This window comes from Streptococcus sp. OMI870, assembly GCF_047460295.1.
GTDB lineage: Bacteria > Bacillota > Bacilli > Lactobacillales > Streptococcaceae > Streptococcus.
The window spans coordinates 1-57671 of the sequence record NZ_JASHGM010000002.1; the positions used below are offsets into that span (position 1 = coordinate 1).

Here is a 57671-nt window from a genome sequence, read left to right on the forward strand (position 1 = left end):
ATCAAGTCCATAATTCGACAAAATTAGATAGTGAGACGACCAAGGAATTTTACGAAAACATTGACAAGTATATCGATCAAAAACTCTCTGAAAAAGATTCACAAAACGATCTCGTAAAAGAAAATGAGGCAGACAAGGATTGAGAATAGTCAACTTATCTAACTCATGGAAGCAAATCTTGGGAAGATATCCTATATCCAAAAGTTAATGGATAAAAAGGATTGTTAATGAGGATACTATTTGTAGTGGTTTGACCAATCACTACTAGCTCAGGTTAAATAAAATATAAAAAGGCGGTGGGACAGAAATCGATAGACAAAGTCTCGATTTCGTAGTCCCAGCCCCGCGAGGATGATTAGGAGCTTTTTGGAGTCTAAAAGACGAACAAAAAGTTCAATCAGCTACCGCGTCAAAGTTTGATTGCTAATAAAAAGTGAGGTCGGGATCTTTTGTCCCAACCTCTTTTTTAGGTAGCTGGAATTTTTATCCCAGGTTTTATCGTTTTATTTCTCAACACGAGATTTGTTGGCGATATCAGCTAGGATAGCTGATACAAACTCATCTACTGACACAGTGTTTGTTTCTTTTTGTCCATAGCGACGAACGTTGACAGTTCCATCTTCCATTTCCTTGTCCCCAACGATCAATTGGTAAGGAATCTTGCTTGTTTGTGAAGCACGGATCTTGAACTGCATTTTCTCATTACGTTCATCCACATCAGCACGGACACCACGGTCACGGAGCTTCTTCGCTACCTCCCAAGCGTAGTCAACGTGTTTCTCGTTAGATACTGGGATGAGAGTTACTTGGTGTGGTGCCAGCCATGTTGGGAAGGCCCCCTTGTAGTTCTCAATCAAGATAGCTGTGAAGCGTTCCATGGTTGAAATCACCCCACGGTGGATCATCACTGGACGGTGCTCTTCTCCATCCGCTCCGATGTATTTAAGGTCGAAGCGTTCTGGAAGCAAGAAGTCAAGCTGGATCGTAGAAAGAGTTTCTTCTTTACCAAGGGCAGTCTTCACCTGGATATCCAATTTTGGTCCGTAGAAGGCTGCTTCCCCTTCAGCTTCAAAGTAGTCAAGTCCCATGTCATCCATAGCTGATTTCAACATACGTTGAGCATTTTCCCACATTTCATCATTATCAAAATATTTGTGAGTATCTTTAGGGTCGCGGTAAGACAAACGGAAACGATAGTCAGTCAAGTTGAAATCTTCGTAAACATCGATAATCAATTGAAGCGTACGTTGGAACTCATCTTTGATTTGTTCAGGTGTTACGAAAGTATGACCATCATTAAGTGACATTTCACGTACACGTTGAAGCCCAGTGAGAGCACCAGATTTTTCATAGCGGTGCATCATACCGATTTCAGCAATACGGATTGGCAATTCACGGTAAGAGTGAACGTGGTGTTTAAAGACTTCGATATGGTGAGGACAGTTCATTGGACGAAGAACGAATTCTTCCCCATCACCCATATCCATAGTTGGGAACATATCTTCACGGTAGTGATCCCAGTGACCAGAAGTCTTGTAAAGTTCTACTGAGGCAATTGGTGGAGTGTAGACGTGTTGGTAACCAGCAGCGATTTCCTTGTCGACGATGTAGCGCTCCAATTCACGACGAATCGTCGCCCCATTTGGCAACCAGAATGGAAGACCTTGACCAACTTCTTGAGAAATCATGAACAAATCAAGCTCTTTCCCAAGTTTACGGTGGTCACGCTCTTTAGCTTCTTCACGCATTTGAAGGTAGTTCTTCAAGTCTTTCTTGTCGAACCAAGCGGTACCGTAAATTCGTTGCATCATGGCATTGTCGCTATTACCACGCCAGTAAGCACCTGCCACATTCAAAAGGTGGAAGATTTGGATACGACCAGTTGAAGGGACGTGTGGGCCACGGCAGAGGTCCACGTATTCACCTTGACGGTAGATAGTCAAGCCACCTTCGTCTTCAGAGTGTTCTTCGATCAATTCCAATTTGTATGGATCGTTTTTAAAGATTTCACGCGCTTCATCTTTAGTCACTTCTTCACGAATAGATGGGAAGTTTTCTTTAACGATTTTCTTCATTTCTTCTTCGATACGAGGAAGGTCTTCGTTCGAGATTTGACCCGCTTGGTTGTCTGTATCGTAGTAGAAGCCATCTTCGATCGCTGGGCCAACACCCAAGTGGATGTCTGGGAAGAGGCGACGAGCAGCCTGAGCGAACAAGTGGGCAGCTGAGTGACGCAAGATGTCAAGAGCATCTTCGTGATCTGGTGTCACGATTTCAATGCTTCCGTCTTCGGTAATCGCACGAGTTGTGTCAATCAATTTACCGTTAAATTTACCAGCAAGAGCTTTTTTAGCTAGGGAATTGCTGATGGATTGAGCAATGTCAAAAGTTGTAACGCCAGATTCGAATTCACGAACAGCGCCATCTGGGAAAGTAATGTTAATCATAATATTATATTCTCCTTTTTTATATTTCATAGTTTCTATGCATTGACTTTTTATTAGCAGACTACTTCCTAGTATGAATGTTCAACTGCTTTTCTTTATCAGAGAGGAAGTTTTCCATTTCCGTCAGGATGTCTATCTCCAAACGTTGAGAAAGTTCTACTAGCCACCAGATATTTTCTGAAAGTTTATGTTCCAGTGTGTAAGGTGTTTCATCATAGTAGCGTCCTTGCTTGGTCATCACTAATCGTTGGAAATTTCCAATATCATTTGATAAAGCCAAGAGGTCTTCTTCTACCGTCCACTTGGAATCATGATGCTTAACTTCCAGATCATGATAAGCTTGTCGGATTGCCCAACTGCGCTCCACTAATTCTTGCAACTCCATAGTTAGTCTCCTCACAAAAAAATTGCGACATCCAAAAAGGACGTCGCAACGTGGTTCCACCTTCATTTATGTTCCTCAAAAAAGAGGGACACCTCTGATTGGCTCTAACGTGGCCACCGTTTTATGTTTGCATAAAAGTATCTCGAGTAGTCCCAAACCTATCCTCTACGCGATTTCCAGCTCCACGCGCTCTCTATCAGATTTCCTAGATTTGATATGTCTCTGTCAGTTATTATAGCACGATTGAAAAATTTTGCAAGAGAAAGTTTCTTTTTCAATCAAAGAAATGCGTGATTTTACGGATTTTCTTCACCTGTTTGACAGACGCCTTCATTATCTTGACCGATCCATTTACCGGAAGAGCAATGACCTTGGTCGGAATTTTTACAATGGTCTTGGACATCCGCTTAACCCGACTTTGCTCTGGGTTCAAGTCATTCGAAAAGTCTTTAGAGATGATTTTATCCAGATAAAATTCATAGACTCGACGGCCGAAGGTTGCTGCAGAAATATCATCAATCTTTTCTGCCCACTTATCCTCATCGATTGCAGGCATCTCGTCAATCGCTTCAAGAATTGCTTGGGCTAGATCGCTCTCCTCATAAAAGAGCTTCCCAAACATGGGGTCGTCAATCACATGATCAAGATAAGGATTCCCATGAGCAATGATCGGCGTACCGCTAGCAATGCTCTCTAAATAGGTCAGCCCTTGCGTCTCACTTGTTGAAGCTGAAATAAAGAAGTCAGCCGCCTTATAGTAGAGAGCGGTCTCATTTGGTTGTATCATACCTGTGAAGATGATCGCATCTGATACACCCAGCTTGGTTGCTTGTTTTTTCAAATCATCCAGATAAGGACCATCCCCAGCCACGATCAACTTAACTTTAGAATTGACCTGGAGGACATCCGGAAGAGCCGCAATAACCGCTTGGATATTCTTTTCATAAGAGACCCGTGAAAGACTCAATAACAATGTTTCATCTTCTGCTACCTCATACTTCTCACGAAGAGCAGCAGTCTCTGTCGGGGTAATTTCTGGTCGGTCAAACTTGGCCAAATCAATCCCTGTAGGAATAATACGTTTTTCTGCCTTTACCTTGTATTTCTGGAGCAAGTCATAAACGATCTCGCTTGGGCAGATCACTCCGTCCAGATCATTCATATAGCTTCTCACAATGTACTTGACCATACTTGGACGAATGACCATACCTCTCGCTATATAGCGGACATAGTCCTCATATTGGGTATGGTAGGTGTGAATGACTGGAATCCGCAACTCGCGTCCAATCCACACTCCCAAAAGGCCTAGTGAAAACTCTGTCTGGGTGTGGATAATATCCAACTGGTATTGCTTGGCAATGGCAAGCGCCTTTGAGAAGCCTCGATATGCGACCCGACGGTCCTTAAAGGCAAAGAAGGGCACACTCGGAATCCGAATGATCTGCCAATCCTCATAGCGGTTCACATCTTTATCTGTTGTCGTAAAGATAAAAACTGTATGACCCAATTTTTCTAATTCTGTTTTGAGCGTCCGAATACTGGTCGCCACTCCCGAAACTTGTGGGAAATAGGTATCTGTGAATAACCCTACACGCATCTTACATCTCCAAAACTGTTTGATAGGCTTCAACTAATTGATGAGCCACTATGTCGATCGAACGACTTTCAGCGACCTTGTAACCGGCCTCCCGCTTGTCGACTTGTCCATTTAGGACCTTGTTCAAGGAATCCACAAATTCATCCACATTGTGGCACAATTCAGATGAGGTCTCGTCAATCCAGCCATTGTAGACAGGGATATCTCGCAGGACGGTGTGCTGATGACTGGCCAAAGCTTCCAAAACAACGATTCCTTCGGTTTCTTCAAAAGATGGGAAGAAGAAGGCGTCAGCTCCCGTCATAGCCCCTTGGAAGACCGCTCCCTTGAAGTAGCCAGGGAATTCCACATTGCTAGGATGATCCTTTTCCACTAAGCGGCGGATCTTGCGCGGGATAATCCATTTATTGATGGAGCCTAGCCAAATAAAGCGCACATCTGGCATGCGACGGGCTACTTCTACAAAATCTTCGATTCCTTTGCGTCTAAAATAAAGCCCTGCACAGATAACCACCTTTTGGCCTTCTTGGATATTAAAATGCTTGCGAAAGACTTCTTCTTTTTTCGGATCCTTCTTGTATTTTTCCAAATCTATTCCATTGGAGACCGCAATAATCGGTGTTGTCACTCCATAGGACTGAATCAAGTGTTTGGAATACTCCGAAGGCGTGATGACATAGTCCGCCTTTTGGTACATATGAGCCAAATATTTCCCAAATAAGGGCGCAAAAAAGTTAGACCCGATAAAGGAATTTTCAAAATCCTCACGAGTTGAATGGCCATGCATGATGACTTTCTTTCCACGACGTTTTGCTGCATGGAGCAAGAGGAAACTCCGAGGCCCATAGGTATTGATATGGACTACATCATAATCCCCTAAAATATCTGTCGTATGCGGAATTCCAGCCAAATCCAGCGCATGCATTTGGTGCTGCAAGGCTCGACCAATTCCTGATTTTTGTAATACGGATTTTCCTTCTAAATACAGTAAAACTTTCATACCCTCTATTATACCGAAATAAAGAGTGCCCTTCAAGTTTCTACCTGTTGATAGTATAAAAAAGAGGCCAGAACAGCTCTGTTCTAACCTCTCAGACTAGTAGACACGTCTTCTCCATTCGAGACTCTAGTCTACTCATTCTTATTTTTTGGTCGTTCCACGTTGGTTAATCGTATGGGACAAAAGCACTTCCCGTTCTTCCAACTCTTCTTTGTGCATGATCTTGGTCAACATGCGCATGCTGATCGCACCAAGGTCATAGAGTGGTTGCCCAATCGTCGATAGGTTTGGACGTGTATAACGGGTTACTTGTGAATCATCGCTGGTAATGATTTCGAAGTCCTCTGGCACCTTAACACCTTTATCAGACAAGCCGTTCAAGAGACCTGCAGCCAATTCATCCCCAGTTACAAAGGCCGCTGTTGCTTTGGATGCAATGATGCGTTCTGCCAAATTGTAGCCTTCATGGTAACGGTATTTGGATTCAAACACAAGACCTTCGCTATAGCTCAATTTTTTCGCTTTTAAGGCATCTTTATAGCCTGACAAACGAATTTTACCATTGATATCATCCACTAATGGACCACTTACAAAAGCAATTTTCTTGTTGTGTTTTGCTAACTCTGTAACAGCATCCACTGTTGCTTGCTTGTAGTCGATATTGACACTTGGTAATTGGTGCTCAACATCCACAGTTCCAGCAAGGACCACTGGTGTACGTGAGCGTGAAAACTCTGAACGAATCTTTTCTGTCAAATGATAGCCCATGAAAATGATCCCATCTACTTGTTTAGAAAAGAGGTTGTTCACAACTGAAACTTCTTTGTCATCATCTTCATCGCTATTAGCAAGGACAATGTTGTATTTGTACATTTCAGCAATGTCATCAATCCCTTTAGCCAAGGTAGAGAAATAGCTGTTGGTGATGTTTGGAATAACAACCCCTACTGTAGTTGTTTTCTTGCTAGCAAGACCACGCGCAACAGCGTTTGGACGGTAATCCAAGCGTTCGATCACTTCCAAAACTTTCTTCCGCGTATTTTCTTTAACGTTTTTATTTCCATTCACTACACGACTAACGGTTGCCATTGAAACCCCTGCTTCACGGGCGACATCATAAATTGTAACTGTATCGTCTGTATTCATAAGATTTCCTTTCATTATTGAAAATTTCGTTTTCACTCTCTAATTAATCCTATTTTATCACTTATTGTAAACACTTTCAAGCATTTTGGTAAAATTTTGTAAACTCTTGCTTTTTTAGGGAAAATTTGACAAAATAGATCCATAGAAAGAAGGTAGCATTATGTCTAAATTAGATCAAATCGTCGATTTTCTTGAAACTGAAAAAACAGATGTCGCTGTTGTATCCGATCCTGTCACCATCAATTACCTGACTGGATTTTACAGTGATCCCCACGAACGCCAACTCTTCTTGTTCGTCTATACAGACCACGAACCCCTTCTCTTCGTTCCTGCACTTGAAGTGGAACGGGCGACTGCAGTTGTCGATTTCCAAGTGGTTGGCTATGTGGATTCTGAAAACCCTTGGGAAAAGATTAAAGGGGCTATCGCTAAACCAGATGCCAAAACTGTTGCACTTGAATATGATAACTTGATTCTGACCAAGTACAATGGTTTGCGCACTGTCTTTGAAAAAGCGGAATTTACTAACTTAACACCACGGATTAACCGCATGCGCTTGATCAAATCTGCTGATGAGATCCAAAAGATGTTGGTTGCCGGTCAATACGCAGATAAGGCTGTCAATATGGGTTTTGACGCCATCTCACTGGATAAAACAGAAACTGATATCGTTGCAGAAATCGACTTTGGCATCAAACGCTTGGGCTATGAAATGAGCTTTGAAACGATGGTCTTGACTGGAAATAATGCAGCTAACCCACACGGAATTCCTGGAAGCAACAAGGTCGAAAACGATGCTCTCTTGCTCTTTGACCTTGGCTGTATGGTGAATGGTTATGCGTCTGATATGACTCGTACTGTTGCTGTTGGGAAACCAGATGACTTCAAAAAAGAAATCTACCACTTGACGTTAGAAGCTCAACAAGCAGCCATTGACATGATCAAACCAGGTGTAACGGCGCATGAAGTAGACCGTGCTGCACGGAGCGTCATTGAAAAAGCTGGTTACGGCGAATACTTCAACCATCGCCTCGGACACGGCATTGGAATGGATGTGCATGAATTCCCTTCTATCATGGAAGGAAATGACCTGGTCATCGAAGAAGGAATGTGCTTCTCAGTCGAACCGGGGATCTACATCCCTGGAAAAGTCGGGGTTCGAATTGAAGACTGTGGCTATGTGACAAAAGATGGCTTTGGCCTCTTTACCGAAACCAGCAAAGACTTGCTGTATTTTGATTAAGTTAGAAAATAAGGAGATTGTTGTATGATTGTTTGGCGTGGTAAAGGCTTGCTCGTTCCCCTTGCTTTTATGCTTGGCGGGGCACTAACCAATATTATTTTTATGGCTCTTCATCTTAATGTGAGAAATAGAGCTGATAGTATCATACTTGGATGTATGATGGGAATCTTTTCAGCTGGTATCAATTATTTACTGACAAAGAAATTTGTTTCCGATCAAGTTCGGTATATGATTGATGAGGAAACCGGGCAACGCATAGCTTTGCGCGATCGTTCTTCCTTCATGTTCATTCCTAATCGATACTGGACATGGATTTTTGCAGTAACCTGTATTCTAGTCAGCTTCGTAGCCTTAGTGAAGTAAAGCTAGAAGGATGGTTAATATTTTACTCCATGAACACAAAAAGCCTTTCAGTCTAAACTGAACGGCTTTTTTACATCAAGTTTCTTACCGACTCAAATCAAGAAACGGTTGCTAGCTCCATCTGTTGCTTGGTTTGCTCCACCACTTCTTTGAGGCTGGTCTGAGCCATTTCCTTTTCCATGGCCAATTGAATCTCTTCTAGCTTCCCATCTAAAACACCATGGATGCTATTTCCAATCGGACAAGCTGGATTTGGGTGCTCGTGGAAACCAAATAATTGACCGGTCTTCCCCAGGCATTCAACCGCCTGATAGATATCTAACAAACTAATGGCTTCCAATTCTTTGGCCATCTCGGCCCCACCTGTTCCACGCGCCACATGGATGAGGCCTGCCTTTTTTAATTGAGACAAGGTTTTCCGAATAATGACAGGGTTCACCCCAACACTTTCAGCAATCATATCACTGGTCACCTTGGTGCAGTCTCCTTTTAGGGCAATCATCACTAATACATGGGTTCCAATGGTAAATCGACTTGAAATTTGCATATCTTCACTCCTTTCTGCCTGTTTGGAAGGTCTCTTCTACTGGATATTTTTCAATAGATGATACTCATTATCCCTATTATACACTTTTGCGTTGTAATGTCAATAGTTACACTATTGAAAGAATTCCTCTAACCAAGCATTAATCTCTCGATCATGGCCTTCTCTCCGCTCAATTTCATGAAGCAGCTCATGATTGTGGGTATGATGAATCCCATTGATCAAACTTTCGTAATACACTTGATAATAAGGGAGATGGAGATCTTTGGCAAGTTGGAGTTCTTTGTTGACATCATAGTCCACCCGTCTAAAATCGACATCTTTTAGTCCCATTTGATCAAATTCGAGAATGGCATACATAGCCCGAAGGTCCTTGCGAAGATTCTTTTCCAAAAAGAAGGGTTGACCGATCGATCCAGGGTTGAGGATTAGTTCTCCGCCAGTCCCATAACGGAAAAATTGCTGATGGATGTGGCCATAGACTGCGATATCACAGGCTGGATTTGTCACCAAGCGATCGAAATCCTTCTGATCCCCGATATGGATCAATTCGCGTCCCCAATTCTTATCGGGTAAGTGGTGGCTAATACCGATTTTCAATCCAGCAATTTCCCGGTGCACCTGCATGGGCATTTTCTGCATGGCTTCGATTTCTTGAGGAGTGATTTCTTCGAGAATATATTGACACTGGCGCATGAGGTAGCGATGACTCGGTCTAGTCTCATCCAACATCCCCTTCATAGCCCGCCACAGGCTATCTTCCCAGTTTCCCAAGACTTTCACCGTAATAGGAAGCTCCTCTAACAGCTCCAATAGTGCACGTCTGCCTGTCCCTGGCATTAAACTATCTCCCAAGAGCCAATATTCATCCACCTTGGCTGTTTGGCTATCTTTTATAACAGCTTCTAAAGCTGTTGTATTTCCATGAATATCTGAAAGCAAAGCAATTTTCGTCATGATCTTCTCCTTGCATCCATTATAACAAAGAGAAGAAAAACTTCCACCCTCAGGTGAAAGTTTTAAAAACATTTGATGCTGGTAAAATGAAAAAGAAGGCTAGGGCTCTTTTTGTCAACATCAGATGCGGGCTTTGTATCATAGTGAATTGCGACAGGATGAGGGAGGATCGATACTATCCTCCCGAAGAGTTAGTAATTCGTGTAGGAAAACCACTATCGTGCTTGCCGTTACACGAATTGAACACGCCTACAACTCTTTGGAAAAAGATAAATCCAACTAGAAGCGGACGCTTCGTCGTTGGATTTCCTATTTTCCTTTGAGTTGCTTAACGGCTTTGTATCTTAGTCTACTGATTTGAGAGCTTCGAGCATATCCACTTTCCGGAGGTAATAGTCGACATAGATTCCTAACAGGATCAAGAGAAGGACAATCCCTCCAACAGGGAAGAAGCAGACACCCAGTCCCACGTAGGGATAAAAGAGAATGGCATCAGGTGCAATCATGGCAATAAGGAATTGATGAAGATAGTAGCCTCCTCCTAACCCTAGCAGAATCCCTATGACGGACAATAAGATGGTCTCTCGGTAGATATAAAGCGTCACTTCCTTATTGTGAAAACCTAAGACCTTAATGGTTGACAATTCCCGGATTCGTTCTGCCACATTGATATGGGTTAAGTTGTACAAGATCACAATAGCTAGCAAGATCGATACCACCACCAGGATCATCATGGTTTTATCCAAAGATTTGGCAACAGAGGTAAACAGCGAAATCATCGAAGCATTCTGACTGACTCCCTTAACAGCTGCAAGAGCCATCATATCCCGACTCACAGCTTGCACTTCTTGTTGAGACGGATCCTGCAACTGCACCAAATAACTATTTTCAGGAGCCTTCTTCCCGTATATTTTTTGATAAGTTGTCTGATCCATATAGATAAAGTGTCCGACATAATTTTCAGTGATCCCTGCCACCTTGAAAGAATGACCGTCTATCGTTAATCGATCCCCATCCGTAACCCCTGCAAGTTGTGCCAGTTTGCTGCTGATGATAACCCCTTTCTTTAGAGACAAGGGTTCACCTTTATGGAGAGAAGCCAGGGTTACAAAGGGCGATAAATCTGCTCGATCCGTCACCATCATGGTAATGCTTTGCTTGTCTCGACCACCTTTAAGAGAAGCTTCAAGCAGCTGGCTATAGAGAGATTGATAATTTTTGATATCTGATTTTGCTAGACGATTGGTTAGTTCCTTGCTTTCTTGGGGAGAAGCGTTGGTTTTTTTGGCCACAATCAGCTCATAAGACAAGATTTCTTGAAATTGCCGATTTGGAACTCCTTTTACAGAGGATTGAATGCCAAGGCCTGCAAAGAGAAGAGCAACCGAACCTGCCACACCAAAAATGGTCATCAGCATCCGTAGTTTGTAACGAAAGAGATTGCGAGCAGTAACCTTGTGGGTGAAACTCAGTCGTTTCCAGATAAAACCAATACGCTCTAGGAAAATCTGAGAGCCTGAAACGGGTGGTTTCGGAAGCAAGAGAAGATTGGCTTCTTCTTTTAATTCCTTACGAGACACCCAATAAGCTGGAAGAACACTGGCTACAAGGGACAGGCCGAGAGCCATGAGAGTCATATTTGCATAAAAATATTCTTTGCTGTCCCCAATGACCATCCCTTGTGTGATAATCTTGGAAATAATGCCTGATAGGAAATAATGGCCTAGCAAGTTTCCCAGAAGCGTCCCGATGGTTCCTGCGAAAAATCCATAGAGGACAAATTTGAGAACGATGTCCTTGGTACGATAACCTAGCGCTTTAAAAATGCCTGCATTGGTCCGCTCTTCATCGACAAAGCGTGTCATCGTGGTAAAGGTGACCATGGCTGCTACTAGATAAAGGACCACAGGAAATATATTTCCGACGGCAGAGATGCTACTACTAGCATTGCTATACATGAGGTATCCTTGCCCACCAGGCATGGTCTTGCGATCATAGACGTGGTAGGATGGGATTTCTAGTTGCTCCAGATCCCTTTGGGCCTGGAGCAACTCTTCCTCTTTTGGTGCAAGCTCAGTTTGACCGCTTGTCCATTCTTTCTTTTTCTGATCCAGCTCTGCTTTAGCTTGCTGGATCTTTGCTTGACTGCTTGCTTGTTGCTGAGCTGGTAGGAATGGACCTAGTTTACTTAGCTGGGCCTCTTGCAAGTCTAATTGTTTTTGACCCTGATCGATTTGGGACTTAGCTATTTGAAGTGTATCTTTAGCACGACTAAGTTCCTTTTGCCCCTTTTGGATCTCTGTATCAGCCGCCTGCTTGAGTCTTTGGTAGCGAGCCTTTCCATTATCTTTCAGCTGCTTTTCTATGTCCTCTTGATGGACTTGGAGTTGTTTTTGGTAGGCTGGGGAAAAAGAATCCAACGATTTCAGATCATCAAACAGAATACGTGCTATCATAGGCAATTTATTCGTGAAAACTTCTTTTGAAACTAGAGCATAGGCATCTAGATTTCCACTTCCACTCCTTGCACTGCCTAAATTTTTCTGAGACCACATTTCAGATGATTGAACAAAGCCAACAATAGTAAAGTGCTTTCTCTTTAAAACAGACTTCTCTCCAACCTTTTCTTCAACCGTAAATCGATCTCCAATCTGATAGCGATCGGACCAAAAACTAGCTAGGGCCAGTTCTTCTTCTTTCTTTGGCAGACGCCCCTTGGTCACACGAAAGGACGAAATGCTCTTTGGAGGAGAAAAGAGCCGAATAGCCTTCCCTGTTCCTTTCACCGTCACATCCGTCAGAGAGCCAAATTCGACACGGGTCCCACTGAGTCCTTCCAGCTCTTCTTGATCCGCTTGATCTAATCCCAAGTCTCCCATGACAGCAAGATCCAGCATCTCTTCTTGCTGGATAAACTGGTTAGCGGTTCGATGCATGTTTGGAGTAGTCACTTTCAAGCCAACCAAGGCTAAACTCCCTAGCATCATCAAGATTAAGATGGAAAGGAAACGCCCTTTTGACTCAGTAAAAGAATGAAAGAGGTCTTTCCAATATACTTTTCGTTTCATGCTTCCACCTCTTCTAATATTCTAGTGTCGCAATATCTTGAGGGGCCTCATTGACTTCGACTGACTGAACCTTTGCATCGTGCATGCGAATGACTCGGTCCGCAATTGGAGCTAGAGCAGCATTATGGGTTACGATGATGACCGTCGCTCCTTTTTTTCGAGACATATCCTGTAAAATCCCCAATACTTGCTTACCCGTCTGGTAATCCAAGGCTCCCGTGGGCTCATCGCAAAGGAGAATTTTAGGGTTTTTCGCCACTGCCCGAGCAATCGCCACCCGTTGTTGCTCTCCACCTGACAATTGGGCTGGAAAATTATGCAGACGATTTCCAAGTCCTACTTCTTTTAATACGGTTTCTGGATCTAGAGCATCAGAAACAATTTCTGATGCCAACTCGACATTTTCCTTAGCTGTTAGATTGGCCACTAAATTATAAAATTGAAAAACAAAGCCAACATCATCCCGCCGATAATCCGTTCGTTGATGGGGATTGAGCTTAGCTATATCCACACCATCAATCAAAACCTGGCCTTCGTCGTTGGTATCCATCCCTCCTAAGATATTGAGAACCGTTGATTTACCAGCACCCGAAGCTCCTAAAATGATGACCAATTCTCCTTGCTCAATCTCAAAAGAAACATCCTGATTGGCGAGAATCTCTGTCTCTCCACTCTTGTATCGCTTGTAACAATGTTTCATTTCGATGTAGGCCATTTTCTCTTTCCTCCTGTAGTTTCTATCTATATTATAGTCCTTTTCTTCTAGATCTCAAAGAAATAGGGAGATCAAAGATTTGCAAGATCCCTTAGAATCATGAATGATTGTCAATTTTATGCTATAATGAGAAACAAATTTTAGTTATTGTTAGAAAGAAGGCTCATTGTGAGTTTACAACAGTTTGAAAGGAAATCACTTCAAGAAATCAATCAATCTATTGATGTTCCAAAAGGAATCCCCTTTTGGAAGGCCCTCCTGCTCTTTTCAGGACCAGGTAGTCTCGTAGCAGTCGGCTATATGGATCCCGGGAACTGGATCACCAGTGTCGTTGGAGGAGCACAGTATCGGTATCTTCTTTTATCGGTGGTTCTCCTCTCTTCTTTAATTGCCATGCAGTTACAACAAATGGCTGGTAAACTAGGGATTGTCCATCGCAAAGACCTGGCCCAAACGACCGCCCATCACTTACCCAAATGGCTTCGCTATACTCTTTGGCTTGTGATCGAGCTAGCTTTAATGGCAACAGATTTAGCTGAGGTCATCGGATCAGGGATTGCCCTCCACCTTCTCTTTGGTTGGCCCTTACTCTTTTCCATCCTCATCACCATCTTTGATGTCTTCCTTCTCCTAGGACTCATGCATCTGGGCTTTCGTAAGATCGAAGCTATCGTTTCAACCTTGATCCTAACGATCCTCGCAATTTTCGGCTACCTAGTCTTCCTATCGAAGCCAGATATCGGAGGAATCTTCGCCGGCTTTCTCCCTCAAAAAGAAGTAGTCGGAATCGGGCTTCCAAAGGGAAATGAAGCCTTGACCTTGGCATTAGGAATCATCGGGGCAACGGTGATGCCCCACAACCTCTACCTCCACTCTTCGATCTCTCAAACACGAAAAGTCGATTACAACGATCCAGCGGACATCAAGCGGGCGGTGCGTTTTATGACCTGGGATTCCAATATCGAATTAAGTTTGGCCTTTGTCGTCAATTCCCTGCTCTTGATTCTTGGGGCCGCCCTCTTCTTCGGACACGGTGACAAGATCGGTGCTTTCTCTAGCATGTACGATGCTCTCAAGGATAACCAGATTGCAGGAGCTATTGCCAGTCCTTTTCTGTCCACACTCTTTGCCATCGCTTTGTTAGCTAGTGGTCAAAACTCAACCATTACTGGTACCCTAACCGGTCAAATTGTTATGGAAGGTTTCCTAAAATTCCGACTGCCACAATGGTTGGTCCGTCTTATGACCCGCATCATTGCTCTCCTTCCAGTCATCATCGTTGCGATTTTATTTGGAGACCAGGAACATGTCTTGGACGACCTGCTGGTCTATTCTCAGGTCTTTCTATCAGCAGCCCTCCCCTTCTCTATCTTCCCCTTGGTTTATTTCACCTCCAATAAAGATATCATGGGAGAACACGTCAATGCCAAATGGAATACCCTCTTAGGCTATCTAGTCGCTATTATCCTAACCATCTTGAATGTTCATTTAATTGTAACAACCTTTATCAAATAAGGAAAACCAGCACTTTGAATGGTGCTGGTTTCTTTTGTTTCTCAGGTCACTTTCTCCATCTTGTTTATTCTTTTCCTAAAAATTTCCTGACCATTTTTTTAGAAGGGAATTATTTTAAATCACTAATTATTGTGATATTTTCACAAATTCTTGCCGAGCCCCGCCAGTCATAAACTTGTGATTTTTTTACATACTTTTACAAGCCTTTCAAGAATTGGAAAAGTTGTCTGATTTATCTTTTTAGAGTATAATGCTATTTGTTAGTGGCGTGAAATTATTTAACCTGTAAATTATTTCAACGTCAAATAAATAGAAACAGACTCATACAACAATAGAAAGGAACATATGGCACGACAAAGACAAACGACAACCAAGGCCGATTTGAGAGACGCGCTTTCAAAACTGCTACTGCAGCAACCTTTTGAAAGCATTACGATTCGACAATTGACAGAAACCGCTGGGATCAACCGCGGGACCTTCTACTTGCATTATGTAGATAAATACGACATGTTCGAACAAATGAAAATGGATATGGTGCAAGAATTGGATAGTCTTTTTGTTGAAGGAAGCCCTGTCAAGGTGAATTTTCTCAATGTCTTAACGACCATTAAAGAAAACTATGACTTTATATACGCCCTCACTCAAGCCTGCTATTCGGACTTTCGAAAATTGGTAAGAGGTTTTACCCTTCATGCATTAGACGATACTCCCCATGCTGAGGAGCACATCATATCAGACTTCCAGGTTCCCTACAAATATGGCCTTGAGATTTTCATTGCTACAATCGAATCTGTGATTGTGACCTGGCTAGAATCTGGATCTAAGGAAGATCCAATCGAGATTGCAACCATCATTCTTAGTGTCTCAGATTTTACTAGCTGGAACTAAGCTAGCCAACCTTTTCCAACTTTCGTGGAGAAGGTTTTTCTTTTTAGCAAGTAAAGAAGGACAAAATCTCCTTGTGTAGATTCTTCAGCCGAGATCAAAAAAGCGAGATCCTATTGTCTCGCTTCCATTCTATTCCTTTTTCTTTGCTAACATGGTTGCAAATCGAAGTTGGATTCGATTGCCGTTCTCATCTCGTCGATGAAGATGGCCGGGATTTTCGTTGTACTTAACCAATTCCCAATCCTTATAATACTCCGCCAGTTCCCCTTCTTTAAAGGTAAAGGAGAAGGGCACCTGGCAGGGATAATCATCCGTATCCATGGCACAGACAATCAGATTGTAACCACCTGGATTGGTCTGTTCCTGCATATTTCGGATGATAGCTGGAATCCGATCAGCCTCTAGAAACATGAAAACTACCGTTGACACAATCAAATCATAGTGTTGGGTGAGGGCTGCAGCATTGATATCATAGAGTCCCACAGGCATTTCTAGATCTTCCTCAGCGACAATGCTTTGCAAGATTTCAAGAGCCAGTTCATTTTGATCCACTGCTGTCACGTCAAAGCCATGTTGGGCTAAAAAGAGAGCATTGCGACCTTGCCCGCATCCTAGATCCAGTGCCTTTCCAGCTGGAACAATCTTCACTGCTTCTAACACTTCTGAATGGACAGGATTGGTGTTGTACTTTTTGGGAAAATAGTCTTTTGGCTCACAGTAAAATTCTAAGTACCACTCCACATCGTCTGTTGCAGCTTCGACACGGTGCCAGGCTTGGGGTTCTACCATGGGGTTCTCGGCTCCAGCTTCAAAGATATGGCTAGCGATTTCTTCCCCATCTTCTGTCAATTCAATAAATCTTAACTGACCTTTTAGAACCGTAATCTTCCCCCAGGTCCCCACCTTTGTATTGTGTTTGTGTCGGAGGGCTTCTGGCATGGTATCCTTGTTCCAGAGGGGCATGCGCTTGTAGGCAATCAATTTTTGAGTCATATAGCTTCTCCTTTTTCTTTCAGTACCTTTATCATACAGAAAAAAGAAGCTCTTGACAAGTTCGAAAAAGAAGAGGCCGTCTCTAAGAAAAAAGCAGTTCTGAAACAAGTTTCAAAACTGCTTTTTGATTACCGTGTATTGTATTGCTTCATGACCCGTGCGATGTCTCGGTTTTGTTCCCGACGTTTGATGGATTCGCGCTTGTCATAATCATGTTTCCCTTTGGCAAGTCCCAAAAGCAATTTGGCATAACCGTCTTTAAGATAGACTTTCAATGGCACCAGGGTCATCCCAGTTCCTTTGGTTTCTTGGTCCAGCTTTTGGATTTGCTTTTTGTGAAGCAGGAGCTTGCGGCGACGATCTGGATCTTGGTTCCAGATATTTCCTTCCTCATAAGGGGCAATATGGACATTACTAAGCCAAACCTCACCATTTTTTACTTGTGCAAAGCCATCTTTCAAGTTAATGCGTGCTGCACGGACACTTTTGATCTCTGTTCCTGTCAGGACCATCCCTGCTTCAATCGTATCCACGATGGTATAGTCGTGTCTCGCCTTTTTATTTTGCGCGACTACCTTTCCTTCGCCCTTTGCCATGTTTGGCTCCTTTCTTTGCTACTTCCTTGTAAAAAGGTTTCTTTCCTTTTTTCTTTTTGGATTTAGGAGAAGCATCTTTCCGTTTTTCGTCTCTTCTGATAGACGAACTCTTAGAAGCTTTTTTCTCCTTGCGTCTACGTTCTCTGCGATTGCTATCGCGATCACGCCCCTTGGCCTTGAGCCCTTTTTCAACGACATCCCATTCACTTGGAATATAAGAGAAATCAATCTCTCCGGTCATCTTGTCAGCTCTTTCTACCTTGATCCGGATTTGCTGACCAACACGGAAAGTCACTCCCGATTTCTCCCCGCGAAGGGTTAGATCCCGTTCGTTAAAATGGTAGTATTCCGGTAGATTGGTAATATGAATCAAGCCTTCGACCGTATTGGGTAGCTCCACAAAGAGACCAAATTTCACCACACTAGAAACCACAGCATCGTACTCTTCCCCAACATAGTCTTCCATGTATTCGGCCTTTTTCATAGCTTCTACTTCACGCTCGGCATCAATAGCCCGGCGTTCTCGACTAGAAGATTGGCTGGCAATGTCTGGAAGAACTTGTTCAAAGTGCTCTGCCACTTCTTGGGATTTTCCATATTCACGCACCATTCGATGAACCATCAAGTCCGGATAACGACGGATGGGACTGGTAAAGTGGGTGTAATATTCCGCAGCGAGCCCATAGTGGCCATGGTTGTGCTCTGAGTAACGGGCCTGTTGCATCGAGCGCAACAACATCATCGAAAGGACATCTGCATAAGGTTCTCCTTCAACCTTGCGCATGATTTCTTGCAGGGCTTCTTGGCTCATCTCACTAGCCGTTCCGTAGATCTGGATCCCAAAGCTAGAAGCATAATCGATAAACTTCTGTACTTTTTCTGCCTTTGGATCTTCGTGGATCCGGTAGATGAACGGCAGTTTCATTCGTGTAAAGTGCTCCGCCATCGTTTCATTGGCAATCAACATAAAGGACTCAATCATCCGCTCCGCAATTCCTCTTTGACGGAGGACGATATCAACTGGTTTTCCTTCTTTATTGACTAATATTTTAGCCTCATTGGTATCAAAATTGAGGGCTCCTCGGCGAATCCGCATGCTTTCTAGAATACCATGCAAGGTCGCCATTTGATGAATACTTGGGACAATTTTCTTAAATTCTTGAGCCTTATCTTCGTCTCCCGCTAAGATATCATTAACGTCGCTATAGGTCATTCGGAAGGTTGTATTGATCACTGTTTGGGTAATGGTATGCTTGACGACCTTTCCATGAGGATCAATCTCCATGATGGCAGACTGGGTCAGGCGGTCTACATTCGGATTTAAAGAACAGATCCCATTGGACAAGCGTTCTGGAAGCATGGGCACTACTCGGTCGGTCACATAGACAGAGGTTGCACGATTTAGAGCTTCCTTATCAAGAGCTGAGCCTTCTGTAACGTAATAAGAGACATCTGCGATGTGAACCCCCAGCTCAAAGTTGCCGTTCTTGAGTAGCTTGATATGGACCGCATCGTCCAAGTCTTTGGCATCCGCTCCGTCGATCGTAAAGGTAATCTCCTCTCGCAGATCCAACCGCCCCTCTAAATCCTTTGCAGACGGTGCATCTGGAACCTGCTCAGCTTCTTTCAAAACTTCCTCAGGAAATTCTGAGACGATATCCATAGATTCCAACACTTCCAAGACATCAATGCCTGGATCTGTCACATGACCGACCACATCGCGTACAGTCGCTACAAAATAATTGTGCTTACGGCTCGGGTATTGGTCAATTTCGACCTTGAGGATTTCGGTACCTTCTAATTGGATGGCTGGCTTTTTCACATAGATCAGCTGACTGATCTTTTGATTTTTCGAACGAATGTAGCCCGCATATTTGGGCTTTTCCTCATCCAGGACAATTTGTCCGACTACCGTTTTAAGACTATGTTCCAAAACATCAATAATCTTCGCCTCAGCTGCAGTTCCCTTGTTTCGGTCTGCAACCTTGGTGATGACGATCTCAACGGTATCCCCATCGATGGCATGATAGACATCATTTCGTCCAACAAAGAGGTCCTCTTCTTCGCCCTCTAAACTGACAAAACCAAAGCCATTTTTATGGGCGTGAAAGGTGCCCTTGAGGGTAATTGCTGGCGCCTTCTTTTGGGATAAGCACAGGGAGCCATCATCCTCAAATTTTAACTCATGACGGCGTTCCATCAGAGAGATGGTCTTGACCAACTCACGGAAATCCTTAGACCCGTCTTTTCCTAGAGCAGCTGCTAAATCATTGATCTGGACTTTGCCATGCTCTTGTAAATATTCTTTTATATCTGTTTTCATTAATTTTTTGCTGGTTATCCAGCCTCCTTTTTTCTATCTAATTTTATAATCATCGTTTTGCAAAATAAAAATAGGCAAAGACATTGTCTGAGCCTATCTTATTTACTAGAAAGTACCATTAAGATCATCGCGATCAATAACCAAAAGAAGATCATAATGGCTGTCAAACGCTGCATCACGGCTTCAAAACCACGCGCTTTTGAACGTTCAAACAAGTCATTTGAGCTAGCGTCAAAGACGTTGCTCGATTGGTTTTTAGTTGGTTGCATAAAAATTGCGATAATAATCAATGCTGATAATACTAGTAAAATAGTTGTTAATGCTCCGCTCATATTCAAAACTCCTTAAAATCTTCACTATTATACCACGAAAATCATTTTGATTCAATATGTAAGGTTACTTTTCTTTCCTTGGGACAATACTTCAAGACCTCGATCTTCTCAGGATGGGTTTTGGTATTTTTACTGGTCAAATAATTCTGACTCCCACAGCTAGTGCAGGTCAATTGAACTTTAATTCGCACGTATCTCTCTCACTTTCAAATACTTTCTAAATAAGAATAAGAGGAACATTAAATCAGTAAAGGCCAAAAGGGCTGTTCCGTAAAAGACCCAATGATAGCCAAAATGCATGAAAATACTCGATCCCATCATCGGACCGAACACCCCACCCAGATAATAAAAGAGCTGGTTGTAGCTAAAAATCCGAGAGATCCCTTCAGGAGGCGTTAAGCGATTTAACAAAGCAGAAACTCCTGGTAATAAGGCTCCGGTCCCAACTCCAAAGAGAAAACGTAAGATTCCTAATTGCAGGGGCGTTTGGGCCTGAGCGCAGAGGAGATAGAGACAGCCACTATAGAGAAGAGCCAGCAATAAGAGCCGGTGATTCCCGATTCGGTCCCCGAGTTTACCCATCCAACCTGAAAAGAGCATACTAGATATCCCCATAGCCGAAACAATCATCCCCGATACAAAGATCAAGTTATCTTTCTGTCCCAAAGCCCGCACATAAAGAGGCAAGATTGGAGAAATAGATTGGGCGATCATTTGAATGGTCATGCTGGTCAAAAAGAGCCCCAAGAGAATATCTTTTTGCTGAATGGACATGAGCAACTGCCAACTGGATTTTTGTTCTTCTTTTGGCAGGGGCTCATAGTCTTCCTCGATGCCCCAAAAGGTTAAGAGGGAGACCAGAAATAAGAAACATCCTAACAAAAGAAAGACATTCCGCATTCCCAGATTTTCAGCAATGAGTCCCCCAAGCAAAGGCCCCATCAAGGTTCCAGCTACAACGCCGGTCGATAAGGTTCCTAGGGCATAGCCTGATTGGTCCTTTGGGACTTGACTGGCAATCAAGGCTGTACTATTAGGGACAAAGCCTGAAAAGACTCCATTTAACAAGCGCAGGACCAAAAGCCAAAAGACCGACGGAACAAAGGCAATGCCACCCATAGTCAGTGTCATGGCAATGGAAGCCCTGAGCATCATGGGTTTTCGACCATAGCGATCAGCTAGACTCCCCCAGATAGGAGACATGATCGCAGAAGTTACAGAGGAACTCGCGACGGCAATCCCCGCATAAAAGGGAACGGCCCTTCCCGTAACACCCAACTCTTCTACAAAGAGGGCCATAAACGGCACAACTAATGAAAGACTGGCTCCGATGAAAAAGCATCCGATCCAGGCGATCCATAGATTTTTACGCCAATTGACTTCTCTTGTGATAAAATCATCTTCTTTCTAATTGTCTTAGGTCTGCATCTAATTGGGCATAGAGGGCAGTTAGATCGCCATTATTGTCTAAGACCAGATCTGCATGGGCTCTTTTCTCATCTAGCGACATTTGAGCAGCGATGCGTTCTTTAGCCTGCAGTTCTGATAAGTGGTTGCGTTCCATCAGGCGCTTGAGCTGGGTTTCTTTTGATACAGCTACCAACCATACGGCTTCAAACCACTCTTCATAGCCTTGCTCGATCAAGAGGGGAATATCCATAAAAAAGAGATCGGATTGAGCTGCTTGCCTGTCTCTTGCATCTGCCAAAGCCTCACGAATGAGCTGGCCTTGGACGCGATTGGACCAGTCTCGTTCACTAGGATCTGAAAAAATCCGTTGACCTAGAGCGACGCGATCCAGTTCTCCATTTTCTGTGAGTATCCCATTCCCAAAATGGTCTACTAGGACACGGTAAAGGGCTCCTCCTGGTGCCTGCAAGTCACGGACCACTCGATCAGCATCAATGACAGGATAACCTTTTTCTTTCAAATAGGAGGTGACAGTGGACTTTCCTGAAGCAATTCCTCCTGTTAATCCAATGATTCTTGCCATCTAGTTCTCCTTTTGACAGTGGGGGCAAAAATGGGTTCCGCGTCCCCCCAGCTGGATTTTTTCAATCGGTGTCCCGCAACGCAAACAAGGCTGGCCTGTTTTCCCATAGACCTGGTGTTCCTCCTGCATGGTGCCATCCTCTCCGAAGGCATTGCTATAAGAGCGAATGGTGGAGCCACCCTTGTCAACAGCTTGGGCAAGCACAGCAATCGTTTCTTTGCGAACGGCTTTAGCTTCTCCAGCAGTCAAGCTTTGACCCAAACGGGCTGGATGAACCTTGGCTCGATAAAGGACCTCATCTACATAGATATTGCCCAGACCAGCCACTAATTTTTGGTCTAAAAGAGCTGATTTAATGGGTTTCTTTGATTTTTTAAGAGCTGCTTGGAAGGCTGGCCCTTTAAAATCTGATTCTGTTGGTTCTGGACCAATCTTTTTCGCCAAAAAGTAGCTGTCTACAAGCTCAGGTACTAAGACTTCCATGGTCCCAAACTTGCGGACATCTTCATAGACCAGGGTGCTGCCATCTGTAAAGTGAAAGAAGATATGGGCGTGCTTGCGAAGAGGAACTTCGTCTGGATAAAAGAAATACTTACCTTCCATCCGCAAATGCGAGATGAGGACCAAATCCTTCAGATAAAACAAGAGGTATTTCCCGCGGCGCCCCATAGCCCGAATTTCTTGACCTGGGAGATCTTGACGAAAAGCATCCAGATCCGTCTGAATCATCTTTGTATACTTTACTTCCACTGACTGGATAGTTTTTCCAAGAATTAATTTCTCAAGACCTCGTCGAACGGTCTCTACTTCTGGTAATTCAGGCATAGAACTCCTTTCAAAAACAAGAAGCAGGCCTTCTGCCCACCTCTTCTTAATATTCTTTTTCGTTGTAGCCGAAATCAGCAAGATCCAATTTCTTATCCCGCCAATTTTTCTTGACCTTGACCCAGGTTTCTAGGAAGACCTTGTCCCCTAGCATGAGCTCGATATCCTTACGCGCAAGGGTTCCAATCTTCTTGAGCATGGCGCCACCTTTTCCGATCACAATGCCTTTTTGGCTATCGCGCTCGACCATGATGGTTGCTCGGATATGGACCTTATCTGTCTCTTCATCCCGCTTCATAGAATCCACCACTACTGCAACAGAATGGGGAATTTCTTCCCGAGTTAAGTGCAAGACCTTCTCGCGGATCATTTCAGAAATCAAGAAACGCTCTGGGTGGTCAGTGATTTGGTCAGCAGGGAAATATTGGAAACCTTCTTCTAAGTTTTCGCTCAAAATATCAATCAAACGCGAAACATTGTTTCCTTGAAGGGCTGAAATCGGCACAATTTCCTTGAAGTCCATCTGACTACGGAAGTCATCGATTTGCGCCAAGAGCTGGTCTGGATGGACCTTGTCGATCTTGTTGACCACGAGGATGACGGGCACCTTGGCTGCTTTGAGGCGCTCGATGATCATGTCATCGCCTTTGCCACGTGGTTCATCTGCTGGCACCATGAAGAGAACGGTATCGACTTCCCGAAGGGTACTATAGGCTGACTCCACCATGAAGTCTCCGAGGGCTGTCTTGGGTTTGTGAATCCCTGGGGTATCGATAAAGACGATCTGTTCCTTATCGGTCGTGTAGATTCCCATAATCTTGTTGCGCGTTGTTTGCGCCTTGTCACTCATGATGGCAATCTTTTGACCCATCACATGATTCAAAAAAGTTGATTTCCCGACATTGGGACGTCCTAAAATGGCTACAAAGCCTGATTTAAATGTCATAATATCCTTTCATGAGGGGAGTCTCCCTCTTATCCAAATACCAAAGCCCAGAATTTGGGCACAAAAATGATCAGTCCTGTCACCAAGGCAAAACCTGATACGACCAGGACCGCTCCAGCCGCCATGTCTTTGGCATTCTTTGCCAACATGGAGAAATGGTAGTTACTAGCTAAATCCACCACATTTTCAATGGCTGAATTCACAATTTCAAAAGCAATCACCAAGGTGATGCTCAGCAATAAAAAGAGCCATTCCGTCACAGAAATCCTAAACACCAAACCAGCAAGCATAGCTACAAGGGCTGATAAGGCGTGTTTGCGCATATTGCGCTCTTCTTTGATCGATGTGAAAATTCCTGTTATCGCAAACTCCAGGCTTGAAGTGAAGTCCCGATTTTTCCATTTTCGCTTATTGTCTTGTGAGTCCATAGGCTGTCAAAATCTCTTCCTGTAAGCCAAACATTTCCTTTTCTTCTTCTGGCGTATAATGATCATAGCCATTGATGTGAAGAAAACCATGTACTGCTAAAAATCCCATTTCGCGCTCAAAGCTATGGCCATATTCTTCCGCTTGCTCCCGCGCCTTGTCAATTGAAATAAAGAGCTCACCAATATAGGTATCGAATTCTGCCATCATCTCTGCCAATTCTGGATTTTCTGCAAGATCTTCCTCGTCAAAAGAAATCTCCATCTCTGGCTTGTATTCTAAACTGATGACATCTGTCGGACGATCCGTATCACGGTATTCAAGATTTAGTTCATGACTGCGTTCATTGGTCACAAAAGTCACAGCCATTTCCTTGTCTTCTTTCCCAATTTTTTGAGCAGCAAATTCTAAAATTTCTTGCGTTTGTTTTAAGATTTCCTTAGAGACTTGACCCGTCTCATCTACCATTTCAATATACATCTGGATCACCTCACTATTATCACTTCATTATAGCATAAAACCAACCCATATACTAGATACAGGCTGGTTTAAAATATTGATCCGTAGTTTTTCATATCAAAATATCAAGAAAGCTATAATAATTTTTATTTTTTTGATCAGTCAAGATACTAATAAAACTTTCCGCCGTGAGAAAAGTGCTTGAAACAATACTGTTTCAAGCACTCGGGAGTTTTGAGACTTTAGGCTCAAAACTAAGTCATGGAACTTCGAAGAAGGTCGCTGACGTCCGTAATCACATAAGGAAAGTTTCTAAGAATCTTTTATCCCATATATTAATCAGCTTATATCTAAAATATAGTCTGTTTTATTACAAATATAAATTAGCTAGGGATTTTCCTCGTATTAAACAGTCAAACTCATCTTACACCACTGTTTGCTGGATGGCATTCATCTGGGCATAGATCCCGCCTAGTGCAACCAGGTCCTCATGTCTACCACGCTCTACAATGTGTCCTTCAGATAAGACTAAGATCTGATCGGCATCTTGGATAGTGGACAAGCGATGGGCAATGATAAAGGTGGTCCGGCCATTTTGGAGGACCGCCATAGCTTGTTGGATAATTTCTTCTGTTTCTGTATCGATGTGAGAGGTGGCCTCATCCAAAATCAGAATTTGCGGATTCATATAGAGCGTTCGCGCAAAGGAAATCAACTGGCGCTCGCCACTTGAAAAGGCAGACCCTTTTTCGACTACTGGATGGCCGATTCCCTTTTCAAGGCGCTCTACAAAGGGCCATGCTCCAACTTTCTTCAGCGCATCTTTGACTGCCTCCCGATCAAAGTGATCCTGACTCATGGCCACATTACTAGCAATGGTCCCTGAGAACAGATAAGGATCCTGTAAGACAATTCCCATGTGAGAGCGAAGACTCTCTCTAGAGAAATGGCGAATGTTCTGGCCGTCAATCCGAATTTCTCCCTCCTGCGGATCATAGAAACGATAAAGCAGGTTCATGATAGAGGATTTGCCCGAACCGGTATGACCAACCAAGGCGACGCTCTCACCTGGATGGGCTTGGATGGAAATATCCTTTAAAACAGGCTTGCCAACCTCATAAGCGAAGCTGACTTGGTCAAACTCTACAGTTGCCTTTTCTATTTGAATCTCTTCTAGCGCATCTTCCTCCATCTCTTCATCTAGGAAATTCAAGACTCGCTCCCCTGTTTCCAGAGAGCGTCGGATATCCGGTAGACGACGGATCAAATTGGCCATGAGGTCAAAAAGTTGAATAATATAATTGAGATTGATAAACAAGAAACCAGCGGTAATCCCAGGATTCCCCCCAAGATAAGAAAGTCCTGCAATGGTTAAAATCCCTGCAATGACGATGTATTTCAAGAATTCTGTCAGGGTCCAAGAGGCGATAGAGTCTGCTAGCACTAGGCGATCATAGGCGACGGTCATCTTGTCTATCGTCTGATCAAATTCATCAATCACCCGCTCTTCTTGTCCGTAGAGCTGGATCATACTAGCTCCATGGAGGAGCTCATTGACCTGCGTATTGGTTTCACTTCTTGAATCAAAGAAGTCCTTCATAGGCTTGTCTGTTAGTCGTTTATATAAGATTTGAACACCATAAAAAATAGGGAAAATCAAACATAAGAGGAGACCCATCATCGGATTGATATAAAAGAGTACCCCCATGATAAAGAAGAAACGCACCAAATGAATCGCTATAGTGATACAGGAGTTATAAAATTGTGTCCGCAAAGTTTCTGTATCATTGACGATCCGGGTCGCAATTTTCCCTGCCGGCTTATCATCAAAGTAAGAAATCGGCAATTGTTGCATCACCAGGAAGGCTTGATCGCGTAATTGCGCGGTTATCTTATTGCCACCATGGATTAAGACCCGATTCCCTATGTAGCTGATGATTTGTCCTAGTGCCAGAACCATCAAATAGAGCCCACCCATAGGATAGAGTTTTCCTAATTCTCCTCCCTGACTTAAGTCTGTCAACGGACCATCAATCATCTTTTGAAGGACGAAAGGAGATAGATCAGATAAAAGAGTTGCTAGCAAGAGACAAACAAAACCAAGGACAAAAATGCTAGGAAAAAGCGACAGCTTCTGTAATAATCGTTTAAAAATGACCATCTTACTCTCCCTCCTGTCTTTGTTGCCGTTGGTATTGTTCATAATACCAACCTTCTTGAGCCAGTAAATCACTAGCTGTCCCTTCTTCCACAATCCGTCCCTGATCCAGCACCAAAATCCAATCTGCCTGATGGACAGCTGAGAGGCGGTGAGAGACTATCAAGGTGGTCTTCCCTTGTCGCTCATTTTGTATCGTTTCGATAATAGCCTGTTCTGTCTTAGCATCCACTGCCGATAAGGAATCGTCTAAAAGGAGCAACTGGGCGTCACGTAAAAAGGCGCGTGCTAAGGAAATCCGCTGCTTCTGTCCTCCTGATACGGATACTCCCTTTTCTCCAATCAGAGTATCCAGACCATCCGACATCCGTTCCAAATCATCTGCGAAGGCTGCCTGAGCAATAGCTTCCATGATTTCCTCTTGATTAGCTCCTTTCTTACCAAGGGAAATATTTTCTAAAATAGACTTCGAGAACAGAATATGTTCTTGAGAGACGTAGCCGATTTTTTCCTCAATGGAGCGTCTCACGTAGCGAGCAACAGGCTGTCCATTGATGGTAAATTTCCCTTGTCCGAGAGGGTATTGACGTAAGAATTGACGGACCAAACTTGTCTTTCCAGCTCCTGTTCGACCCACAATTCCAATGGTTTGCCCTTTATTGAACCGCAAATCAATCTGCGATAGACTTTCCTTTTCCGCCATTGGATAGGTAAAGGAATAGTTCTCAAAGACCACTTCATCAAGCTCCTCTAGCCATTTCTCACCATCCAGTTCCAAATCATCATCCTCTTCAACCAATTCTGACAACTTTTTGTATGAGGTCTTTCCTGTTTGATAGACAAGGATGAAATCCGCTAACATCCACATTGGCTCGATTAAAGCTACTAGATACAATTCTAGGCCCAAAAGTTGGCCCAAGCTAATCTGTCCAGATTTCAAGAAGTGACCCCCACAGACCAAGAGAAGAACAGTAGAAACCCCAATAAAGAAGAGAGCAAAGGGACCCAGAGCATTCTGGATAGAAGCAATCTTATCCCCCGTTTTGGCTAAACTTTCAGTCCGTTTTTGAAATTGCTGTACTTGACGCTCCCTGCGACTATAGGCCCGCATGACCCGAATTCCTTCAATGGATTCCAAGACCTCATCATTTAGTTGCGCCACCGCATCTCGGTTTTTATCCACATATTCCTCTTCTTTTTTCCCTAAATGATAGGTCGATAAGATTAAAAAAAACATAGGAATAAAAGAAATCAAGCTCAGCTGCCAGGAAATCAAAAACATGGTCGGAATGATAAAGAGAAACAAGCCACCTGCATAGACAACAATCATCAGCCCGTAACCAACCATCTCCATCATCCCGTCCACATCCGTAGTAAATCGAGTCAAGAGATCCCCTGAGCGAAATTTTTCATAAAAGGGTCGCCTCATGGCTACAAGCTTCCGAAAAGCTTGCCCCTGTAATCTACCCTTGTACCGCACCGAAGCTTGAAATAGCTTCAAATGCCAGTAATAAGCTGCCGTATAATTTAAGATGGTTGTCGCAAACAAAAGGCTAATATCCCTTACAAAACTTGACTGGGTCAAGGTCTGCTTGCTTAGCTGATCAACCAATCGTTGAATGACCTGTGTCGGTATTAAAATCGTATAATCATAAATCACTAGGACCACAGCGATGCTGAGATACAGCCACTTATGCTCCCAGATATACTCCCAAATAGCTCTGATCATATATTCTCCTTTTCAAAATAGCACAGAAAAAACCCAAGTAGGAGCTGAGTACGTGCTCAGTCCACACTTGGGCCTTCTGATGCCTATCACCAATTCAGTTAAGGCAGGCAAAAATGCATACAAAAAACCCAAGACAGACTCCTCCATCTTGGGTTTCATTCATTGTTTACATGGAACTCAACTGAGATTGGAGAAGTGGTGTATTTAATTGTGTCATCAAAACATCTACTTTGTTCATGATGGTTTTCTCCTTTCTCTTTGTTGTTCTAACTTTACCACGGATTTCAGTGCTTGTCAACGTTTTTTGGAAAATTGTTGAAAAAAGCAAGACTGTTAAAGATGAACTCGCAAAAAAAGAAGCCTAGATTCTCTCTAAGCTTCTCTCTTCTGCTATGCTAGTTGCCGGGATTGAACCGGCGACCTCATCCTTACCATGGATGCGCTCTACCGACTGAGCTAAACCAGCAGTACCTATCTACTATATCATGGAGAGTGGTCTTTTGTCAATATCCTGACTCATTTTTCTGCCAAATATTCTTCCTTTGTAAGAACATAATGGACTCTCGTCACCATTCGCCCTTCTTCATGCAGGTCTAGCATCGCGTAGGGCTCCTCGTGAGAATATTTCATCCCTGATTTGGCCATCACCCGTCCAGAAGCTGGGTTGTCCTTATCATGGACGGCAATGAGCTTGTTCATCCCTAACTGTTCAAAAGCCAAGGCAATGACTATCTTGGTAGCCTCTGTCGCAAGACCCTGGTTCCAATAGTCTTTATTCAGAACATAGCCGATACTCCCCTTTTTCAGACAAAGATCCAAATCCAGTAAATCAATCGTCCCAATAAATTTTCCATTCTCTTTGAGTTCAATCCCCCATCTTCCAAGTGGGCTCGCTAGGTAAAAGAGGGCAATATTATTACGCGTCTCTTCTAGACTTTGATTGGTTGGAAAAGTGTAGCGTGTAACAGCTTCATCAGAAGCGTACTCAAACATAGCCGGTGCATCCTCAAGAGTGACCGGACGCAAGTGCAAATGCTCTGTCTCCACTTTACGATAAGCTGCTAACTTTACATATAAATTTTCCATTTGACACTCCTTCTTTAGGGATTAGTTTAGCAAATAACCTAAAGGAAGGCAAGCTCAAATTTTTCTTGCTTTTTAGCTCGCTTTTCTATAAAATAAAAACAACCAATAAAAACAATCGGCTGAGGAGTGAAAAAGGTCATTGAGTTAGGAGAGCAATCTCACACCAATGATCTTTTTACACCTGAATCCGAGTAAGGAGAAAACGATGCTAATTGGAATTCCAAAAGAAATTAAAAACAACGAAAATCGTGTTGGTTTGACACCTGCAGGGGTACACAGCTTGGTAGGCAAAGGTCACCAAGTTTTGGTGGAAACCAATGCCGGACTCGGTTCTGGCTTTGCAGATGAAGATTACGTTAAACAAGGGGCAACTATCGTTGCGACTGCTGCAGAAGCTTGGGCAGCTGAATTAGTGGTTAAAGTGAAAGAACCTCTTGCCGAAGAATATGGCTTCCTTCGTGAAGACCTCTTGCTCTTCACTTACTTGCACATGGCTGCAGCTCCTGAATTAGCAGATGCTATGGTCGCCGCTAAGACAACTGGGGTAGCCTATGAAACTGTACGAGACCAAGATGGACAATTGCCACTCTTGGTACCAATGAGTGAGGTTGCTGGACGCATGGCGGTGCAAATCGGGGCTCACTTCTTGACCAAACAAGAAGGAGGATCAGGCGTCCTCCTAGGTGGTGTACCTGGTGTTCCAAAAGGAAAAGTCACCATCATCGGTGGTGGGGTCGTTGGAACCCATGCGGCCCGTATCGCTCTTGGACTCGGTGCACAGGTTACCATTCTGGATATTAGTGCCAAACGTTTGTCTGTTCTGGAAGATGTCTTCGGTCATCAAATCCAAACCCTCATGTCTAATCCATTTAATATTGAAGCCAGTGTCCGTGATGCCGATGTTGTCATTGGGGCTGTCTTGATTCCTGGTGCAAAAGCTCCAAAATTAGTGACGGACGATATGGTTAAACAAATGCGTCCAGGTTCCGTCATCGTCGACGTAGCCGTGGACCAAGGTGGAGTTATCGAAACAGCAGACCGTGTGACAACACATACAGAGCCTGTTTACGAAAAACATGGCGTGCTCCACTATGCTGTTGCCAATATTCCAGGGGCTGTCGCACGCACTTCTACCATCGCTCTTACCAATGTGACCCTTCCTTACGTCGAAGCTTTGGCTGACAAAGGCTTCCATAAGGCTATCGCCCTTGATGAAGGCTTGCGAGAAGGAGTTACTACTTACCAAGGCCATATCACAAGCCAACCGGTCGCAGAAGGCCTAGAACGTAACTTCACACCAATTGATGAATTGGTTTAAACAATCATATATTTAAAGAATTATCATCGAAAAAAATAAGCAACTTATTTTTTCATCTGAACTAATTAAAAAAGTTTTGGAAAAAACAAGTTGTTTTGAGTTTTTTAGATCATTTTCAGAGACTTTCCGCCGTGAGAAAAGTGCCTGAAACAATTTAGTTTCAAGCACTCGGAATAATTGAGACCTTAGGCTCAATTATTAGTCATGGAACTTCAAAGAAGTTCGTTGACGTCCGTTCTCACCTAAGGAAAGTCTAGAAAATGATTTTATCGTCAATTTAAGGCAAAGATCCTCTGATCTTTGCCTCTTCTTTTATTCTGCTTCTTCTTCCACATCCAGTTTTTCTTTGAGGACTGGATTTGGGATGGGCTCGTAGGCCCGGATAATCTCTGCTACTACCGGATGGCGAACGACATCCTTGGCAGAGAAATGTACAAAGTCAATTTGAGAAATGTTCTTCAACTTCTCCTGAGCATCAATCAAACCGGATTTGACATTTCGTGGAAGGTCAATCTGGCTGGTGTCTCCATTGACAATCATCTTGGAGTTAAAACCAAGACGGGTCAAGAACATCTTCATCTGCATGATGGTGGTATTTTGCGCTTCATCGAGAATGACAAAGGCATCGTCCAAGGTCCGCCCCCGCATATAGGCCAAAGGTGCTATCTCGATAATCTCACGCTCCATCATCCGAGTTGTTTGGTCCTTGCCCAGGATTTGGTAAAGAGCATCATAGACCGGACGGAGATAAGGGTCTACTTTTTCTTTGAGATCTCCTGGAAGGAAACCAAGGCTTTCTCCGGCTTCTACAGCTGGACGAGTCAAAATAATGCGCTTGACTTGACCACGCTTGAGAGCTGTGACGGCCAAGGTCACCGCTAGGAAGGTTTTCCCTGTCCCCGCTGGTCCGATTCCAAAGGTGACATCATGATTTTTGACACTATCGACATAAATCTTTTGACCCAGCGTTTTAACCCGAATAGGCTTGCCATAACTATCCTTGATAATCTCTTCTTCATACAGAGCGATAAACTTATCTAATTCATCATTGCGAACCATTTGAATGGCGGTCACCACATCCGGCGTCCCGATAGTCATGCCACGATTCACTAGGACCAAGAGAGCCTGGATGACCTGACGAACCTGCTCGCAGCTTTCTTCTTCTCCAATGATTTGGACGATTTCTGTCCGGGCGTGAATAGTCACCCCAAATTCTTGCTCCATCAAACGGAGATGGCGTTCGTTAGATCCAAACAAATGAAAAAGATCGTCTGGATGCGTTAATGTAATTTCAACTGAATGTTCTTGCAAATAAAGAACCTCTCTACCTGTGTTTTTCTATTATTATAACAAAGAGGCCGAGAAAAAACCATTCTCGACCTGTCCTTTTCTAGTGGGCTTGGTATTCTTCCCAAATGGCATCAAAATCGCTAAGATTAAAGGAAAAGCTAGCATGCTCTTCTAGATAGCGACTGACTTCATCAAAGTCATCTGTATGCTTAGGAAAAGCAGACTCGTGAAAAGCTAGGTCCGCCAGAAGGGCCTTAGGAGCATTGCTTTTAGGATTGCGCTCTGTCATCAGCCAAGTATAAAACGATTTTCGCATAAGCCCCCTTTTAGATCAACTCTGTTCCAAATTGGTCTTGCTTGATTTTTTTAGCCTTCATCAGCCCACCCAAAGCCTTTTTGAACTGCCCTTTTGAAATCCCAAAGGTTGCCTTGATATCTTCTGGAGACGATTTATCATTCAAAGTCATAAAGCCTCCATTGGCTTCCAAATAGGTCAGAATCATTTGAGCATCGTTTTCAAGCATTTCAAAAGATCGTGGCTTCAGCGACAAGTTCAAGGTCCGATCCACCTCACGGAATCCAATGACCCGGGCATCTAGGACTTGTCCCAAGCGTGGTTCTACATAGCGCTCACTTGGATGGATAAAGCCCAGCATATTGTTCTCTGGGAGATAGACAAAAGTCCCAGACAATTTCAAGCGGTAGACAATGGCTGGCCAGTTTTGGTTTTGCATATTGTTGTAAGCTGGACGAGCCAAACGCTGGAAATCTTCCTGATAGGCCAAGATCCCCCAAATACGATCTTTCTTATCAACTTCTAAGCGAATATAGAGACGATCGCCCTTTTTAGGCCATAGATCTTTGATCTCCGGTAGGATATCTAGTGAGACAACAATCTGCTTATCTGGAAGCCCTGTATCGACAAAGACTCCCAGGTCCTTGCGCACTTCCGTGACCGTTCCCCAGCCAAAGCTTTCTTGAGTCGCAGTGACTTCAAGCGTCGTGAGTCGGAGCTTTTGCTTCATATCGGTATAGGCAAAGCCCTTAACACTTTCTCCGACTTGATGCGATCCTTCTGCTTTATCAAGCGCGTAGATCTGGCCATCTTTTTGAACAAAATAGAAGTGATCATTTTCATCAATGACCATTCCCATGATGTAGCTTGCTAGATTCGTATTCATGTTTCCTTCTTTCCTCTTGCTTCTTCACAAGAATAATGGAAATAAAACCCAGCCAGCAGTGCCAACTGAGTCTTTCTTTCCTGTAGTGGTTGAGATGGATTAAACTTCCATCAATTCTTTTTCTTTGTGAGCTGTCATTTCATCTACATGTTTGACCGCATCATCCGTTACTTTTTGGATCTCTTTTTCAAGACCTTTCAATTCATCTTCTGTGATTTCTTTTGCTTTTTCTTGTTTCTTCGCTTCGTCCATAGCATCACGGCGAATGTTACGGATCGCTACTTTAGCATTTTCACCTACTTTTTTCACTTCTTTTGCCAAGTCACGACGAGTTTCTTCTGTCAAAGCTGGGATGACCAAGCGGATAACAGACCCATCATTGGCTGGAGTGATACCAAGGTCAGATGCATTGATGCTGTGCTCGATGTCTTTCAAAGATGATTTATCAAATGGTGTGATCAACAAGACACGCGCTTCTGGAATCGTGATAGATGCCAATTGGTTCAATGGAGTCTCTACTCCATAGTATTCTACGAAAATACGATCCAAAAGACTTGCATTTGCACGTCCAGCACGGATGCTACCAAATTCACGTCCCAAACTTTGGTGAGACTGAGTCATTCTTTCTTTTGCTTTTTCTACGATTGGGTTTGCCATAATTTTCCTCTATTTTCTATTATTTTTCTACGTTATTTGATACAGTTGTACCGATATTTTCACCAAAGACAACGCGTTTGATATTGCCTGGTTCATTCATATTAAAGACAACCAAGTCAATGTCGTTGTCCATGGAGAGAGTGGAGGCTGTTGAGTCCATGATGCGAAGACCTTTGTTGATGACATCACGGTGGGTCAATTCCTCAAATTTCACAGCTGAAGCATCTTTTTTCGGGTCGGCATTGTAAACACCATCCACCCCATTTTTGGCCATAAGAATGGCATCTGCTTCAATTTCAGCTGCACGAAGGGCTGCGGTCGTATCTGTTGAGAAGTAAGGAGAACCAATCCCGGCACCAAAGATCACGATCCGATCTTTTTCAAGGTGACGAAGGGCACGACCACGGATATAAGGTTCTGCGACTTGTTGCATGGCAATCGCTGTTTGAACACGGGTATCCACACCAACTTGTTGAAGCGAATCTGCCATCACAAGAGCATTCATGACAGTTCCGAGCATCCCTGTGTAGTCTGCTTGGACACGATCCATCCCTGCTTCAGCAGCAGGTTCTCCACGCCAAAGATTTCCACCACCGATAACCAAGGCAATTTCAATTCCAAGTTCGTGAACTTCCTTGATTTCTTGAGCCATTTTTTGGACAGTTTTGATATCGATTCCGACACCACGTTCGCCAGCAAGGGCTTCACCAGATAGCTTGATTAAGATACGTTTATACTTAGGTTCTACCATTTTCTCTCTCCTTTTTTGATCTGTATTATTTTACCATAAATTACGTTTTTTATATAGTCATATCCATCAAAATTTTTTATTTTCAAAAAGCTGTCTAACAAGGAAAAATCCCAGTCCGAGGACTAGGATTTACCATTAGACTTTTTTCTTTTCGCGACGGGCAATCCATGGCAAAATAATGCCTAATGCAATCAAGACAAGCGGAGTCAAGATATTGGTCAATAGAGAGAATTGCCAAGCGACTGGGTCCACCTTAAAGTCCACTTTTGGCACCATCCCTAAAATACAGGCAAAGGCCGTGAACAGGAAGCACCAAGCTCCAATAATAAAGCCTAGTTTTGGACTCTTGGTCATCTTGTATTCTGCATCTTTGTACTTCTTCTAAGCACGATTGAGCATGATATAGGCAAAGAAGACCCAGAGGTACCGCATTGGCATCACAACAGAATTCAGGTTGGTCATCCATTTTACTAACCCATCGATTTCTTGAATCCCAAAGAGGGGAACGACGATAAGAAGACTGACCAAAATTCCTGTCAGGAGGTAACCATTGGTCAAGACGCCTTTCTTGCTACGTTTGCGAAGCCAAGAAGGAATATATTCATCGTCTGCATTATGGAGCAAGATTTGAAGCGGAGCATCAATCGAAAAGGCCAGGGCTGCGATTTGTCCAATCATGTCTGTCAAAGCATAGACAATCACTAAGACATTCCCAACTCCCCAGTGTTTCCCAAGAATTTGGAAAGCTTGGAAGGCTCCATTTCGCATCAAATCTTCTGGAATATGTCCACTGTCAAAGAGCATCCCCATAGCCAAGGAACCAAGGATGGCAGAAAGTCCAACCATGATTGCCATAACAATCATTCCTTTCGGAAATTCACGCGCAGGATTACGGGTTTGGTTGACATAAGGAGAGATCTTCTCAGCTCCACCTACCGCAAAGACTAAGAGAGAAATAGTAGTAAAATAAGAGAAGTCAAAGTTTGGAATATAGGTGCTCACCTGATCCATATGTTGGGTCGCAAATTGCATACCCGGATTGATGAAAGGAACTCCAACTGCTAATAAGACAAAAAGGAAGGACATGATCAGCATGGCACTACCAGCCAAACCACCAATGACTTTCAAGGTCGTCAAACCTTTGGTAGAGAGATAGAGAAAAATTCCAAAAATAATCAAGCAAAGGATAACCACCCATTGGATGCTTAAGCCACTCACAAATTTGTCATTCCCTTGAAGAACCCAACCTAGAGAAATCAGAATTCGTTGAGGTTTTTGAGCTAAATAGGGAATATGTACAACCCAGTAGGTCCAAGCCGCAAAATAGGCGAGACGTTTTGTAGATGTCTTTTCAACCCACTCACTGACACCACCCCCACTTTCTTTAAAGGTTGAGCCCAATTGGCCAACGATCAAAGCATAGGGAATGAAATAAATTGCCAAGATCAGGATCCAGGAAACAATAACAGAAATGCCTTGGGTCGAATAGTTATTCACGACATTTCCCAATCCCCACACCATATTAAAAGCAATGAGTGAGACCATGAGCCAATTTAATTGGTTGTGATCTTTCTTCATAATAGATCTCCTTATTTTTTGATAGATCTAGTATAACATTTTACTTCTGGTTTGTAAGCGTTTTCTGGTGATTTTGTTAAAAGTTTTTGACACAAAAAAAGCTACCCGAAGGCAGCTTTTCATTTCAATTAAAGTGAGTTAACATCCACTTTGATACCAGGACCTTGAGTTGTAGTCAAAGTCAAGCTAGTTACGTAAGTACCTTTAGCTGTAGCTGGTTTTGCTTTTTGGATTGTGTCGTTGAAAGCTTTAAAGTTTTCAACCAATTTAGTATCATCGAATGAAACTTTACCGATGATCGCTTGAACGATACCTGCTTTATCAGCACGGTAAGTGATTTTACCACCTTTAGACTCTTCAACAGCTTTCGCAACATCCATTGTTACTGTACCAGTTTTAGGGTTTGGCATCAAGTTACGTGGTCCAAGGACACGTCCAAGACGTCCAACAAGAGCCATCATGTCAGGTGTAGCGATAACTACGTCGAAGTCCAACCAACCATCGTTGATTTTCGCAACAAGGTCATCTTCACCTACGAAGTCTGCACCAGCAGCTTTTGCTTCTTCAGCTTTTGCACCACGTGCAAATACAAGAACGCGAGCAGTTTTACCAGTTCCGTTTGGCAATACCATTGCACCACGGATTTGTTGGTCAGCTTTTTTCACGTCGATATTCAAGTTGTAAGCAACTTCTACAGTTGCGTCAAATTTTGCAAAGTTAGTTTCTTTTGCAAGAGCTACAGCTTCTTCTACGCTGTAGACTTTTGTGCTGTCGATTTTTTCAAGAGCAGCACGAAGTTGTTTGCTTTTTTTAGCCATTTTATCTTTCTCCTTGTAATGTGGTCATATCGATTTTCATCTCCCACGTCACTCGTCATTTGATCAAGTGTATTGCGGGCAAATAGGATTGTTACAATTAGTCAGTAACAGTGAATCCCATAGAACGAGCAGTACCTTCGATCATACGCATTGCAGACTCAATGTTTGCAGCGTTCAAATCTGGCATCTTAGTTTCAGCGATTTGTTGTACTTGTGCACGAGTTACAGTTGCAACTTTCGTTTTGTTCGGTGTACCTGAACCTTTTTCAACACCTGCAGCTTTTTTCAAAAGAACAGCAGCTGGTGGTGTTTTTGTAACGAAATCGAATGATTTGTCTTCATAAACAGTGATAACAACTGGGATGATCATACCAGCTTGATCAGCTGTACGAGCGTTAAACTCTTTAGTGAATCCCATGATGTTGATACCTGCTTGACCAAGCGCTGGACCAACCGGTGGAGCTGGAGTAGCTTTACCAGCAGGGATTTGCAATTTTACAAGTTTTTCGACTTTTTTAGCCATTTCTTAAATCCTCCTTTGTGGTTTTGGCGGTAATTACAGATTTTTACCTCCCACAAGTATGCTTTGTGCATACCTTTCTATTATACACGATTTCTCTTTTTTTGCAAGAAAAAATTAAAATATAGTAAACTTTTTTTTCGTTTTATGATAGAATGAAGCTATGTTAATCAAAGTTGCTTCTGTATTATTTATTTTTTTAACGCTAATTCTGAGTGGCATCATTGTTCACCTCTTTAAACTCCAAAAAAGAGGATGGCGATCCACAGATATTGCCTTTCCTTTATTTGCTTTGGAGTACTATTTGATCTCAGACAATGCCTTTTACCACAGCCTCTTACCTTTGCTGTCCTTGAGTCTGTCTCTTTTAGCCCTGGGGCTAACGATTTATTTCTTAAAAAAGAAAAAGAGTTTTTACTATCCTAAATTTATCAAATACTTCTGGCGTGCTGGATTTCTGGTTACCTTCTTGCTCTACCTGATCTTAACAGCTAGTTTGTTTATCTAATACCAAAAGGAGGCTGGGACAAAAGTCCTAGCCTCTTAATTGTTTTTGGATTGTCGAGCAAGACGCAGTGGTTGAGTGGGCTCTACTACGCCGATTTCATCAGCTTTTACAGCCCTACTCAACTGTGCGGAGGTGGGACGACGAAATCGAATTCTAACGAATTACCGATTTCTGTCCCACTCTCTTTCTTTTATTTCTTCCGATGAAAGAACCAGCCCACTAACTTCTTGAAGAGTTGAATCAAGACGAGAGCGAGAACTTCCATGATGGCGCAGATAAACAGCGTTTGAAGTCTCAAGGGGCTCATGTTAAAGAATTTCCCTAGGATACTACTTGAAACCAGAAAAGCTAGGATATTTCCTAGAAGAACCAGTCTCTTGTAGTGATTGAGAGGCTGGGATTCTTGATAAATGATGGTAAATCCGACGAAGGCCATCAAGCAGATGGCTGCACTCGAGAGTTCTTCCGACTTGATACCAAACGCTGAAGAGAACAGTACTAAACTAAAGATCAGTATAAAATCCGTCAAGGCAGCAGGCAGTGCATTTTTAAAGACCGTTTCGATAAAGCGTCCTTTGATACGCTCGCTATTGGGCTCAAGCGCTAGGAAGAATCCTGGAATCCCAATTGTAAAACCACTGATCAAAGACATCTGCGACGGCATGATTGGATAGGTAAAGGCTAAGAGCGTCACTGAGATGGCCAACAAAATGGAGAAGATATTCTTGATCAAAAAGAGACTGGCTGATCGTTGAATGTTATTGACCACCCGCCGACCTTCTGCCACGATTGACGGCATCTTCCCAAAGTCAGAATCCAGTAAGACCACTTGCGCCATCTTTTTGGTCGCATCATTTCCAGATTCCATCGCAATACTACAATCCGCTGTTTTTAAGGCTAAAATATCGTTGACACCATCTCCGGTCATAGCTACTTTATGCCCCTTTGCCTGCAAGCCTTCTACAAGGCTTTTCTTTTGCTCTGGGGTCACCCGACCAAAGATTGTATACTGGCTCGCCGCTTGGTGCAAGTCTTCTTCCGTCAGTAAGGTTCTGGTATCGATCCGGTCTTCAGCTCCTTCAATTCCTGCTTTTTGTGCAATAGCTGAGACGGTAGCAGGGTTGTCCCCTGAAATGACCTTAATGGTTACACCTTGTTCTTTAAAGTAGGCGAAGGTTTCTTTGGCATTTTTTCTCAAAGGATTGGAGAGAATAATCCAGGCTACTAAATCTACAGGAGCCTCTAACGTCTCTCTAAGGTCTTCTCCCCTATATTTTCCAAAGGCCAAGACCCGATTACCTGCCTGCGTAGCAGGGGCGATCTCTTTTCCAAGCTCAGAGAAGCTTTCTCGTAAAACAAATTCTGGTGCGCCTAATACATAGATCCCCGATTCAAAGGCAATGGCCCCATACTTTTTTTTGGACGTAAAGGGCAGTATTTCAAGAGTCTTCCAAGACCTGCTAACTGGCGTCTTGTGAAAATTTCGGAGGGCATCCATGGTATCGTTTTGATCCATACTAGCTTCTACATACTGAGCTAGAACTTCCAGGTCTTGATCGTCTTTAACTGGACGAATCTCTGTCACTTCCATACCAGGCTCTGTAATGGTCCCTGTCTTATCGACACAAAGGACATCCACGCGCGATAAGGTCTCAATCCCCTTCATGCTATTGAGCAAGACCTTTTCCTTGGCCAATCTGACAGCACCAAGAGCCAGCGCCAAGGTCATCAAGAGGTACAAACCTTCTGGAATCATCCCGATCAAGGCTCCGACTGTTGAAGTCACACTGAGCTTAAGGCTGTCACCTAGGCTGATATAGCTACGAAGAAAAAGGAGGGAACCTAGCGGAATGATAAGGAGACCAATGATCCCTACGATGCGGTTAACTGCATGAACCATATCAGACTCCTCATGGGACTTGACCTGCTTGGCTTCCAAGCTCAATTGGTTGATGTAGGAGTCATTCCCCACTTTTTCCAATCGTGCTAGTCCTTGACCAGCAATCACAAAGCTACCTGACATGAGCGCATCTTGCGCTCCTTTTTTGACCTCATCCGCTTCACCTGTCAATTGCGACTCATCGACTTTTAGATCGCCCTCCAGCAAGATCCCATCCGCATAGATCTGATCTCCAGCTTGAAAGCGAACTAGATCACCCTCCACCAGCTGATCGATAGGTAGAGCGACTTCTTTGCCTTCGCGAAGAGCGATCGCCTCACTCATGTGTAGAAATTGCATCTGACGCAAGATCCGTCTAGAGCGGACTTCCTGCACAATTCCAACTAAGGAGTTGACCACGACAATCGGGACAAACAAGAGATTGTTCCAAGACTTCACTGCTACCAGCAAGGCCGCCAAGACCAGGAATATCAGATTAAAGTAAGTAAAGACATTGTCTCGAATGATCTGTCCTAGGCTTTTTTCTGTCTGGATTGTAACCTTATTTTGCTTGCCCTCTTGGATCTTTTTAGCTACTTCTTCCTGACTGAGTCCTTCTAATCTATCCATTGTGTTCCTCACTCATGTATTTCCAAAGGTAATCCTTCTGGATCGAAGAAAAATGCCATTTTCTTACCATCAAAGTCATCATAGCGAAGGCCTGTATTCTCAATACCTAGCTGATCCAATCTAGCTAGATACACCTCTACATCTTCCACTTTAAAGGCTAAATGACGCAGTCCCGCATGCTCGGGCAAGGGAAGCTTAGGCCGTTCTGGGGCCGTCGGTTTGATAAAGAGTTCTAACGTCAGCTGGCCCTGACGGAGATTGATCAAGATATCTCCGCGTTCAGGACGGTCATATTCACTGACAATCGCAAAGCCCAACTGCTCCACATAGAAATGCAACATAGCATCGCGATTCCGTCCAATGATGGCAATATGATGAATCATGTCTAACTTCATCTGGTCCTACTTTCTATTTTCTATAAAAAGAAAAGGGAGTGGGACAAGCGCCCTTTTCCCTATCCTTATGATTGTTGCAATACTTTCCGAGGTTTGGTTCCTTCAGCAGGACCGATCACACCTGCTGCTTCCAACTCTTCCATGAGGCGAGTCGCTCGATTAAAGCCAACTGACAAGCGACGCTGAATCATCGAAGCACTGGCTTTTTGAGTTTCAACCACGAGCGCCTTGGCCTCTTCAAAGAGAGGATCCCCCTCATCGGTGCCACCCATGCCTCCATCAAAGTCCGACTCCGATACTTCGCCTGGATCAAAAGCATCATCATAATCGGCTTCTGCCTGCTCCTTGACAAAGTTGACAATCCGCTCCACATCGTCATCTGAGATAAAGGATCCTTGCAGACGAATCGGGTGGTTTTCATCGATCGGTTTAAAGAGCATATCTCCGCGACCGAGTAATTTCTCCGCTCCATTTTCATCCAAGATGGTCCGTGAATCGGTCCCAGATGAAACCGCAAAAGCGACACGAGAAGGCACATTGGCCTTGATCAAACCTGAGATAACGTCAACCGATGGCCGTTGGGTCGCAAGAATCATGTGGATCCCTGCTGCACGCGCCTTCTGTCCAAGACGAATAATGGCATCTTCCACTTCTTTACTTGCAACCATCATCAAGTCTGCCAACTCATCGACAATGACCACAATCAATGGAAGTGGTACTTGCTTCATCTCAGACTGGGCATTGTACTCCGCCACCTTGGCATTAAAGCCAGCAATATTGCGAGCACCCACTTTCGAGAAGAGCTCATAGCGATTTTCCATCTCATCGACAACCTTTTGTAGGGCCCGACTGGCCTTGCGTGGGTTGGTCACCACTGGAATCAAAAGGTGAGGAATATCATTGTAAACAGAAAGCTCCACCATCTTAGGATCGACCATCATAAATTTGACTTCGTCCGGACGGGCCTTCATCAAGATACTCGAAATAATCCCATTGACCGCTACTGACTTACCAGATCCGGTAGAACCCGCTACCAAGAGATGGGGCATCCGAGCCAAATCAAAGGTCCGAGCTGAGCCATCAACAGCCTTCCCAAGAGGAATCTCAAGGAGTTTAGCAGGATCAGTTTTGGACTGCTCCCACAATTCACGGAAGGAAACGGTCGCAATCTCTGAGTTGGGCACTTCAATCCCGACCAGAGATTTCCCTGGAATCGGTGCTTCAATCCGCACATCCTTGGCTGCTAGGGCTAGGGCCAAATCATCTGCTAGGTTGGAGATACGGTTGACCCGCACACCGACAGCTGGTTTAACTTCATACTTGGTGACAGAGGGGCCGATTTCCGCCCGCTCCACTGTCGCCTTGATGTTAAAGCTTGCAAAGGTTTCTTCCAAAATGCGGATGTTCTGACGAACGATGTTTTTCTCTTTGGATTGGTTTTTCGGCTTATCAGGCGCAAAGAGATCAATCGTTGGAAGTTTGTACTGAAGGAGTTCCTTAGGTGTGAAGTCCACCTGAACTTCCTCCCCATCGTCTTCGAATTCTTCGGCTACCGAAAGCTCTTCATATTCTTCAGGCTCTTCCGGCCATCCTTCATCTGGCAGGTAGATTTCTGGTGTTGCTGGTGCAACAATTTCAGCTTCTGGGAAGGACTCTGTAAACGGCTCTTCCGCCAACACCTCTCCTGTTTCAGGATCTACAGGATGCCCTTCCATTGAAAGGGGAGTTGGAAGAACAGCTCTTGCTTCTTCTTGCTCTCTTTCAGCTGCAGCAGCTTCCTCAGCAGCTCTCGCTTCCTTTTCAAGGAATTTCTGCTCGCGACGTTCTTTGCGTTTTTCCATAGAAGCATGGAAAGCTTCGGACCCCTTTTCAAACAAATCATAGATGGAGTAAGGGCTCATCAAGAGGATCCCCAACCCGATAAAGAGAAGACCGATAAAATAAGAGCCAATATTTGAAAACAGGAAGGAAATCGGAGCATAAAGAAGGGCACCGATCATACCACCACCAGCAAAAGTCTCCACCCGCAGATGAATCAAGTCTGCCATGATTCTTGAAAAGGTAACCTTGATCCCATTATTGTCTAAATGAAGCGAAGATACAAAGAAGGCCTGAAACATCAAAAGAACCCCAGCAAAGAAACTTAGGAATCCTGAAATCACCCCCTCGTGTTTATCCAGCCATTTAAAGGCATAAAGGTAGAAAAAGGTCGCTAAAATAGCCAAGTAAGCCAAACTCCCAACAAATAGTCGGATCAAGTTGTAAGCCAAGACCCCTACTGCTCCCAATTTCAAGGCCGCAAAAATTAAGACCAGACTAATCAGAATGGTCGCAATCATGCGATGAATTGCTTTTTTTCTTTCTAATTCTGTTTTGGACAGTCGTCTTGTCGACCGTGTTTTTTTTGATTGATTATTGTTTGCCATAACCTTTATTATATCACATTTCCAAGCTAGTTCTCTAGTAAAATCACTTTCACAAATTTGTAGCAGAAAGCAGAAAAACAGCACCGAGTGGGCACTGTTCTTTAGAGCTGTTTAGAACGATATTCAATGATGTTCAAATTTCGAAATGGATCTTACTCAGATTTTTTATCCACCGGTGTAATGGTATCTAGAACTTGATCGACCTTTTGCTCTCTTTCCAATTCGTTATCCATTTGAATGATATCGATTTGATTTTGTACATTTGTTTGTTGGACTTGTGGTTTGAATGACGAAGTAAATCCTACTCCAATCACTAATAGACTCGCTCCAAGTACGCAAAGTCTTTTGACACGCCAAGCCATCGGCAAGGGAATTTTCGCTCGAATCCCTGATTTCTTAACCCAATCCGGATGGTCTCGCATCACACGATTTGCTGCCATCAGAGGCATAAGGTAGCCAAAGAGCGTAATGACCATGGTCAAACCAATAACTCGAAAACGATTCTGATTGGATGGAGAAACATGGTTCACTTCCATCAGGACCATACCCGTAATCACCAAAATAATGACCAGCAATAGTCCCAAAGATCTCCATAGACCTTCTCTACGGTAGCATTTCAATTCATCAAATGACATCTCTTCAAAATGTTTATTCATGTTTCAAGTACTCCTGGTGTTTCTTCAAATACTTTTTGCCATACCATTCTTCTACAGATTTGCCTTCCCATTCACGGTATTCTTCAGGATATTTCCATTTGTAGTAGGCTTGGAGGAAGTATGGTAAACCTATAAAAGCAATGATGGCAACCACTACTATATTACAAAAGATCCACAGCAATAAAAAGCCAAATGCCTTGATGGAAGTTGAAACATCTAATGAAAAGATTCCCAAAATATGCTTGATAATGATCCCTATTCCTAAAATAGCCATCCCATAAAGAGAAATCATTTTTGCAATCTTATAAAGGAAAGTATCTTCAGAAAGCTCTGCATACATAAGTTTTCTTAATCCTGCTAGCGCAATTGTGAATAGCATGTAAGTTGCTATCATCATGATTCCATAAATAGCAATGATTTCAAAAGTTGATAGATTTGCCAATAAAATGTCAAAAACAACTAGATCCATTTCCAATAAGAACCAAACCATAAACGTAAACGCATGAAACTGATAGCGATATGGTAACAGGTAAGCTCGTTTCACCCACTTTCCAATCACAATAAAGGAAAACCAAATGAAAACCAAGATTAAAAATACATTTACTGTTAAGGATTCATGCTTAGCTATTGGAAGAGTTAACGTCTTACTTTCATGAAATTCTATTGATACAATCAGCAGAAAGAAGTTAAAACCGACAGGGAAAATAAGGGATAAAATCAAACTTCGAATTCGAAACCAAAGAGAAGCATACCCATTCTTAAAAAATTTCGCTGTCCTATCATGTTGCTCTTGCTGTAACTTTACAAACCCATCATCTTCGAGATTGAGACTCTCTTCAAAGCTTGCTTTAAAGATTGATTTCTTCATACTTACCTTCCAATAACTCCTTGTGTTTGTTCAGGCTCTTTCAATTAATCTCTATTCCGATTGGAGGATTTACAGATGACTGCCTTCATCCTTCAAGTATTGTTGCGCCTTTCGAACAATATAGAGCGACTCATCTTCTGAAACCAACTTGCGAAAGAGCTCTTCAGCTCTAGACTTATCGCCTTTAAGAGTAGCATTTAAGGCCTGGTAGTAGATAATTTCCAACTGCTGGTACTTGAAATCATTTCTTAAATCTTCGAAATAGTCATTGCTTTGGTGGGCAATGGTTAAGTCATAAAGAGCGAGACAGACCTTTTTCGTTTTCTCAGCTAGTGTGGGGTCTGTAATGGTCAATTCATTTAATCGAGCCTCTAGCTCTTCTCTAGACAAATCAGGATCTGTCAGGACGATCGAACGAATAAGATAACTCTCAAAAAAGTTCTTATATTTTTGCGGATAATCCGTCTGACTAAGTGCTTCTCTAGCTTCCTTTATGACAGTGTCGAAATCTCCCATCATAAAAGAATAGGCGACCGAAGTTAGCTTCATATCTATCTGTAAAATGGGCTTTTTCACATTCTTGTTCAACTGAAGGTATTGCTGCCAAAAAGCTAAATCTAAGTCTACATGGAGCATAGTGTTGCACTTGTTGGTGTAGCTCTTCTTAAGCAATTGGATGAATAAAAACAAGCCTGCAAGTACCAATAAGACGCCACCCGTCTGAAGAAGAGTATCTCTGACTACTAATCCTATACAAACAATCAGAAGCATTGCCAACAAGCCAGCAGATCTAATATAGAGTCTATAGTTTTTTCGTAGAGTTTTATAATCCAATTTATATCCTCCTATTCATGATACCGTTTTTGAGGGAATTCGTTTATTTTCCAACAAAACAACTTATCTCCCATCATACCGAATTATCCATCTATATGCAACTTCCTTCTTAATTAGTGATTTAGGCCAAAAAGAAATCACCCATACGGGTGAATATTGCTTTAAAGAATTAAGAAAACTATTTCTTTTCCAAAATTTTTAAATAGTGTGTTTTCTTGAATTGGCCGCATAATGTTAACAAAACAAAGAAATACCACATCAAAAAACTTATAAATAATAACAGAAAGCTTCCGAAGGTAAGATATAAGATGGATAATCCTAAGGTGATGAGCCCAAAAACAAGAATTAGCAAATAGGTTTTCAATCCATTTGACTTCTGTACTTGAAAATAGTGCTCAGGTATTTCATAAGGAATGACATTCACTGTATACTTCTGCCTTCTGCGTTTCAATTGGCCTATAGCGATGACAAACATCAATCCAAATGATAGCACTAGTGGGATAAATCCATGAAAGGATACTCGATCCGTTAACAGATAAATGCCATAAAAAAGGATGCCACTTGGAGTAAAGATAATGGGAAATGGAACACTTTTTCCGACATATAGTTTATTTTCTTTAGGATGATAAAATACTGTTTTTTTGAGATTCCTTTGATCTGCACCAAATTCGACCAAATCGCGTAAAGGGAATTGTTGTCGCTCCTTCAACGCTAATACGATTTGTTCAAAGTCCACTTCCGTAGGCTCCTGCTCAAGAGCTTTCTTTGCTTCTACTTGGGCTTAAAGATGTTCTTGATAATACTTCAGTAATTCCTTATTTTTCCGTTTAGTACCAAGGAATTTAAGTGTAATTGAACGACCAGAAGTCCCATGCCCCACGACCTTTCCTTCCACATAAATTGGATAATTGGTGATCCCTCGCGTCGAGTCCTTTTCTCCTAAACGGACCTCAATGGTTAATGGGGCTAGACGATAGCGCTTGAAATTGCGATCGACCACTATTTCTGAGTTCCTAATCTCTATTCTTCCCATCGATGAAAAAGCAATCCAGCCAACTGTCACTAGAAGAGAACAAGCAGCCAATAAGGCTGTTAGGTTTTCAAAAAAATCATCTTCAAGCAGCAATTGGATGACAGCGATGAGCATTGACACTGCCAAAAAGATCAAAAAATACAGTGAACTTCTCGAGTAAATATAAAATTTACGTGGTTGTTTCATTTATGACTTTCTTCCTCTTTAAAAATCTATTTCACAGCTCTAAAAGCACTTTCCATCATACCGAATTTTCTATCTCTACGCAACTTCCTTCTTAATTAGTGATTTATCAAGCATTGACAATCTTTAACCAACTTTAGTGAGGAGAGATTTCCGTCTAAATTTGAAAGTATCGCAAAATTAAGGTACAATAGAAAAAGACAACTATGTTGGAAAGGAAGAATATGAAAAAATTAATCGCACTACTATTATTTTCCGGCTTGGCTTTAACAGCTTGTTCGTCCAATAAGACAGACGCTAACTCCTCAAGCTCAAGCAAAGAAAAAACAGAGCAGACAGCAACTTCTAGCTCTAGTGAAAAAGATCAAAAGAAAATTGAAGAAGAACAAAAGAAATTAGAACAACTGCGCAAAGATTTTAACGATGCCATGACCAATGAAAATGCCGTCTTCCCACAACTATCAACTGACGTGGCTGAAGACGAAGCGGAGGTTAAAATCACAACGACTGAAGGCGACATCACTGTGAAGCTCTTCCCTAAATATGCCCCACTTGCAGTTGAGAACTTCTTGACCCATGCAAAAGAAGGCTATTACAATGGCTTACTTTTCCATCGTGTCATTAACAACTTTATGATCCAAACTGGGGATCCTAAGGGAGATGGTACTGGTGGTGAATCCATCTGGAAGGGCAAAGACAAATCCAAAGATTCAGGTACTGGTTTTGAGAATGAGTATTCTCCATACCTTTACAACCTTCGTGGAGCCCTAGCCATGGCCAATTCTGGTCCAAATACCAACGGTAGTCAATTCTATATCAACCAAAATAAGGAAGATATTTCTAGCAAGCTCCCGACGGATCGCTTCCCAGCTAAGATCATCGATGCTTATAAAAATGGTGGAAATCCAACCCTTGATGGCGGTAACTACACTGTCTTTGGACAAGTCATCGATGGCATGGATGTCGTCGATAAAATTGCATCTGCCGAAACCGATGATAAGGACAAACCAAAAACGGACATCAAGATTGAAAAAATTGAAATCGTAAAAGACTACGATTTCAAGAAATAATGAGAAGAGAACCAAACGGTTCTCTTTTTAAGATATTGATAAACATTTTACATAAAATTAGCTAATAGATTCATTGGTAAATAAACTGAATTCTAATTATTTAAGACATTCATCTACTGAAACTTTCCGCTATGAGAAAAGTGCCTGAAACAATACAGTTTCAGGCACTCGGAATTATTTAGACCTTAGGCTCAATAATTAGTCATGGAACTTCTACGAAGTTCGCTGACGTCCGTACTCACCTAAGGAAAGTTTCTAAGAAGTCTTTAACTTCAATCTGAAAAGAGAACCGCACGGTTCTCTTTTTGTGTTTACGTTAATTCATTAAAGTCCCAGATTTGGTCCATCCAGCCTTCATAGAAGTCTGGCTCGTGGCAAACCATGAGGATCGATCCCTTGTATTCTTTCAGGGCCCGTTTCAACTCTTCTTTGGCATCTACATCCAAGTGGTTGGTTGGTTCGTCTAGTACCAAGACATTGTTTTCACGGTTCATCAAGAGACAGAAGCGTACCTTGGCTTGCTCTCCACCGGATAACACCTGGATTTGGCTCTCGATATGTTTAGTGGTCAAGCCACAGCGGGCAAGGGCGGCACGGACTTCTGCTTGGTTGAGAGCCGGAAAGGCATTCCAGACTGCTTCAAGCGGTGTCTGACGATTGCCTCCTTCGACCTCTTGCTCGAAATAGCCAAGTTCTAGGTAATCTCCACGTTCTACTTCTCCAGCGATCGGTGGAATGATTCCCAGCAAGCTCTTCAAGAGAGTAGTTTTCCCGATCCCGTTGGCACCGATGATGGCTACCTTTTGATTGCGCTCAAAGGTCAGGTTTAAAGGCTTGGTTAAAGGACGATCATAGCCAATTTGGAGATCCTTGGCTTGGAAAATGAAGCGTCCAGGAGTCCGGGCATTTTTAAATTCAAAGGAGGGCTTTGGTTTCTCACTTTGCAACTCAATGAGTTCCATCTTGTCCAGCTTCTTCTGACGAGACATGGCCATATTCCGAGTAGCCACACGCGCCTTATTACGGGCTACGAAATCTTTGAGGTCAGCAATTTCTTTTTGCTGACGCTCATAAGCAGCTTCCAATTGCGATTTCTTCATTTCATAGACTTCAAGGAATTGGTAGTAGTCCCCAGAATAACGGGTCAACTGCTGATTTTCCACATGGTAGACGATGTTGATCACATCGTTCAAGAATGGAATATCGTGGGAAATGAGGACAAAGGCATTTTCATAATTTTGCAAATAGCGCTTGAGCCAATCGATGTGCTCTGCATCCAAGTAGTTGGTCGGCTCATCTAGTAGCAAGATATCTGGTTTTTCAAGGAGGAGTTTGGCCAAGAGGACCTTGGTCCGTTGCCCACCTGACAAGGAGGTCACATCCGTATCCATGCCAAAGTCCATGACCCCAAGAGCCCGGGCTACCTCATCAATCTTGGCATCCAAGGTATAGAAATCACGGCTTTCTAGACGCTCTTGGAGTTCTCCAACCTCTTCCATCAAAGCATCGACATCAGCTCCGTCTTCTGCCATGGCCATATAGAGGTCATTGATCCGAGCCTCTGCTGTGAACAACTCATCAAAAGCTGTCCGCAAGACATCGCGCACCGTTTGTCCTTCTTTTAGGACAGCGTGTTGGTCCAGGTAACCAGCGGTCACATACTTAGACCACTCGACCTTTCCTTCGTCTGGTTGCATCTTACCGGTCACGATGCTCATGAAGGTCGATTTCCCTTCACCATTGGCCCCGACCAGACCGATATGCTCTCCCTTTAGCAAACGGAAAGACACATCCTCAAAAATCGCACGGTCCCCAAAACCGTGACTCAAATTTTTCACTTCTAAAATACTCATCCTTAACTCTCTTTCGTAGATTTCACTCGTATGATTATATCATCTTCAACTCAAAATGAAAAGGGAGTCCAACTCCCTTTTCATTTACAAATCTAAGTCTGCGTATGGTTTCCGGTAGCCCACTTGAACCACTTTTCCGTCTTTGACAAGTAGGGGGCGCTTGATCAGCATACCGTCTGAAGCAAGGAGATCCGCTGCTTCTTTCACTGTCAGTTGATCCACCTTATCTTTCAAGCCGAGTTCCCGGTATTTCATCCCGCTGGTATTAAAGAAAGATTTGATCGGTAGGCCAGACGCTACCATCCAGTCTTGCAATTCTTGACTAGTCGGTGTTTCGGTTACAATATTTTGGCTCTGAAACTCACATTGGAGACCGTCCAATTCTGATTTAGCCTTTCGACAAGTCGAACATTTTGGGTATTCAATAAAGGTATACATCGATTTCATTTCTCCTTCCAGGTAATTCCTTCGTGTTGTAAGAGCCAGCGTTTACGATCGAGTCCAGACGCATAGCCTGTCAATTCTCCATTTTTTCCCATCACGCGGTGACAGGGGACTAGAATTGTCAAGGGATTGCGCCCAACAGCTTGTCCCACGGCCTGAGCAGAACCACAAGAAAGATCCTGGGCAAGCTGCCCATAGGTCTTGGTCTCACCATAGGGGATCTCTCGCAACAACTGCCATACCCGCTCTTGAAAGGCTGTTCCTTTTGGCGCTAATGGAAAGCTGACGGGAATTGGATCCCCCGCAAAATAGTGGTCCAACCACTCCTTCACCTTTTCATGGAAGGGATGAACTTGCTCTAGGGCTCCATCAGAATCTGGTACAGGCTCTTTTGGATCATAAAAATCAAGCTCTACAAGGCCTTCTTCGCTGACAATGATCGAAAGAAGTCCCATAGGGCTTTCATAGAATTGTTTAAGATAAAGTGTCATTGTAGGCCGCTTCTGCTCTTTGGTCCCAGCGGTCCTCTTCTGAGACCACTTGGAACAAACTGGTTTCTGCTTTTCGTTTGATCTTTTGATAAGCCAGACGGACACCATCAATTGGGACCTTTCCACAATAATGGTAGCCTAATTTTTCAAGCAAATGTTGCATGACCAGATTATCCGGATGCGTATCGCAACGGAAATCAGGCCCTTTTTCTCCTTCGATCAACCCTTGGAGGAAGGTCTGAGCCACCCCTTTGCCAGCAGCTTCTTTGGCCACAGCGACACGGTGAAAGGTAACATACATATAGTTGTCATGCTCCCACTTGCCATCGTAAATCTCATTATAGGCCGCTTCATTTCCCTTGTGGACGGCTGCATAGGCTACGACCTCTTGGTCTTCAACGGCCACATAGCCACGACTTTCTAGTATATCCTCAAAAATGATCTCTTCATCTGGATAGCCATCCTGCCACTGGTCAACCTGTCTTTGAGCCAGGCTTTCCTTGGCATCTTGGATGATTTCCATAATTCGCTTAATCTCGTTGGGATAAGCCATTCTAATTTCCATCCTGCTTTCAACCTTTCTTACTCTTGGTGGTAACGAGCATAGAGCTCACTCTTTTGCAGGCCGTATTGTTTGGAGACCTGTTTAATTGCTTGATTTTTCTTCATGCCCTCTTGGACCAAGGTATCGATCTCTTGGATTAAGTCAACCTCTTCTAGGTCTAACTCTTCTTCTTTGGCTCCTTCGACGATCAAGAGACACTCCCCTTTAAGGGGATTTTCTTCAAGAAATGCGACTAACTCAGAAATACTGCCACGAGTATATTCTTCGTAGATCTTGGTCAATTCACGAACCAAGACAACCGGACGATCCCCATAGACAGCCAACATATTCTCTAAGGTCGCCTTCACCCGATGGGGCGACTCATAAAAGATCTGGGTCTCTGGATAGGCCACTTTTTCTTGGAAAAAGGCCTTTTGTTGCCCCTCTTTGCGAGGCAGAAATCCATAAAAAATATGAGGTTGAGGGGCTAGGCCACTGGCAATCAAACCAGTTATTCCTGCACTAGGACCAGGAACAGCTACGACAGGAATCTCTCGTTCAATCGCTGCCTTGACCAAATCATGACCAGGATCAGAAATACTTGGGAGTCCTGCATCTGAGACTTGCGCCACATCCTTTCCGGATTCTAAATGGGCGATCAGATCTGGAATTTTCTCCATGGCATTGTGTTCATGAAAGCTAGTCTGGGGAGTCCTAATCTCAAAATGCTTGAGCAAGAGGCCTGTATTTCTAGTATCCTCAGCTGCGATCAAGTCCACATCCTTCAAGGTCTGGACCATGCGGTAACTCATATCTTCACGATTGCCGATCGGTGTTGGGACCAGGTAAAGCACCCCTGTTTTCTTTTCCCCTTTAAAACTTCGTTGGATCTGCATGCTTACTCCCTAAATAACAACTCGTCACAAAACATACACTCTTCATCGTTCTCACGGCGTTGACCATAGGAATAGGTGCAAATATGAAAGCCGTCATTGTAAATTCGTTGCAAATTTTCACGACCATGGTGTTGTGACTTTGTGGAGGAGGTCTTCTCCACTTCCCCCAAACGCTCTCTCAATTTATCATTTTCTAAGCGAAGAGCTGTATTTTCTTCGATGACTTGTTTCAAATTTTTCTTGATGGCTTCGACTTCAGCCAAGGTGACCAACAAATTCTGAGAAAAGCCGTCTAAAGCATCAAATAATTCTTTTTTATTCATTCTGACTCCTTAACTTTCTAAGCTCAAAACCATATATTCTAGAGCATTTTGAAAAGAAACATTGGCCTTCCACATGGTGCGAGCAAGACTCAATTTTTCCAGCAACTGCTGGGATCTGCTCAAGCGCAACTGCTCTTCTAAAGCCAACTCCATCAATCGAAAGGCTTGGCTTTGTTTTTCCTTATCATCTGCTAAGGTCACCAATCGAGTCACTTCCAAATAGGCGCTATTCAAATTGGAGTGACAACGTTCGATGAACTGATTACAAACTTTAGCCAACTCAAAAAACGTAGCATTCTTTTTTTGCTGCTCTGCCTCTTCAAGACTAAAACTAAATCGAGCTACTAGACTTGCCTGCGATTTAATCAAACCTTCTTTTTCTAGACGTTCGGTAAGGTAGGCTTGCTTTTTTGGAAAATGGACCTGCTGGGCCCGACTTTTGATGGTCGGTAAAATCAAGTTTTCATCGGATGTCAACAAGAAGAGATAGATCTCACTCTGGGGCTCTTCCATGACTTTTAAGAGAGAGTTGGCTGCATTGGTATGCATCTTATCCGCATCTTGGACGATAAAGACCTGCCGACTTCCTTCAAATCCGGATTGAGAAAAGTCTTGAACCAGCGAGCGAATACGATCAGTCTTAATGATCTGGTTGACTGGACGCACGATCTTCACGTCAGAGAATTCTTCTTCCGCAATCAAGCGGCAGGACCGGCATTTACCACAAGGCCAGACTCCCTGCAAATCTTCGCAAAACTGACTTTGAGCTAGCAAGAGGGCCATCTCAAAACTGGCAAAAGAACCTGTAAAGAGATAAGCATGACTGAGCTGTTTGTGTTCTAGGATCTGGGTGAAGCGCTCCACCAATTCTGGCTGGAGCTGTTGGATCTCTTCTAGCTTCATTTCAATGTCCCCAAGCGATCTTCTAAAACAGCCAAGACATCCGTAAAGACGTCTTCAAAGGATTGACTGGCATCGATTTTCACGATTCGCTCTGGTTCCTTTTCATACAAGGCTAAATAACCTTGTCTGACCTTTTGGTGAAGTTCCAATCCTTCCAAATCCAAACGATTGACTTCCCGCTCTTGGTTTTTCGCAATTCGGGCGAGCCCTTCTTCGACATCCACATCAAAGTAAAGGGTGAGATCTGGCTTAAGACCATCTGTCGCGAATTGATTGAGCCACTCGATGTCTTCCACGCTCAGACCGCGACCATACCCTTGATAAGCCACCGAGCTGTCAATAAAGCGGTCCATCAAGACAATCTTCCCAGCTGCAAGGGCTGGCAAAACACGTTCTACCAAATGCTGCCGGCGACTAGCAATATAAAGCAACAACTCGGTCTTGGCATCCATACTGGTATGGTCTGGATCCAAAATGACCTGGCGGATCTTTTCGGCAATGTCGACACCACCTGGTTCACGGGTTGTGATATAAGGAATTTCTTTTTCTTCAAGTAGAGGCAAAACGGCTTCTAGGATCGATGATTTCCCTGCTCCTTCTGGTCCTTCAAATGAAATTAATGTACCGTTTCCCATAGTATCCTCTTTCTGTTTTTCTTCTTTTTATTTTACCAAAAATAAGGGTAAAAATCTTGTATTTTAGGAGAGAAAATTTTTCAAAGTCATTTTCATTTTTTCACTTTTTTGTTACAATATTCTTATAAAGTTTTAGGAGACTACCTATCATGTTTAAATTTAAAGATATTCTGGCTATCATTTTGGGGGCCGGCATTTTTTCATTTGGGATCTATTTTTTGGTCATCCCTTTTCACTTCTATGAAGGAGGAGCAACAGGGATTACCTTGATCACCTATTACCTCTTCAAAATCCCCGTATCCCTCATGAACTTACTGATCAATATCCCTCTCTTTGTTCTCGCTTGGAAACTGCTGGGTAAAAAATCTCTTTATCTGAGCTTACTGGGGACCTTCTCGGTTTCGGCTTGGATGGCAATTTTTGAAGCCATGCCCCTCAGCCACCGCTACCATCACTTCATCTTTGACGCCTTTAAAGGAGATATTCTGCTTGCCTGTATTGCCTCAGGGGTTGTGCTTGGTTTGGGGCTAGGGATCATCTTCAATGCCGGTGGAACTACTGGAGGAACAGATATCCTCGCTCGCATCTTTAATAAATACACTTCCCTCAGTATGGGAAAACTCATGTTGATTGTCGATGCCATTGTTCTGACAACTGTTGTCGTAGTCTTCCAAGATGTCCGTACCGCCATGTACACTCTCTTCTTTATCCTGATTGACACCCTTGTGATCGACTTGATTGGAGAAGGTGGTTTTGCTGGAAAAGGCTTCCTCATCGTTACATCTAAACCAGAAGAGATTGCCCAAAAGGTATCCGACGATCTGGGTCGTGGGATTACCTTTATCCGTGGAATGGGCTATTACAGCCGTAAAGATCTGGATATCGTCTACTGTGTCGTTTCACGGAATGAGATGAAACAAATGAAAGACATCATCAATCAGATCGATCCATTCGCCTTTATCACGATTTCCGAAGCCCATGAAATTCTCGGAGAAGGCTTCACTTTAGATAAAGAAAAACAACCCATTACCCGTTAATAAAAAATCAGACTGGATGATCATCCAGCCTGATTTTTTATTAAATAGCTTTTGCGGTTGTTCGAGTGATTTCATCGACTTTCAAACCGTTTGCTTCAAATTTAGTACGGATTCCTTCTAGATCTGTCACCCCATCAATTTGAACTTCGATGACGACACGATCGTCTTTGGTTGGGATATTGACTGTATTGGCGATGTTATACCCTTCTTCTACAATCAAGTGAATGATTTGTTCTAGAACGCCAACCTTATCTTCTGTCACAAAGCGAACACGGACTCCTTCTTCTCCATAACCGGACACTTCAAGGAAGGCACGGAAAATATCACGGTCAGTGATGACACCGGATACTTGCTCATTGTCCACGACTGGAAGGATTCCTACCTTGTTCTTATACATGAGGTAGGTCGCATCTTCTAAACTTGCAAATTTTGAGACGGTAATGACATCGCGAAGCATGACGTCCTTAACTTTTGTTTTATTGAGTAGGTAGTTCATCTCAAAAATAGACAAGCTTGTTGCTTTAGATGGACTTGCTTCTGCAATCGTACCTTCTGTCACCAAGCCAACTAATTGATCATTTTCAATGACCGGCAAACGGTGTAAGCCTTGTTCGCGCATCAAATCTGCCGCATGAGCAATTGTAGTATCTGGACTAATGTAAACCACTTTACGTGTCATAAAATCTTTAACAGCCATAACAAGTTCTCCTATGCTTTTACTAGTTTTATTATACTTGATTTTAAGAATGATTTCAAACGCTTTCAGCAGTTTTCTCTTGTTTTCAAAATTTAGAAAAATCAAACAGGAGAGATAAAAAAAGAAAGGTCTTTCGGGCCTTTCTTTTTAACGTTCTAGTGAATTTTAGAAATCTTATCCACCAAGGTAAGCCTTGCGGACTTCTTCTGAGGCTAAGAGTTCTTTTCCTGTTCCGGTAAGAACGACTTTCCCTGTTTCCAAAACATAACCGCGGTCTGCGATGGCAAGAGCCTTGTTGGCATTTTGCTCGATTAAGAGAACCGTTGTTCCTTGTTTTTGGATATCTTGGATAATATCAAAGATTTCTTGGATAAAGATAGGGGCCAATCCCATAGAAGGTTCATCCAGAAGCAAGAGTTTTGGCGTTGACATAAGTGCACGACCCATTGCTAACATTTGTTGTTCCCCACCAGATAGGGTTGCTGCATCTTGGTTCTTCCGTTCTTCCAAACGTGGGAAACGGGAGAAGACTTTCTTCAAGTTAGCTTGATTTTCTTCTCGATCTTTCTTCAAGAAAGCTCCCATCTCCAAGTTTTCCATAACAGTTAAGCCCGGAAAGACGTGGCGGCCTTCTGGAACTTGAGATAGTCCGGCTGCTACAATCTTTTGAGCAGGAACCTTTTGAATCTCCTGACCCAAAAACTCGATTTTCCCAGTACTTGGACGCACCAAACCTGAAATGGTACGAAGAATAGATGTTTTCCCAGCACCGTTAGCACCGATAAGAGAAACAACTTCCCCTTCGTTTACCTCGAAACTGACATCACGGACAGCCTGGATCATGCCATAGTGTACAGAAAGATTTTCAACTTTTAACATAGACATTAGGCTTCACCTCCTAGATATGCTTCGATTACACGTTTGTTGGTCTTGATTTCATCTGGCGTACCATGGGCAATCAAGCGACCATATTCCAATACATAAATCCGTTCTGTTACTTCCATGACCAAGCTCATATCGTGTTCGATCAGCATGATCGTAATATTGAATTCTTTTTGAATGCGACGGATCAATTGGGTCAATTCTGCTGTTTCTTGAGGGTTCATTCCTGCAGCAGGTTCATCCAAGAAGAGAATTTTTGGCTCTGTAGCAAGGGCACGAACGATCTCCAAGTGACGTTGTTGTCCGTAAGCTAAGTTCTTAGCCAAGGTATCTGCTTCTTTTTCCAAACCAAAAATGGCTAACAATTCAAGAGCTTTTACTTTCAATGCTTCTTCATTTTTGTAATAGCTTGGCAAACGGAACAGACTAGCAAAGACATGTGGTTTGTGGTGATTGGCAAAGGCAATCAAGACATTATCCAAAACGCTCAAGTCTTTAAAGAGACGAATATTTTGGAAAGTCCGTCCCAGACCACCTGCAGCGATTTTATAAGGTGCCTTGCCATTAAGTAGCTGACCATCTAAGGTAATGGTCCCTTCACTTGGCTCATACACTCCTGTTAGGAGGTTGAAGAGGG

The 57671-nt window shown here is 43.1% G+C and carries 57 protein-coding genes, 1 tRNA gene and 2 pseudogenes (1 of these 60 running past the window's edge); 9 read left to right on the plus strand and 51 right to left on the minus strand.

From position 1 onward, the window contains the following. Window positions 1–143, plus strand: a pseudogene (locus QM968_RS04090) (TIGR00341 family protein); the annotation flags it as partial. A 360-nt stretch (window positions 144–503) separates the two neighbouring features. On the opposite strand, the gene thrS reads toward QM968_RS04090, so the two are convergent. The 5 genes from thrS to ccpA all read right to left on the minus strand — a co-directional run bounded on the left by thrS (window position 504) and on the right by ccpA (window position 6575). After that, a complete protein-coding gene (gene thrS, locus QM968_RS04095) occupies window positions 504–2447 on the minus strand; it encodes a threonine--tRNA ligase (RefSeq protein ID WP_414325886.1) in 1944 nt (647 codons plus the stop codon). A gap of 61 nt (window positions 2448–2508) precedes the next feature. Then, window positions 2509–2832, minus strand: coding sequence for a hypothetical protein (locus QM968_RS04100; protein ID WP_009731422.1), 324 nt, complete (start codon window positions 2830–2832; stop codon window positions 2509–2511). A gap of 274 nt (window positions 2833–3106) precedes the next feature. After that, window positions 3107–4429 (minus strand): glycosyltransferase family 4 protein, encoded by a 1323-nt coding sequence (locus tag QM968_RS04105; RefSeq protein ID WP_414325887.1) that lies wholly within the window; start codon window positions 4427–4429, stop codon window positions 3107–3109. A 1-nt stretch (window position 4430) separates the two neighbouring features. Then, window positions 4431–5429, minus strand: a complete 999-nt coding sequence (locus QM968_RS04110) for a glycosyltransferase family 4 protein (RefSeq protein WP_414382486.1) — start codon at window positions 5427–5429, stop codon at window positions 4431–4433. A gap of 141 nt (window positions 5430–5570) precedes the next feature. Next, window positions 5571–6575 carry a catabolite control protein A gene (gene ccpA / locus QM968_RS04115; protein ID WP_414382489.1) on the minus strand — a complete coding sequence of 335 codons (1005 nt, stop codon included), beginning with the start codon at window positions 6573–6575 and terminating at the stop codon, window positions 5571–5573. Between the two features lie 160 nt (window positions 6576–6735). On the opposite strand from ccpA, the gene QM968_RS04120 reads away from it, so the two are divergent. Together QM968_RS04120 and QM968_RS04125 are read left to right on the plus strand one after the other, a co-directional pair. Beyond that, entirely contained in the window at window positions 6736–7818 is a 1083-nt protein-coding gene (locus QM968_RS04120) for a M24 family metallopeptidase (protein WP_154857658.1), read from the plus strand. A gap of 24 nt (window positions 7819–7842) precedes the next feature. Beyond that, window positions 7843–8181 (plus strand): hypothetical protein, encoded by a 339-nt coding sequence (locus tag QM968_RS04125; RefSeq protein WP_009731427.1) that lies wholly within the window; start codon window positions 7843–7845, stop codon window positions 8179–8181. Between the two features lie 97 nt (window positions 8182–8278). On the opposite strand, the gene QM968_RS04130 is transcribed toward QM968_RS04125, so the two are convergent. The 4 genes from QM968_RS04130 to QM968_RS04145 form a co-directional block, all read right to left on the minus strand. After that, entirely contained in the window at window positions 8279–8728 is a 450-nt protein-coding gene (locus QM968_RS04130) for an Rrf2 family transcriptional regulator (protein WP_414382493.1), read from the minus strand. A gap of 111 nt (window positions 8729–8839) precedes the next feature. Then, window positions 8840–9682: a metallophosphoesterase family protein gene (locus QM968_RS04135; RefSeq protein ID WP_009731429.1), complete on the minus strand. Its 843-nt coding sequence runs from the start codon at window positions 9680–9682 to the stop codon at window positions 8840–8842. A gap of 344 nt (window positions 9683–10026) precedes the next feature. Continuing rightward, window positions 10027–12750, minus strand: a complete 2724-nt coding sequence (locus QM968_RS04140; protein WP_414382496.1) for an FtsX-like permease family protein — start codon at window positions 12748–12750, stop codon at window positions 10027–10029. A gap of 13 nt (window positions 12751–12763) precedes the next feature. Beyond that, window positions 12764–13465 (minus strand): ABC transporter ATP-binding protein, encoded by a 702-nt coding sequence (locus QM968_RS04145; RefSeq protein WP_414325893.1) that lies wholly within the window; start codon window positions 13463–13465, stop codon window positions 12764–12766. A 168-nt stretch (window positions 13466–13633) separates the two neighbouring features. Here QM968_RS04145 and QM968_RS04150 point away from each other — a divergent pair, with 168 nt between their 5' ends. Beyond that, the gene (locus QM968_RS04150; protein ID WP_009731432.1) at window positions 13634–14980 is read left to right on the plus strand and encodes an Nramp family divalent metal transporter; all 1347 of its coding nucleotides are present in this window, start codon (window positions 13634–13636) and stop codon (window positions 14978–14980) included. 345 nt (window positions 14981–15325) lie between these two features. After that, window positions 15326–15868, plus strand: coding sequence for a TetR/AcrR family transcriptional regulator (locus QM968_RS04155; protein ID WP_009731433.1), 543 nt, complete (start codon window positions 15326–15328; stop codon window positions 15866–15868). A gap of 129 nt (window positions 15869–15997) precedes the next feature. Here the strand turns inward: QM968_RS04155 and tehB are convergent, their stop codons facing one another. The 15 genes from tehB to QM968_RS04230 all read right to left on the minus strand — a co-directional run bounded on the left by tehB (window position 15998) and on the right by QM968_RS04230 (window position 29734). After that, the gene (gene tehB / locus QM968_RS04160; protein ID WP_009731434.1) at window positions 15998–16861 is read right to left on the minus strand and encodes an SAM-dependent methyltransferase TehB; all 864 of its coding nucleotides are present in this window, start codon (window positions 16859–16861) and stop codon (window positions 15998–16000) included. A 128-nt stretch (window positions 16862–16989) separates the two neighbouring features. Continuing rightward, complete coding sequence (gene smpB / locus QM968_RS04165) at window positions 16990–17457, minus strand: SsrA-binding protein SmpB (protein ID WP_009731435.1); 468 nt, start codon at window positions 17455–17457, stop codon at window positions 16990–16992. Further along, window positions 17420–19780, minus strand: a complete 2361-nt coding sequence (gene rnr / locus QM968_RS04170; RefSeq protein WP_414382500.1) for a ribonuclease R — start codon at window positions 19778–19780, stop codon at window positions 17420–17422. Before rnr ends, smpB begins: the two co-directional genes overlap by 38 nt. A gap of 98 nt (window positions 19781–19878) precedes the next feature. Next, a complete protein-coding gene (secG, locus tag QM968_RS04175; protein ID WP_009731437.1) occupies window positions 19879–20112 on the minus strand; it encodes a preprotein translocase subunit SecG in 234 nt (77 codons plus the stop codon). Between the two features lie 41 nt (window positions 20113–20153). Further along, entirely contained in the window at window positions 20154–20303 is a 150-nt protein-coding gene (rpmG, locus tag QM968_RS04180) for a 50S ribosomal protein L33 (protein ID WP_003005699.1), read from the minus strand. Next, on the minus strand, window positions 20293–21411 hold the full coding sequence (locus QM968_RS04185) for a multidrug efflux MFS transporter (RefSeq protein WP_414382503.1): 1119 nt from the start codon (window positions 21409–21411) through the stop codon (window positions 20293–20295). Before QM968_RS04185 ends, rpmG begins: the two co-directional genes overlap by 11 nt. A 97-nt stretch (window positions 21412–21508) precedes the next feature. Next, complete coding sequence (gene coaE / locus QM968_RS04190) at window positions 21509–22105, minus strand: dephospho-CoA kinase (protein ID WP_414382506.1); 597 nt, start codon at window positions 22103–22105, stop codon at window positions 21509–21511. Then, window positions 22106–22930, minus strand: a complete 825-nt coding sequence (gene mutM, locus QM968_RS04195) for a DNA-formamidopyrimidine glycosylase (RefSeq protein WP_414382508.1) — start codon at window positions 22928–22930, stop codon at window positions 22106–22108. A gap of 46 nt (window positions 22931–22976) precedes the next feature. Further along, on the minus strand, window positions 22977–23876 hold the full coding sequence (gene era / locus QM968_RS04200; RefSeq protein WP_009731441.1) for a GTPase Era: 900 nt from the start codon (window positions 23874–23876) through the stop codon (window positions 22977–22979). A gap of 29 nt (window positions 23877–23905) precedes the next feature. Then, on the minus strand, window positions 23906–24304 hold the full coding sequence (locus tag QM968_RS04205; RefSeq protein ID WP_009731442.1) for a diacylglycerol kinase family protein: 399 nt from the start codon (window positions 24302–24304) through the stop codon (window positions 23906–23908). After that, on the minus strand, window positions 24285–24782 hold the full coding sequence (gene ybeY / locus QM968_RS04210) for an rRNA maturation RNase YbeY (RefSeq protein ID WP_009731443.1): 498 nt from the start codon (window positions 24780–24782) through the stop codon (window positions 24285–24287). Before ybeY ends, QM968_RS04205 begins: the two co-directional genes overlap by 20 nt. A 403-nt stretch (window positions 24783–25185) precedes the next feature. Beyond that, window positions 25186–26922: an ABC transporter ATP-binding protein gene (locus tag QM968_RS04215; protein WP_009731444.1), complete on the minus strand. Its 1737-nt coding sequence runs from the start codon at window positions 26920–26922 to the stop codon at window positions 25186–25188. Between the two features lies 1 nt (window position 26923). Then, window positions 26924–28648, minus strand: coding sequence for an ABC transporter ATP-binding protein (locus QM968_RS04220; RefSeq protein WP_414382512.1), 1725 nt, complete (start codon window positions 28646–28648; stop codon window positions 26924–26926). Between the two features lie 393 nt (window positions 28649–29041). Next, window positions 29042–29114: transfer RNA gene (locus tag QM968_RS04225), tRNA-Thr, on the minus strand. 50 nt (window positions 29115–29164) lie between these two features. After that, window positions 29165–29734, minus strand: coding sequence for a GNAT family N-acetyltransferase (locus QM968_RS04230; protein WP_414382515.1), 570 nt, complete (start codon window positions 29732–29734; stop codon window positions 29165–29167). A 205-nt stretch (window positions 29735–29939) separates the two neighbouring features. On the opposite strand from QM968_RS04230, the gene ald reads away from it, so the two are divergent. After that, entirely contained in the window at window positions 29940–31052 is a 1113-nt protein-coding gene (gene ald, locus QM968_RS04235) for an alanine dehydrogenase (RefSeq protein WP_009731447.1), read from the plus strand. A gap of 312 nt (window positions 31053–31364) precedes the next feature. On the opposite strand, the gene QM968_RS04240 is transcribed toward ald, so the two are convergent. The 8 genes and pseudogenes from QM968_RS04240 to rplK all read right to left on the minus strand — a co-directional run bounded on the left by QM968_RS04240 (window position 31365) and on the right by rplK (window position 37850). Next, window positions 31365–32363 (minus strand): PhoH family protein, encoded by a 999-nt coding sequence (locus tag QM968_RS04240; RefSeq protein WP_009731448.1) that lies wholly within the window; start codon window positions 32361–32363, stop codon window positions 31365–31367. A gap of 79 nt (window positions 32364–32442) precedes the next feature. Beyond that, a complete protein-coding gene (locus QM968_RS04245; protein ID WP_009731449.1) occupies window positions 32443–32658 on the minus strand; it encodes a YozE family protein in 216 nt (71 codons plus the stop codon). 10 nt (window positions 32659–32668) lie between these two features. Continuing rightward, complete coding sequence (gene cvfB, locus QM968_RS04250; protein ID WP_009731450.1) at window positions 32669–33523, minus strand: RNA-binding virulence regulatory protein CvfB; 855 nt, start codon at window positions 33521–33523, stop codon at window positions 32669–32671. A 99-nt stretch (window positions 33524–33622) separates the two neighbouring features. Beyond that, window positions 33623–34180, minus strand: a complete 558-nt coding sequence (frr, locus tag QM968_RS04255) for a ribosome recycling factor (RefSeq protein WP_003005165.1) — start codon at window positions 34178–34180, stop codon at window positions 33623–33625. A gap of 19 nt (window positions 34181–34199) precedes the next feature. Then, the gene (pyrH, locus tag QM968_RS04260) at window positions 34200–34931 is read right to left on the minus strand and encodes a UMP kinase (protein WP_009731451.1); all 732 of its coding nucleotides are present in this window, start codon (window positions 34929–34931) and stop codon (window positions 34200–34202) included. A gap of 135 nt (window positions 34932–35066) precedes the next feature. Beyond that, window positions 35067–36509: pseudogene (locus QM968_RS04265) on the minus strand (APC family permease). A gap of 128 nt (window positions 36510–36637) precedes the next feature. After that, window positions 36638–37327, minus strand: a complete 690-nt coding sequence (gene rplA, locus QM968_RS04270; RefSeq protein WP_003005355.1) for a 50S ribosomal protein L1 — start codon at window positions 37325–37327, stop codon at window positions 36638–36640. Between the two features lie 97 nt (window positions 37328–37424). After that, complete coding sequence (gene rplK, locus QM968_RS04275; protein WP_003005369.1) at window positions 37425–37850, minus strand: 50S ribosomal protein L11; 426 nt, start codon at window positions 37848–37850, stop codon at window positions 37425–37427. A gap of 160 nt (window positions 37851–38010) precedes the next feature. Between rplK and QM968_RS04280 the strand changes: the two genes are divergently transcribed. Beyond that, window positions 38011–38355 (plus strand): DUF3397 family protein, encoded by a 345-nt coding sequence (locus QM968_RS04280; RefSeq protein WP_009731453.1) that lies wholly within the window; start codon window positions 38011–38013, stop codon window positions 38353–38355. 190 nt (window positions 38356–38545) lie between these two features. Here QM968_RS04280 and QM968_RS04285 read toward each other — a convergent pair whose 3' ends face one another. From QM968_RS04285 to QM968_RS04320, 8 genes are all read right to left on the minus strand, one after another. Continuing rightward, window positions 38546–40864 (minus strand): HAD-IC family P-type ATPase, encoded by a 2319-nt coding sequence (locus tag QM968_RS04285; RefSeq protein WP_009731454.1) that lies wholly within the window; start codon window positions 40862–40864, stop codon window positions 38546–38548. Between the two features lie 8 nt (window positions 40865–40872). Next, entirely contained in the window at window positions 40873–41259 is a 387-nt protein-coding gene (locus tag QM968_RS04290) for a VOC family protein (protein ID WP_009731455.1), read from the minus strand. A 65-nt stretch (window positions 41260–41324) separates the two neighbouring features. Further along, the gene (locus QM968_RS04295; RefSeq protein WP_037613914.1) at window positions 41325–43685 is read right to left on the minus strand and encodes a DNA translocase FtsK; all 2361 of its coding nucleotides are present in this window, start codon (window positions 43683–43685) and stop codon (window positions 41325–41327) included. Between the two features lie 152 nt (window positions 43686–43837). Beyond that, window positions 43838–44341 carry a hypothetical protein gene (locus tag QM968_RS04300; protein ID WP_009731457.1) on the minus strand — a complete coding sequence of 168 codons (504 nt, stop codon included), beginning with the start codon at window positions 44339–44341 and terminating at the stop codon, window positions 43838–43840. Beyond that, complete coding sequence (locus QM968_RS04305; RefSeq protein WP_414382524.1) at window positions 44334–45209, minus strand: hypothetical protein; 876 nt, start codon at window positions 45207–45209, stop codon at window positions 44334–44336. The genes QM968_RS04300 and QM968_RS04305 overlap by 8 nt, the downstream gene beginning before the upstream one ends. Before the next feature lie 69 nt (window positions 45210–45278). Continuing rightward, entirely contained in the window at window positions 45279–46043 is a 765-nt protein-coding gene (locus tag QM968_RS04310) for a hypothetical protein (protein ID WP_414382527.1), read from the minus strand. Window positions 46044–46221: 178 nt separating this feature from the next. Next, window positions 46222–46779, minus strand: a complete 558-nt coding sequence (locus QM968_RS04315; protein ID WP_414325907.1) for a hypothetical protein — start codon at window positions 46777–46779, stop codon at window positions 46222–46224. 45 nt (window positions 46780–46824) lie between these two features. Beyond that, window positions 46825–47262, minus strand: coding sequence for a hypothetical protein (locus QM968_RS04320; protein WP_414325908.1), 438 nt, complete (start codon window positions 47260–47262; stop codon window positions 46825–46827). Window positions 47263–47483: 221 nt separating this feature from the next. Here QM968_RS04320 and QM968_RS04325 point away from each other — a divergent pair, with 221 nt between their 5' ends. Further along, the gene (locus QM968_RS04325) at window positions 47484–48329 is read left to right on the plus strand and encodes a peptidylprolyl isomerase (RefSeq protein ID WP_414382530.1); all 846 of its coding nucleotides are present in this window, start codon (window positions 47484–47486) and stop codon (window positions 48327–48329) included. A 311-nt stretch (window positions 48330–48640) separates the two neighbouring features. On the opposite strand, the gene QM968_RS04330 is transcribed toward QM968_RS04325, so the two are convergent. The 8 genes from QM968_RS04330 to tmk form a co-directional block, all read right to left on the minus strand. Continuing rightward, window positions 48641–50182 carry an ABC-F family ATP-binding cassette domain-containing protein gene (locus tag QM968_RS04330; protein WP_414325910.1) on the minus strand — a complete coding sequence of 514 codons (1542 nt, stop codon included), beginning with the start codon at window positions 50180–50182 and terminating at the stop codon, window positions 48641–48643. 84 nt (window positions 50183–50266) lie between these two features. Next, complete coding sequence (locus tag QM968_RS04335; RefSeq protein ID WP_009731462.1) at window positions 50267–50620, minus strand: arsenate reductase family protein; 354 nt, start codon at window positions 50618–50620, stop codon at window positions 50267–50269. A gap of 5 nt (window positions 50621–50625) precedes the next feature. Continuing rightward, complete coding sequence (locus tag QM968_RS04340) at window positions 50626–51117, minus strand: methylated-DNA--[protein]-cysteine S-methyltransferase (protein WP_009731463.1); 492 nt, start codon at window positions 51115–51117, stop codon at window positions 50626–50628. Next, window positions 51101–51682, minus strand: coding sequence for a GNAT family N-acetyltransferase (locus QM968_RS04345; protein ID WP_037613917.1), 582 nt, complete (start codon window positions 51680–51682; stop codon window positions 51101–51103). The genes QM968_RS04340 and QM968_RS04345 overlap by 17 nt, the downstream gene beginning before the upstream one ends. Before the next feature lie 17 nt (window positions 51683–51699). Further along, a complete protein-coding gene (gene rsmI, locus QM968_RS04350; protein ID WP_009731465.1) occupies window positions 51700–52557 on the minus strand; it encodes a 16S rRNA (cytidine(1402)-2'-O)-methyltransferase in 858 nt (285 codons plus the stop codon). Between the two features lie 2 nt (window positions 52558–52559). Then, complete coding sequence (gene yabA / locus QM968_RS04355; RefSeq protein ID WP_049497826.1) at window positions 52560–52880, minus strand: DNA replication initiation control protein YabA; 321 nt, start codon at window positions 52878–52880, stop codon at window positions 52560–52562. Window positions 52881–52889: 9 nt separating this feature from the next. Further along, on the minus strand, window positions 52890–53783 hold the full coding sequence (locus QM968_RS04360; protein WP_414382533.1) for a DNA polymerase III subunit delta': 894 nt from the start codon (window positions 53781–53783) through the stop codon (window positions 52890–52892). Beyond that, entirely contained in the window at window positions 53780–54418 is a 639-nt protein-coding gene (gene tmk, locus QM968_RS04365) for a dTMP kinase (protein ID WP_009731468.1), read from the minus strand. The genes QM968_RS04360 and tmk overlap by 4 nt, the downstream gene beginning before the upstream one ends. A gap of 149 nt (window positions 54419–54567) precedes the next feature. Between tmk and QM968_RS04370 the strand changes: the two genes are divergently transcribed. Beyond that, complete coding sequence (locus QM968_RS04370) at window positions 54568–55455, plus strand: YitT family protein (RefSeq protein WP_247920147.1); 888 nt, start codon at window positions 54568–54570, stop codon at window positions 55453–55455. A 40-nt stretch (window positions 55456–55495) separates the two neighbouring features. Here the strand turns inward: QM968_RS04370 and QM968_RS04375 are convergent, their stop codons facing one another. The 3 genes from QM968_RS04375 to QM968_RS04385 form a co-directional block, all read right to left on the minus strand. Further along, the gene (locus QM968_RS04375; protein ID WP_247920190.1) at window positions 55496–56152 is read right to left on the minus strand and encodes a CBS domain-containing protein; all 657 of its coding nucleotides are present in this window, start codon (window positions 56150–56152) and stop codon (window positions 55496–55498) included. A gap of 174 nt (window positions 56153–56326) precedes the next feature. Beyond that, window positions 56327–57037, minus strand: a complete 711-nt coding sequence (locus tag QM968_RS04380; protein WP_414325916.1) for an ABC transporter ATP-binding protein — start codon at window positions 57035–57037, stop codon at window positions 56327–56329. Next, window positions 57037–57671: the 3' portion of an ABC transporter ATP-binding protein gene (locus tag QM968_RS04385; RefSeq protein ID WP_414382537.1), read on the minus strand. The gene runs 130 nt beyond the window's last position; 635 of the gene's 765 nt are visible here — the last part of the coding sequence; its start codon lies beyond the right edge, outside the window — the gene reads right to left on this strand; the stop codon is at window positions 57037–57039. Before QM968_RS04385 ends, QM968_RS04380 begins: the two co-directional genes overlap by 1 nt.

What these genes read in the sequence shown, in the direction of transcription:
- QM968_RS04340 (WP_009731463.1), bottom strand. Translation starts at nt 51,117, where the DNA reads ATGACACTTTATCTTAAACAATTCTATGAAAGCCCTATGGGACTTCTT.
- thrS (WP_414325886.1), bottom strand. Translation starts at nt 2,447, where the DNA reads ATGATTAACATTACTTTCCCAGATGGCGCTGTTCGTGAATTCGAATCT.
- pyrH (WP_009731451.1), bottom strand. Translation starts at nt 34,931, where the DNA reads ATGGTAGAACCTAAGTATAAACGTATCTTAATCAAGCTATCTGGTGAA.
- rplK (WP_003005369.1), bottom strand. Translation starts at nt 37,850, where the DNA reads ATGGCTAAAAAAGTCGAAAAACTTGTAAAATTGCAAATCCCTGCTGGT.
- QM968_RS04380 (WP_414325916.1), bottom strand. Translation starts at nt 57,037, where the DNA reads ATGTCTATGTTAAAAGTTGAAAATCTTTCTGTACACTATGGCATGATC.
- QM968_RS04215 (WP_009731444.1), bottom strand. Translation starts at nt 26,922, where the DNA reads ATGGTCATTTTTAAACGATTATTACAGAAGCTGTCGCTTTTTCCTAGC.
- ccpA (WP_414382489.1), bottom strand. Translation starts at nt 6,575, where the DNA reads ATGAATACAGACGATACAGTTACAATTTATGATGTCGCCCGTGAAGCA.
- QM968_RS04125 (WP_009731427.1), top strand. Translation starts at nt 7,843, where the DNA reads ATGATTGTTTGGCGTGGTAAAGGCTTGCTCGTTCCCCTTGCTTTTATG.
- QM968_RS04300 (WP_009731457.1), bottom strand. Translation starts at nt 44,341, where the DNA reads ATGAATAAACATTTTGAAGAGATGTCATTTGATGAATTGAAATGCTAC.
- QM968_RS04205 (WP_009731442.1), bottom strand. Translation starts at nt 24,304, where the DNA reads ATGGACTCACAAGACAATAAGCGAAAATGGAAAAATCGGGACTTCACT.
- QM968_RS04295 (WP_037613914.1), bottom strand. Translation starts at nt 43,685, where the DNA reads ATGGCAAACAATAATCAATCAAAAAAAACACGGTCGACAAGACGACTG.
- rsmI (WP_009731465.1), bottom strand. Translation starts at nt 52,557, where the DNA reads ATGCAGATCCAACGAAGTTTTAAAGGGGAAAAGAAAACAGGGGTGCTT.
- ybeY (WP_009731443.1), bottom strand. Translation starts at nt 24,782, where the DNA reads ATGTATATTGAAATGGTAGATGAGACGGGTCAAGTCTCTAAGGAAATC.
- QM968_RS04220 (WP_414382512.1), bottom strand. Translation starts at nt 28,648, where the DNA reads ATGATCAGAGCTATTTGGGAGTATATCTGGGAGCATAAGTGGCTGTAT.
- QM968_RS04280 (WP_009731453.1), top strand. Translation starts at nt 38,011, where the DNA reads ATGTTAATCAAAGTTGCTTCTGTATTATTTATTTTTTTAACGCTAATT.
- rnr (WP_414382500.1), bottom strand. Translation starts at nt 19,780, where the DNA reads ATGAAAACAGATATAAAAGAATATTTACAAGAGCATGGCAAAGTCCAG.
- QM968_RS04370 (WP_247920147.1), top strand. Translation starts at nt 54,568, where the DNA reads ATGTTTAAATTTAAAGATATTCTGGCTATCATTTTGGGGGCCGGCATT.
- QM968_RS04245 (WP_009731449.1), bottom strand. Translation starts at nt 32,658, where the DNA reads ATGCGAAAATCGTTTTATACTTGGCTGATGACAGAGCGCAATCCTAAA.
- QM968_RS04120 (WP_154857658.1), top strand. Translation starts at nt 6,736, where the DNA reads ATGTCTAAATTAGATCAAATCGTCGATTTTCTTGAAACTGAAAAAACA.
- coaE (WP_414382506.1), bottom strand. Translation starts at nt 22,105, where the DNA reads ATGGCAAGAATCATTGGATTAACAGGAGGAATTGCTTCAGGAAAGTCC.
- QM968_RS04290 (WP_009731455.1), bottom strand. Translation starts at nt 41,259, where the DNA reads ATGAAGTTAGACATGATTCATCATATTGCCATCATTGGACGGAATCGC.
- QM968_RS04105 (WP_414325887.1), bottom strand. Translation starts at nt 4,429, where the DNA reads ATGCGTGTAGGGTTATTCACAGATACCTATTTCCCACAAGTTTCGGGA.
- mutM (WP_414382508.1), bottom strand. Translation starts at nt 22,930, where the DNA reads ATGCCTGAATTACCAGAAGTAGAGACCGTTCGACGAGGTCTTGAGAAA.
- frr (WP_003005165.1), bottom strand. Translation starts at nt 34,180, where the DNA reads ATGGCAAACCCAATCGTAGAAAAAGCAAAAGAAAGAATGACTCAGTCT.
- QM968_RS04345 (WP_037613917.1), bottom strand. Translation starts at nt 51,682, where the DNA reads ATGGAAATTAGAATGGCTTATCCCAACGAGATTAAGCGAATTATGGAA.
- QM968_RS04130 (WP_414382493.1), bottom strand. Translation starts at nt 8,728, where the DNA reads ATGCAAATTTCAAGTCGATTTACCATTGGAACCCATGTATTAGTGATG.
- ald (WP_009731447.1), top strand. Translation starts at nt 29,940, where the DNA reads ATGCTAATTGGAATTCCAAAAGAAATTAAAAACAACGAAAATCGTGTT.
- QM968_RS04325 (WP_414382530.1), top strand. Translation starts at nt 47,484, where the DNA reads ATGAAAAAATTAATCGCACTACTATTATTTTCCGGCTTGGCTTTAACA.
- rplA (WP_003005355.1), bottom strand. Translation starts at nt 37,327, where the DNA reads ATGGCTAAAAAAAGCAAACAACTTCGTGCTGCTCTTGAAAAAATCGAC.
- QM968_RS04135 (WP_009731429.1), bottom strand. Translation starts at nt 9,682, where the DNA reads ATGACGAAAATTGCTTTGCTTTCAGATATTCATGGAAATACAACAGCT.
- tehB (WP_009731434.1), bottom strand. Translation starts at nt 16,861, where the DNA reads ATGACTCAAAAATTGATTGCCTACAAGCGCATGCCCCTCTGGAACAAG.
- QM968_RS04305 (WP_414382524.1), bottom strand. Translation starts at nt 45,209, where the DNA reads ATGAAGAAATCAATCTTTAAAGCAAGCTTTGAAGAGAGTCTCAATCTC.
- QM968_RS04155 (WP_009731433.1), top strand. Translation starts at nt 15,326, where the DNA reads ATGGCACGACAAAGACAAACGACAACCAAGGCCGATTTGAGAGACGCG.
- QM968_RS04100 (WP_009731422.1), bottom strand. Translation starts at nt 2,832, where the DNA reads ATGGAGTTGCAAGAATTAGTGGAGCGCAGTTGGGCAATCCGACAAGCT.
- QM968_RS04330 (WP_414325910.1), bottom strand. Translation starts at nt 50,182, where the DNA reads ATGAGTATTTTAGAAGTGAAAAATTTGAGTCACGGTTTTGGGGACCGT.
- tmk (WP_009731468.1), bottom strand. Translation starts at nt 54,418, where the DNA reads ATGGGAAACGGTACATTAATTTCATTTGAAGGACCAGAAGGAGCAGGG.
- QM968_RS04185 (WP_414382503.1), bottom strand. Translation starts at nt 21,411, where the DNA reads ATGGCCCTCTTTGTAGAAGAGTTGGGTGTTACGGGAAGGGCCGTTCCC.
- QM968_RS04320 (WP_414325908.1), bottom strand. Translation starts at nt 47,262, where the DNA reads ATGAAACAACCACGTAAATTTTATATTTACTCGAGAAGTTCACTGTAT.
- QM968_RS04285 (WP_009731454.1), bottom strand. Translation starts at nt 40,864, where the DNA reads ATGGATAGATTAGAAGGACTCAGTCAGGAAGAAGTAGCTAAAAAGATC.
- QM968_RS04230 (WP_414382515.1), bottom strand. Translation starts at nt 29,734, where the DNA reads ATGGAAAATTTATATGTAAAGTTAGCAGCTTATCGTAAAGTGGAGACA.
- QM968_RS04110 (WP_414382486.1), bottom strand. Translation starts at nt 5,429, where the DNA reads ATGAAAGTTTTACTGTATTTAGAAGGAAAATCCGTATTACAAAAATCA.
- QM968_RS04360 (WP_414382533.1), bottom strand. Translation starts at nt 53,783, where the DNA reads ATGAAGCTAGAAGAGATCCAACAGCTCCAGCCAGAATTGGTGGAGCGC.
- secG (WP_009731437.1), bottom strand. Translation starts at nt 20,112, where the DNA reads ATGAGCGGAGCATTAACAACTATTTTACTAGTATTATCAGCATTGATT.
- QM968_RS04145 (WP_414325893.1), bottom strand. Translation starts at nt 13,465, where the DNA reads ATGGCCTACATCGAAATGAAACATTGTTACAAGCGATACAAGAGTGGA.
- cvfB (WP_009731450.1), bottom strand. Translation starts at nt 33,523, where the DNA reads ATGAATACGAATCTAGCAAGCTACATCATGGGAATGGTCATTGATGAA.
- smpB (WP_009731435.1), bottom strand. Translation starts at nt 17,457, where the DNA reads ATGGCAAAGGGCGAAGGAAAGGTAGTCGCGCAAAATAAAAAGGCGAGA.
- QM968_RS04375 (WP_247920190.1), bottom strand. Translation starts at nt 56,152, where the DNA reads ATGGCTGTTAAAGATTTTATGACACGTAAAGTGGTTTACATTAGTCCA.
- QM968_RS04335 (WP_009731462.1), bottom strand. Translation starts at nt 50,620, where the DNA reads ATGTATACCTTTATTGAATACCCAAAATGTTCGACTTGTCGAAAGGCT.
- QM968_RS04140 (WP_414382496.1), bottom strand. Translation starts at nt 12,750, where the DNA reads ATGAAACGAAAAGTATATTGGAAAGACCTCTTTCATTCTTTTACTGAG.
- era (WP_009731441.1), bottom strand. Translation starts at nt 23,876, where the DNA reads ATGACATTTAAATCAGGCTTTGTAGCCATTTTAGGACGTCCCAATGTC.
- yabA (WP_049497826.1), bottom strand. Translation starts at nt 52,880, where the DNA reads ATGAATAAAAAAGAATTATTTGATGCTTTAGACGGCTTTTCTCAGAAT.